The following is a 57,165-nucleotide window of genomic DNA, read 5'->3' on the forward strand; positions in this document are numbered from 1 at the left end:
CATGCCGAACTGCTTGGCTCGACCGCTGATGGCGCACATCCACGAGTCGATCGCGATCCCGTTACCGGCGAAGAACTCGACGGCCGGGCCGTAACCGGTGGCGTTGGTGATACCCCGCAGGGGCGGGGGCGCGGATTGGATCAGGCTGCGCAGCATGTCGTCGTGCTGTCCGAGCATGTCCGACAGCGCACGGAGATTGGCCAGCATGTCGTCGAGCATCGACCGGTCCTTGACCACTACGTTGTTCAGTTGGCCCACCAGCGTGGTCAGCGCAGCCAACATGGCGTGGAAGGTGTTCTGCCGCGCCACCAATTCACCGATGAAGTCCTGGCCTTGATCGACCAGGTTTCCCAGGCTGGTCTGCTGGTTGCGCAGGGTGTTGGCCACCCGTTGGGTGCTGGCCAGCAGGGTGCCGAGCTCGTCGCGCCGATCGGCGGTGATCTTCGCCAGCGTGTGAAGATTGGCCATTGCCTGCGGAACCACCGGGGGAAGCCCACTCAGTTGTTGGCCGAGCACGGCAAGGGACTGCCCGAACTGGTCGGAGTCCACCTGGTCGAAAGTGGTGGTGGCGTCGTCGAGCAGCGACTCCAAGTCGTAGGGCACCTCGGTGTTGGCCAACGGGATGCGCTTGCCGGGCAGCGCCCCTGGGCCCTCGGGCTCAAGTTTCAGGTAGCGCGAGCCAAGGATCGTCATCACCTGGATCTTGGCCCGGGTGTCCTTGCCCATCGCGACGTCGTTGCGCACGGTCAGGCCGGCCACCACGTGGTCGCCGGCCAGTCGCATGCTGGTCACCCGGCCCACCTCGATGCCCGCCACCATGACCGGGTTGCCTGGGGTGAGCGCGGCTGCCTGGGCGAACTCGGCGGTGTAGCGGGTGTAGCCGAAGCCGATCACCTTGACGAAAAGCGCTGCGGCCACCACGACAGCGACTACGGCCAGTGCGCCGAAACCCAGCCAGGTGGTGTTGTACGACTCCAGTGGCCTAGTGCGCCACTCGCTGACGAATTTCCGGATCGGCGTGGTGATTGCGTTACCCATCGGCGGTGTTCCTGCATCGGGGCGTATGCCAGGCCAGGTTCTCCTGGGTGATCGGACGGGCATTGCCGGGTGTTGCGGCGTTGACGATGATCGTGGTGACGTCGTTCAGGCCGGGGAAGAATCCGGTCGCGTTGAGGTCGCACAGGTAGGCAGTGCCATAGGCCCCGTCCCCGAACGTCCGGGCCAGACCTTTGAGCATCAGCGGCAGGTTCGCGCCGGTGAAAGCCAGCTGCGGCTCGATTCCCGCCATGTGCTGGGTGAACCCGGGCTCGCGGTTGATCATCTCCTCCAGGGAGGGGAACACCTCGTCAGAGATCCGCGCCAGCTGCCGCGTCACCTGTGCCAGGGAGCCGACCGAGGACTGCAGGGCTGGACGACGCGAATCCAAGTCGGCGACCGCTCGCCGGGCCTGGGTCAAGGCGTGGTCCAACTGATCGTTCTGCCCGGCGATGGTGCCGGTCAACCGGTTGAGGCTGCTGATGAGGCCGCCGAGCACCTCATCTCGTCCGGCCAGCGTCGCTGTGAGCGTCGACGATTGATCCACCAGCGCGGTGATGGACGCCTGGTCGCCCGAGAGCGACTCCAGGACTCCCCGGGTCAGATCGTCCGCCTGCTTGGGGTCCAGCAGCGACATCAGGGGCTTGAAGCCGTTCAGCAGGGCGCCGACGTCGAAGGACGGCTCGGTGCGGTCCACACCGATGACGCTGCCGCGGGGTAGGACTCGTTCTTGCTCGGGCTCTCCCGAGCTCGCGCCCAGTGACAGCCCGAGGTAACGCTGGCCGATGATGTTCTGGTAGGTCACCGAGGCGACGGTGTTGCCGTACAGCTTCTGATCGCTCTGCACGATGAACGAGACCTTCGCCAGTTTCCCGTCCAGCGCGACCTTCTCCACCCGGCCTACCCGCACCCCGGCCATCCGGACATCGTCGCCCTCGCGCAAGCCGTAGACGTCGGTGAACACGGCGGCGTAGGGGGTGGTGGCTCCGGCCACGTCACGGCGCAACGTGGCGTAGACCAGCCAGGTGAGCACCGTCGAAACGACCATGAAGAGGCAGAGGCCGACCAGGGTTCCGCGGAACTTCACTTGCGCCCTCCCGTGCCTGCCGGGACGAATGATACTGCGGTGCCACGTGCGACGGGGCCGAGAAGCAACTGCTCGGCCACCGATGCCGGCGCATCTTTCCCGGTGATCAAGCCGAGCTGATCACGCTCGACCTGGCTTCCGACCGGTCCGACATTGCCGCTGAAGGACGCCGGCGCCGCCGGCTGCCATTGCGGGGCATGGGGCTGGGTCGGTATGGGCGGGCTCGGCGGGGGCGGCGGGCCCGGGTCGAGAGGGTCGGCGGTGCTGGGAACGCGCGGGAACGGCCCGGTCCACCACGGCAGCGGGGGGTTGGTGTCTTCCAGGCTGCGATTCGGGTTGATCAGCGGTGGTCCGACCGCGTGCAGGTTGCCGTCCGGGCCGATCTCGGTGCCCGGCGGCGGCTCGAGGCCGGCGGGGAAGTGGTAGTTCTGTGGCAGCAGGGTCTCGGGAAGCTCGGACCGCACCGAGATCATCGGCGCGGTGAAGCAGCTCGGTCCCTTGACCTCGCCGTACTGCGGGCAGTCCGCCCGGGTGTAGGTGAACATCGGCGTGAAGGACAAGTTGGCGCGCATGTTCCGGGTGACCAGTTTGGGGTCGTAGAGCTCGTCGAAGAACTTGTCGGAGAGTCGATTCACTCGGGTGAAGATAGGGACGAACTTGTCGGCGTTGTTGGCCAGAACCCCGACCACGGGGGTGAGGTCGTGGGTGATCTGGATCAGCTGATCGATGTGGTTGTCGAGGGCTTCCCGGGTGACGCCCACGGTGTGCCGGCCGCTGGCGACCAGCGAGGCCAACTCCGCACGCTTCTGGGCGAACGCGCGCATCGGTTCGACAGCCTGGTGAAGAGCGTCAACCAGTTCGGGAGCCGTTGACTGCAGGCCGTGGGTGGCGTTGAGCAGGGCAGAGACGGTCGACGGCCCGGGCTCGGTGGCGACGATTCCGTTCAGTTGGTCGAGCAGCCGGGACATCTGCGCCCCGGTGTTGAGCAGCTTGACGCGCCGGTTGTCGGTGGCTGCGCCGACGGCGGCCAGGATTCCCAGGCTGTGGTCTTCGCGGCCCCGGCCGGTGGCGGCGAGGATGTCGCGAAGTTTGGACACGGTGGTCTGGAAGATGACAGTGGACAGGTCGCCGTTCTCGGCGATGTGGCTGCCGTCGCGGATGGTGGAGCCACCGGCGCCGGAGTCGACCAATTGAATCGAGGAGACCGCGAAGACGTTGGACGGCACCACTCGGGCGGTTACCGAGGCGGGGATGTCCTTGGCGTAGTCGGGCTTGAGGCTGATGTGGACGAAATTCGGCTTGCCGTAGGCGGCCGGGGTCACGTCGGTGACGTTGCCGACCAGCAGGCCGTGGTACTTGACGTCGGACTGGGCCGGCAATCCGTCGCCGACGTTGATCAGGTCGGCCACCACCCGCACGTAGGAGTTGAGCATGCCGGTGGACTTGGCCAGCAGACCCGCGGTGGTCAGCGCGATCACCAGCAGGACCGCGATTCCCGCCCCCAGCAGTTGGTGTTCGGAGGGTCCCCGGCCGTCGGTGTCCAAAGAATTGCTCACGTCAACCACCGAACCTTGCGCCGGCGTCGATGCTCCACAGCGCCATCGTCATGAGCATGTTGACCATGATCACGATCGTGATACTGGCGCGCATGGCTCGGCCGGCTGCCACACCGACGCCTTCGGGGCCGCCGGAAGCGTAGAAGCCGTAGTAGCACTGCACGGTCGAGGCCAACCACACGAACACCACGCACTTGAGTACGGAATAGATGATGTCCTTGCCGCTCAACATCATCGTGAAGTAGTGCATGTACGGGCCGATCGAGCCGCCGCCGATGATCCCGGTGACGAACTGGCAGGTCAGGTAGGTGATCGCCAGGCAGGCCACGTACAGCGGGATCACCGCGATGGTGGCGGCCATCAGTCGGGTGGTGACCAGGAAGGGGATCGGCCGGATCGCGATCGCGTCCAGGGCGTCGATCTCCTCGGCGATCCGCATGGCGCCGAGTTGCGCGGTGAACCGGCAACCGGCCTGCATGGCGAACGCCATCGAGGCCATGATCGGCGCGAGCTCGCGGGTGTTCACCAGTGACGAGATGATTCCGGTCGCCGGTCCCAGGCCCAGCAGATTCAGAAAGTTGTAGCCCTCGATCGCTACCAGTGCACCGGCGGTGAAACCCAGGACGATCGCGACTCCGGCGGTGCCGCCACCCACCACGATGGAGCCGTTGCCCCAGGCGATATCGGAGAGCAGTCGCAGGAACTCTTTGCGATAGTGGCGCAGCACGGTGGGGACACCGGCCACAGCGCGGCCGAAGAAGACCAGCATGTGTCCCAACCGGATGGTGGGCACCGAGGCCGCCCGGTAGGCGCTCACCAAGGGGCGCGCAAACACCGGGATGTACGAGGACGCCGTCAATTCACAGCCCCGTCCGCGGGTAGAGCACGTTGTATAGCTCGCTGATGCCGACATTGACGATCATCAGCACCAGGATCGACTCGACCACCGACGCGTTCACCGAGTTGGCCACACCGGCCGGTCCACCGCGGGTGGACAGGCCCTTCTGGCAGGACACCACCGCGACGATCGCGCCGTAGACCACGGCCTTGATCAGCGCCACGATCATGTCACCGGTGGTGGCGAACGAGGAGAACGTGGCGACGAAGCTGCCGGGCGCACCCTTTTGGAAGTAGACGTTGAACAGGTAGCTCGCCAAAAAGCCGACGAAACAGGTGATCCCGGTCAGCGCGACGCCGACCATGATGGCGGCGCCGAACCGGGGCACCACCAGTCGGCGGATCACCGAGACCCCCATCACCTCCATGGCGTCGGTCTCCTCGCGCATGGTTCGCGATCCCAGATCGGCGGTGATAGCCGAACCGACCGCGGCAGCCATCAGCATGGCCGCCACCAGGGAAGCGGCCTGCCGAATGACGGCCAGCCCCGCGGCCGCGCCGGCCAGGGACGTGGCACCTACCTGATTGGCCAGCAGGGCGAACTGGATGGAGAGCGTGACCCCGATCGGCAATGCCACCAGGATCGTGGGCAACACGGCAGTGTTGGCCATGAACGCGCTCTGCCGCACAAACTCGCCCCACTGGAATCGGCCGCCGAACAGGTCGGAGAAGAAGTACTGCACGGTGCGAACCGCCAGCACGCACTGTTCCCCGACCGTGGTCAGCGACGCCAGCGGGTGGCGACGGGTGTAACCGACAGTCCAGTCCTGGATGGCTGCCACACCGTCGAGGGGAGCCTCGTCGGCGAGGTCGCGCTCGTCCTGGGTGGTCATCGGTCGCCGATCGTGGTCGTGAGATCACCGGGGGTACCCGATCGGGTGTGTGGCCGATGATCCATGGCGGTCACCATAGTCAGAGTTCTTACTCCGCGGTAGGGTTCGGAACTTCTTTGACCAACTGGTGGGTAGGTAGCAAGGATACGCATGGCGACGGTTGGGGAAGAGCTCATGGGGTGTCGCCGCGACCTTTCATCCGGACATGATGTCGGACACAATGCCCCGCCAAGGCCGCTTCAGGCAACATGACCTCTGTTATGGACGGGTTACTGGTCAGTAGCGCGCCTTTTCGTAGTTTTCCCGCTTTCCGGCGGGCTTCGATGGCGATACTCGACCTGGCCAAGCGTGATCGGTGGAAGGAAGGCTGGACGGTGCGGATGCGGGGACGCTGGACCCAGATTGCCGGCATAGTCGGGTGTGCGCTGGCGGCCGCGGGGGTGCTCGTGCCGGCTCCCGCCGGCGCAGACTCGGATCAGGCGCCGGCGCTTCCGGTGTTCATTCCCGGACCCACCGACTGGTCTCCCAGGATGGATATCTGGCCCTACAGCACCTTCACCTACCAGGTGACGCCGGAGATGATCGCCGGCATGTCGGATTCGTGTCAGTGGTTCAACGCGCAGTTCGATCCGCTGATGGGGCAGATCAATGCCGTCAACCGCAACCTGGGCGAACACCACGACCGCTACCCGGGCGTCCAGTCGCAGGTGGATGCCGTGGTGGCCAACATCGACCGATCGACCGGCTTCCTGGGTCCACGACTACAGCCGCTCACCATCCGCAACACCCCGGACAACTTCGGCCCGTACTCGCCGATCTACGGCGGTGAACAGCTGACCGGCGTGCTGTTCCAGCTGTCCCGGATCGCCGACAGCCTGCGTACCAAACAGCCGTCGGGCTTCGCCCGCCCCCACCTCGACGCCGCGGCGGGGTGGGCCGACGCACTGCGGAACTCCAGGGCCTGCGCTTGAAAATCCGCCGCAGCCTGGTGGGGTAGGTTCGGGTGCGTTGCGGCCGAACGGCTTGCGCAGCGGACCATGAGAGGTAGTTCAGGTGTCGGACCGTGAGGGCGAGCAGGCGGCCACCGAAGCCGAGGCCGTCCCGTCGGCGGTTGAGGCCGCTGAAACCGAGGCCGCCGAGACTGAGGCTGCCGAAACCGAGGCCGCTGACGATGCCGCCGAGCCCACGGCGGAGAGCCGAGCCCCGCGGCTGGACCGGCGATGGATTGCGGCCGCGGTCCTGATGCTGGGCCTGATCGCGGCGGCCTACGAAGGCTGGTTGTTATTCGCCCACCACCAGCGCGCTGTTGCCGCCACGCAGGCACTCGAGGCGGCGGCCAGCTACACCCTGGTGCTCACCAGCGTCGACCCCGCCGCGATCGACCAGAACTTCGCCGAAATCCTCGACGGAGCCACCGGCGAGTTCAAAGACGTCTACAGCGCGTCCAGCGAGCAGCTGCGCCAACTGTTGATCGACAACAAGGCGACGGCGCACGGCACCGTCATCGACTCGGCGGTGAAGTCCGCCAGCAAGAACCGGGTCGAGGTGCTGCTCTTCGTCGACCAGGGCGTGAGCAACAAGGCCGCCCCCCAAGTGCAGATCGACCGCAGTCGAATCGTGATGACTATGGAGAAGGTCAACGGCCGCTGGCTGGCCGCCCAGGTCGAGATGCCCTAGGCGATGTCCGCCGCTAGTTGAATCCGAGCCAGCTGGGCAGCCCGCGTTCGTGCGCGTCGCACAGGACCTGCGCGGTGTCACAAGTTCCGCGGGGGACCCCGGCGCCGGTCCACATGCCGCCGGCGTCGCGGCGCAGCACGACCGCCGACGACGAACCGCCGTCGAGCAGTACGGCGTGGTCGCTGCCTAGGCCGCGGAACAGATCCTGCATGTTGTCGGGTGTGTAGTGGCCGCCCTGAAAGATGTACAGCTCGTCTTTGGCTCGCGAATAGCCCACGGCGGTGCGTGCCGCGCTCGGCCCGCCGTCGTTGAGTTGCCCGGTGAACCCCGGGGCCAGCAAGCCCAGTCCGCTCACCGCGACGAATCGGTCCCCGCGTTCCACCAGGCCGGTCACCGTGGGCCCGGCCGAGTCGTAGTCCCCACCGTCGCGGCCGCCGCGCGGCCACAACACATAGGGTGCGCCGCGAGTCGGCAGGATCATCGTGGTCAGCGTCGACCAATGCTCGTTGCCGCCGGACAGTCCTTGTTTGCCGGCGTAGGGGATGGTGCCGGTGACCGCGACGTTGGCCCGGCCGTTGCCCCGGGTGTTGTCCACGTAGGTGCCCAGCGGGGAACTGCACTTGGTGGTCCGCCAGGATCCGCCTCGCTGGCCGCGGATGTCGAAGAAGTTGGCGTTGATGGCCACCGTAGGCCGACCCAGCGCCTGCCAGGCCTGCAGCGGGGTATAGAGCTCGGAGGCCTGCATCAGCCCCTCACTGGTGCGGGCGCGCGGATCGCGTTCGCAGCGGCTCTGAGCGCCGCTATGGCTGTCGACGAGCAGGTGCGGCTCGATCCGCTGTGAGGCCGACTTGAGAACCACCAGATGCCCACCGCTGGACATCTCGTACCAGTCGCCGGCGGCGTTGAGCATCGGTGTGGGATGCCCGCCACCGAAGTTGTAGACCAGGTACGAGCCGGGGGTCCGCGCGATCGCGGCGGCCAACTGGTCCTGGGCGGCGGCACGCGCGGTCGGCTGGCCCGGGCCGATCGCCAGGGATGAGCAGAGCAGCACCGCGGCGCAGCCGGCCGCCAGCCGGCGCGCAAAACCCACTGGGGTCGACACTGTTTGTCCCTTCAGCTCCGGACTGGGCGACAGCAAGTTCCCACGGTAGTCACAGAAACCACCGGGACAAGCTGCGTGACCGGATTGTGTTGCTAGCGCGGCAGATTGGTTATGGCCAGTGATCAGCCGCCGAGCCGGCGCTGCATCTCCCAGATCAGGATCTCCGCGGGGGCGGATGCGATGAGGCGTTGACCGCCGTCGCCGGTATAGCGGACAGCATCGCCGGTGTGCAGCGCGCCGACGCCCTCCAGATCGACATGGCCGACCGCGACAAACAGATGGGTGTACGGCGCATCAGGTAGTTCGACACGGTCTCCGGGTTGCAGCCGCGCGGCGTGCAGCGTGGCACCGGCATTTCCGATGCCGACCGCGGCGTCGGGGTCACTGCCGGAGGCGACGGCGATGAGCCCACCCCCCGCCAGTGCGTCGCCGATGTCGTGCTGCTGGTAGCCGGGGTCTGCCCCCGGCGTGTCCGGCATGATCCACATCTGGATGAAATGCACCGGCGTGGAATCGGATTCGTTCTTCTCCGAGTGCAGGATCCCCGATCCGGCTGACATCCGCTGCGCCAGGCCCGGGACGATCACGCCTGAGTTGCCGATCGAGTCGCGGTGGCTCAAGGCGCCGGACAGCACCCAGGTGATGATCTCTGCGTCGCGGTGCGGATGGGTGTCAAAGCCAGTACCGGGTGCAACCACGTCATCGTTGTTGACCAGCAGCAGTCCGTGATGGGTGTTCGCCGGGTCGTAGTAGTCGTTGAACGAGAACGAATGCCGCGAGGTGAGCCACGATGTATTGGTGGCTGCGCGGTCGGTTGCCCGGCGCACATCAAGCAGGCCCGTCATGACCGTCAAGGCTAGCGCGCCAAAGCGGCTGGTTCCGCTGGTCGCGACGGGTTAGCCTCGGTCGGGTGAGCCGTCCCGCGCTGCAGTACCTGCAGATCGCTGAGCTCACGGCGCATGCCGGGGGTGATCCGTGGGCCATCGACGACAGTCTGCAGGCCGGCAGTCCCACCCAGATCAATTTCTTGGCTCAGGCGTTTCACTCCGCCGCCGGCTCGGCGACCGCCGCCGAACAGACCTTCCGCACCGCCCAGGAACACTTCGCGCAGTACAACCGCGAAAACGGCGAACAACCCATCAACAACGGCGCCGAGGTGGCCCGGGTCAAAGAGGGCCTGCATGCCACCACCGAGCAGCTCGGCCAGATCGCCGCGGACCTGGAGACCATCGCCGCCGCCCTGGCCCAAGCCCGTAACGCCGCGCGGGCCAACATCACGGCGCTCAACGCCAACCTGATCGGCCTTGACGCCCGCATCGGGATGTACCTGGACCTGGAGAACCAGGGCTACGACTATGACGCGGACATCGCCCAGTGCCGTCAGTTGGCCAAGGATGACACCGCGACCGCGCTGCACAACGCCACGGTGATCCGCGGCAGCTACTCGAAGTCCCTGCAGCAGGGGTTGACCAATCTGCGAGTCAGAAACGGCTATGACCCCGAGGAAGCGCTCGACAAATTCGACGCGGATGCACCGGCACCACCGCCCGGGCCCGTCCCCGACGACCCGAAACAGTTCAACGACTTCTGGAACAGTCTGACCCCGGGCCAGAAGGACTGGCTCTACAGCCAGGACCACAACATCGGCAATCATCCGGGGATGCCGTGCGATCCACCGGACCAGTTGGGCTACGACCACTACAACAAGCTGCACTTGGCTGATGAACTCGGCCGGGCCCAAGGCGCTGCCGCTCAAGCCGAGGCGCTGCAGAACCAGCACCCGGACTGGGCGGCCGGCACGAACATCCCCCGCCCCAACGAACCCGGGGCGATCTTCGATGACCGCGTCGCCTACGAGAACTGGCAACGCCAATTCGACGCAGCCCGCGACGGCGCCAAGAATCTGCCTGATCTGCAGGCCGTTGATTCGGCGGTGCGTGCCAGTCCGGACCGCAAGCTGATGCTGCTGGACACCGAGAGTGGCACGCAGGTTCGGGCCGCCATCGCGATCGGAGATCCGGACAAGGCCACCCACGTCTCGGTGACCACGCCGGGGCTGAACACCACGGTGCACGGCGGCATCGGGGCAATGACCGAAGAGGCGACCAACCTTCGGCAAGAAGCTCTACGGCAGTTGGGCCTTACTCCCGGGCACGCAACCGATTCCGTATCGACAATCGCCTGGATCGGCTACGACCCTCCGCAGGTGCCCGGTTTTGACGACAAAACCGCGTCGCTGTCCGGAATCTGGGGAGTCACCCACGACGACCTCGCCAGGGCTGGAGCCCACGACTTGGCCCGCTTCTATGACGGGATTCAGGCCTCGCACCTCGGCGGCCCCGCTGATCTGACTGCCATCGGGCACTCCTACGGCTCGCTCACCACCGGGCTGGCGTTGCAGGAACCCGGCGATCACGGGGTATCGCGGGCGCTGTTCTACGGATCGCCAGGAATCGCAGCGTCCACGCCGGAACAGTTGCAGCTGCAGTCCGGCCAGGTCTATGCGATGGAAGCCCCCGACGATCCCATCCAATGGGTCTATGACGCCAGGGCGGTGGGTCAGGGCATTCCCCTTCTGGGCACCTACCTCAACAACGAGTTCGGTGACTTCGGATCCAACCCGGCGACCAACCCCGAATTCACCCGCCTGGCCACCGGTGCCACGACAGTGCCCGACGGACTTGGCGGCACCCTGACGCTGCAGGAAGCGCACGGGCACAGCGATTACCCGCGCTTTCCCGATGGAGGAGGCGTTCGAACGACCAACTACAACATCGCCGCGGTGCTGGCAGGCCTCGGCGACAAGGCGGTTCGAGGAAATTGATGTCTCACAACATGTCCCCACCCCAGCCGCGACGATGCCTGTCTGCTGCCTTGGTCATCGCCGCATTAACCGCAGGATGTCACGTGTCCCAACCGTATGAACCCACTCCGCCCAGCGTCGCCGCAGAAGCCCTGGATGTGCTCAGATCCCTGCCGTCGTTCGAGGAGACCCAAACTCAGGTACAGGCAGCGATGGATGAGATCACCACTGCCGCAGGCCAGTTCATCCCATCGGTCAGGTGGGAGACGCTCCACGAGGGCTCAGGTGGCCGCTGCGAACGTCCTTACGAACAGACCGAGGGCAAACGCTACTTCCTCCCCGACGCCATAGCGCAGAACGTCGACGTGTCGGAACAGACCTGGGCCAGGATCGAGCAGGCGGCCAAGGCGGCGGCCGCCAAGCTGGATGCCACCGAGATTCAGGTCATGCAGGATCAACCTGGCAACCACGACGTCGGGTTCTACGGTCCCACCGGACTTTTCATCAAAGTCGGCTACCGGGGAAACCTCGTGGTCTCGGGCTACACCGGGTGTCGGCTGCCGCAGGACAAGAAGTGACGGTCTACCAGTCCGATTCGTCGTAAGTGATGACGCCGCGGATGTTCTTGCCGTCGATCATGTCCTGGTAGCCGTTGTTGATGTCCTCGAGCTTGTACGTCGTGGTGATCATCTCGTCGAGCTTGAGCAGACCGGACTTGTAGAGGCCCACCAGCTTGGGGGTCTCGATGTGCGAGCTGCCGCCGCCGAAGATGTTGCCCTTCAAAGTCTTCTGCAACATGGTGAACAAGAACAGGTTCAGCTTCACGTCGGCGTCGACCATCGCGCCCATGCCGGTCACCACGCAGGTTCCGGTCTTGGCGGTCAGGATCATCGCCTCTTCGATGTACTCGCCCTTCATGTCCCCGACGGCGATGATCACCTTGTCGGCCATCAGGCCCCAGGTCTCCTCCATGACGGGCATGATCGCCTCGGCCATCGACGAGTAGACGTGGGTGGCGCCGAACTTCACGGCCGCCTCGCGCTTGAAGGGCACCGGGTCGATCGCGATGACACGGCGGGCGCCGGAGAGCACAGCACCCTGCAGGGCGCTCATGCCGATGCCGCCCACACCGATGATGATCACGGTCTCGCCCGGCTTGACCTCGGCAACGTTGGTGGCCGAACCGAACCCGGTGGGCACCGCGCAACCCATGATGGCCGCGACCTCAAACGGCACGTCCTTGTCGATCTTGACCACGGAGTCCTGGTGCACGGTCATGTAGGGCGAGAACGTGCCCAGCAGGTTCATCGCCGAGACCTCATGCGATCCGGCGTGGATCCGGTTGGTGCCGTCGGCGATGGCCTTGCCGCCCAGCAGCACCGCCCCGCGGTCACACAGGGAGCGGAAACCCTTCATACACGGCGGGCAGGAGCCGCATGCGGGGATGAAGGCCATCACGACGTGGTCGCCCTCTTCCAGACCGGTCACACCCTTGCCGACCTTGGTGATGACGCCGGCGCCCTCGTGGCCGCCCAGCGCGGGCAGGCCCATTGGGGTGGCTCCGGTGGTCAGGTGGTAATCGGAGTGGCACATGCCCGCGGCGTGCATCCGGACCTGGACTTCGCCCTCGACGGGGTCACCTAACTCAATCTCGTCGACCCGCCACGGAGAGTTAACTTCCCACAACAATGCGCCCTTGGTCTTCATGACGGGCATCATAGAACACGTTTCAGAACTGAGCCTGACGGGTGCTCCCAGCTGCTAAAACGCGCAGCTAGCTGGTCTTGTGCGGGATACCTACGGACAAGCCTCCGTCGATCACCAGATCCGACCCGGTCATGTACGACGACTCGTCGGAGGCCAGGAAGACCACCGCGGTGGACACCTCCGCGGATTTGGCGCCCCGGCCCAGCGGAATCTGCAGGGAGTCGTCGGGGATCGCGATCGTCATCCGGGTGCGGATCAGCCCCGGCAAGACGCTGTTGATCCGGATGTTGTGGGGTGCGAGTTCCAGGGCGGCCGCCTTGGCGATCCCGCGCACACCCCACTTCGACGCGACGTAGCCGTAGAGACCGGCCGAGCCGCGCATTCCCTCCACCGAGGAGATGTTGATGATGGAGCCGCCGCCGGCGGCCTTCATCGGGGCGACGGCGGCGTGCATGCCCAACATGGTGCCGGTCAGATTGACGTCGAGAACCTGCTGCCAGGCGGCCAGGTCGAAGTTCTCCAGGGCGTTGTACTTGGCGATCCCGGCGTTGTTCACCAGGACGTTGAGGCTGCCGAAGGCATCGACAGCGGTCTGGGCGGCTGCCTGCCATTGGTCGGGCTGGGTGACGTCGAGAGCCACGAACCGGGCGGTGTCGGGGCCCAGCTCGTCGGCGAGCTTGGTGCCTTCGTCCTCCAGGACATCAGCGATCACGATCTTGGCGCCTTCGGCGGCCAGCGCCCGCGTGTGTGCAGCGCCCATGCCCCGTGCGCCCCCGCTGATCAGCGCAACTTTGCCTGCGACTCTTCCCATGGCTGGCGACGTTACCTGGGCAAGCAGGTTGCCCGTTAGGCTGCCCTGATGGCATCCCCTGGCTTTGGGACCCGAACGGAGCGAACCTTCGAGGGCGTACGCGGGGTGCCGATCGTCTACGACACCTGGACGCCGGAGACGCCACCGCGTGCGGTGGTGGTGCTCTCGCACGGTTTCGGCGAGCACGCACGCCGCTATGACCACGTCGCGGCGCGGTTCGGTGCCGCGGGCATGGTGACCTACGCCCTGGATCACCGCGGGCACGGGCGTTCGGGCGGCAAGCGTGTGCTGTGCCGGAAGATGGCGGACTACACCAGTGACTTCCACACGTTGGCCGATATCGCCGCGCGGGAGCATCCGGGCCTGCCGCTGGTGGTACTGGGCCACAGCATGGGCGGCGCGATCGTGTTCAGCTACGGCGTCGACCGCCCCGACGACTACCGGTTGATGGTGTTGTCGGGACCGGCGGTGGCCATGACCGATGTGGTGTCGCCTGGGCTGGCGTTCATCGCCAAGGTGGTGGGGGCCATCGCGCCGGGATTGCCGGTGGAGAAGCTCGACAGCGCGCTGGTCTCCCGCGACCCCGCGGTGGTGGCCGCCTACAACGAGGACCCACTGGTACACCACGGGCGAGTACCGGCCGGTGTGGCGCGCGCGCTGGTCAAAGTCAGTGAGACCATGCCGACGCGGGCGCAGGCGCTCACGGCGCCGCTGTTGGTGGTGCATGGCGCCGACGACGGGCTGGTGCCCGCCGAGGGCAGTACGCGCCTGGTCGAGTTCGTCGGTTCCGACGACGTGCGCTTGACCGTGTATCCCGGGCTCTACCACGAGGTCTTCAACGAGCCCGAGCGTGCGCAGGTGCTCGACGACGTGGTGGGCTGGATCGACGCACACCTGTGAGTCGCCGTCGGTGTGGTGTCGCCGCCGTCGGTTAGCGTGGCGGCCGTGAGCACCGACGACGACGAGGCAGAGCGCAGCGATGCGGAGGAGCGGCGGCCGTGAGCACCGACGACAAGATGTTGGCGCGGATCGCCGCCCTGTTGCGCCAGGCCGAGGGCACGGACAACGCCCACGAGGCGGATGCCTTCATGGCGGCGGCGCAACGGCTGGCCACCGCTACCTCCATCGACCTGGCAGTCGCGCGCGCGCACTCCGCCGCTCGGACGGCGGCTACCGCGCCCGTGCAGCGCACGATCACCATCGGAGAACCGGGTGCGCGGGGATTGCGTACCTACGTGCAGTTGTTTGTGGGGATCGCCGCGGCCAATGATGTGCGCTGCGATGTGGCGATGAACTCGACCTATGTCTACGCCTATGGCTTCGCCGAGGACATCGACGCCACCCATGCTCTTTATGCCAGCCTGGTCGTTCAGATGGTCCGAGCCTCAGATGCCTATGTCGCCACCGGTGCGCACCGTCCAACCCCAACCATCACCGCGCGGCTGAACTTCCACCTGGCCTTCGGCGCCCGAGTGGGCCAGCGGCTGGCCGAAGCCCGTGACGAGACTCGCCGTGCTGCCGAGAAGGATCGGAGCAGGCCGCCGGGTACTGCGATTGCGTTGCGCAACAAAGAGCTAGAGCTGCAGGACTTCTACCGCGGTACCTCCAAGGCGCGAGGTACCTGGCGGGCCAACCGGGCCTCGGCGGGCTATTCGTCCGCGGCGCGCCGAGCCGGAGACCGGGCGGGGCGCAGGGCCCGGCTGGGTGACAGTGCGGAGCTGTCGGTGGCACGGTCCGCGCTGGAGCGGTGAAAGTTCCCGCTTCAGAGCGCGACGCACAGCGCGCCAAGGTCTACTCCGCGGAGCTCTTTGTCCGCACCTTGTTCGACCGCGCTGCCGAAACCGGCAGACGCAGTGTCGAGTTCTTCGGCACCGAGCTGACTCTGCCGCCCGAGGCCCGCTTCGGTTCGGTAGACGCCGTCCGGCGCTACGTCGACGACGTCATGGCGCTGCCGACCGTGCATGCGCGGTGGCCGGTCGCGATGGAACTGACCGTGCGTGCCCGACGCGGGACCACCGCGGCGCACTACGAAAAGCTCGGTGCAGTAGGCGTTATCGCCGTACCGGATCAGCGCGGCGTGGACTGGGCGTTGCGAGAACTGGTGGTGCTGCATGAGATCGCGCACCACCTGTGTGACACTCGGCCGCCGCACGGCCCGGAGTTCGTCGCGACGTTCTGCGAACTGGCCGAACTGGTGATGGGCCCGGAGTTGGGATATGTGCTGCGGGTGGTGTTCGCCAAGGAGGGCGTGCGGTGACGTGCGCTCCGTCCCGGTGTCGGTCATCATCGGACGATGGCGAGTAGCGCGGACGAGCCGTGAGTCGTCCGAGCCTGCAGTATCTGCGGCTCGGTGAGCTTGTCGCTGCCGTGGGAGGTGACCCCTGGGCCGTTGATGACAGTGTGCAGGTCGGAAGCCCCACGCAGATCAACTTCCTGGCGCAGGCGTTTCATTCGGCGGCCGGCTCCTCGACCGCGGCTGAGGAGAACTTCCGCACGGCCCAACAGCACTTCGAGCAGTACAACCGCGAGAACGGTCAGCAGCCGATCAACAACGGCGCCGAAGTGCAACGAGTCAAAGAAGCCCTGCACGCCACCAACCAACAACTCGGCCAGATCGCGGCCGATCTGGAGACCATCGCCGCCGCGCTGGCCCAGGCCCGGCAGAGTTGCGGCGCGCAGATCGAAGCGCTCAATGCCAACCTGCAGGGCTACGACGAGTATCTGGCTGACTACAACACCCATTACCTGGGATACCAACTACACGGTGACGACGTCGACACTCTGATCGAAAAGTGCTGGGACGGTGCGATAGCCGACACACGGACGGTGCTGTCCAACGTTTCCCTGCTGCGCGGTGCCTATTCCAAGACGCTCCAGGCGGCGCTGACCAACCTGCAAGTCAAGAACGGCTATGTCCCCGATGTCCTGGTGCGCAGCTCCGATGCAAGCGAGACGCCGCCGACACCGTTGAACCCCGCGGACGTGGAGAGCTTCAGGGTCTTAGCCCGGGAGGTCCTGGCCAACGACGGTATTCCGCCGGATCAGATCGAAGCGCGCGTCACCGCGGCAGTGATGCAGGTCCAGCAGCCGCTAGCGCGCTACGGTGCCCCCGAAGCGCAGCGACAGGCGCCACTGGGGTTCGGCGATGCATTCGGGGACCGTTGGCGAGCAACCGAAAATGCCGTCAAGAACCTGCTCGGGCAGGGCGGACCAGGCGCCCCCGGTGTTCTGGAATCGTGGGGTGGCCTAGCCAAGGGGCTTGGCGACTCCTTCCTCAACCCGGTCGGTGCGGGTGTCGCCCAAGTCAAAGGCGCCCTGAACGCGCCCAGCCCGGCCTATTTCCTGGGCGAGAAGGCTTTCGACGTCAGTGCCGCCGCCGTGACGCTTCCCTTTGGGGCGGAGGGGGCGATAGTCCGCGCGGGACTGCCTGCCGAAGTGGTTGGGGAGGGCGGCGCCCCCGTGGCCCTGCTGCGGGACTGGCATCCCACGGGCGGTCTGTCTTGGCAAGAATTTGAGGCCAGCTTCGGGCGGCCTGAAACGCGGGTCTGGCCTGAAAACAGCGGCTTCCCGCCGGGCTACATTCCGCGGCCCACGCAATTGCCCGAAGGCACCATCATCGACAGGTTTGGATCGCCAAAGGGGCGCTATTTTGCACCCGACGGCGCCCTGTTCGTGGATAGGTCTCTGCCGCCCGAGTCGTTTGAAGCGAACTACAGCCGATACAGAATCACCGGCAATCCACTGCCGCCGGGCTGGCAAATCGTAGAAGGTCCGGTGGAGCCATTCTACGGGCAGACGCCATCACCAGGAGCCACGCAGTACATGATCGTTGGCCCAGATGGGATTACGGTTAATGCGAAAGAGCTAGTAGCTAGGGGAATCCTCGATGAATACGGACCGCCCCTGGGGCGATAAGTCCAGGGAACTTCAAGTAGGGATCGATCAGTTGTCGGCTGATCTGGGAGTCCGCACCATGCCAGTAGGCATGCGAACCAATGACGGGCTGAACGTCTTCGTCGACGAGAATGGCTACTATCACTTCACCTTTTACGAGCGTGGAGAACTCGGCTTTGATCGGGTAGGCAGTCTTGATGATCTGCTTTATTGGTACTGCGAAGACATCGTCACGAGTCAAGCTTCCAGGCTGGTAGGGGACCGCAAGGAGCGCTTTCAATACGAGTACGAAGTGCTCAGTGACTTCAGTGTGGCTTGGGCCAAAAGACGTGTCCGCGAACTTGCGGCCATGTTCCGCAATGGGCAGCCGCAGGACATTGCTCTCCTTCCGGACATCGGTGAACCCTTGTGACGGTTCTGTCGTAGGTTCTGCCGACGCCGTGGTGTAGACCAAGAGCAGGCGCCGGTGACGCACAACGGTCGAGGTTGTGCGTCACCGGCGCCGTCTTGTTGTCAGCTGGTGACGGCTACCAGTTCGTCGCCGCAGGTGCAGCGGTAGCTCACGTCCGCACCAGGGCAGTGGCACGCAGTCTCGACGCGCACGCGGCATCCACAGCCGCCGTGGCCGCACGTCAGCAGGGTTCCATCCTCGTAGTTGGCCATCGGTCACACCTTCCTTTGTGATCCCCGGCGAGCGCCGGAGTTCCCCGACTATATACCCCATAGGGGTATGGGGTAAAGGGAAATCGGGAGCCGGAATCGCGATCGCGGGCTAGCCTCGGTGAAGTGACAGAAAAGCCCACACCTCGTGATGTCGATGCCTTGCTGGACAACCTGCTGGCCGGCGACGACGCGGACCTGAGGGCGGCGCTGGCCGCCAGCGACGAGGCCGGGTTGCCGCCTATCGCGGTCTCGGCGCAGCAGGGCGCATTCCTGAACCTGCTGGCAGCCGCGACCGGTGCCCGCCGCATCCTGGAGATCGGCACGCTGGGCGGCTACAGCACCATTTGGCTGGCGCGTGCCGTCGGGCCTGCGGGCTCGGTGGTGACGCTGGAGTACGAGCCCAGGCACGCCGAGGTCGCCCGCGGCAATCTGGACCGAGCCGGCGTGGGTGATCGAGTGCAGATTCTGGTGGGTCCCGCGATGCAGACCCTGTCGGCGTTGACTGGCGAGCCGTTCGACCTGGTGTTTATCGACGCCGACAAGGAGAACAACGTCGGCTACCTGAATTGGGCCGTGCAGCTATGCCGTTCCGGTTCGGTGATCGTGGTGGACAACGTGATCCGCGAGGGCGCGATTCTGGAAGCGCGCTCCGAAGACGCGACGGCACGCGGCAGCCGGGACGTGTTGGAGCTGATGGGCAGCCACCCGCGATTACGGGCGGCCGCCCTGCAGACCGTCGGAGCCAAGGGCTGGGACGGCTTCGCTCTGGCCGTCGTCGACTAACAGCGGCCGACTGTCGGTTGGTGGCGAAAATTTCGTTGCTGGCAAACAGCGGTCGGGCGTAATCTTTCATCAGATGGATGGGTGCATCTGGCACCAAACCGCCTGTTGCATAACAGAAAGGTTACGAAATGAGTACAGTCCATTCATCAATCGAACACCACCCTGATCTGTTAGCTCTACGGGCGCGGTACGAGCGCACCGCCGAGTCGATGACTGCCCAGGGAACCTTCGGATTGACGCTGCTGGCGGCCGTCTACGGGGCGGTATCCCCGTGGATTGTCGGATTCGAGGCGACCACGAGGTTGGCCGTCAACAACCTGGTCGTGGGACTCTGCGTCGCATTCCTGGCGTGCGGGATGGCCGCGGCGCTCGACCGCATGCACGGGCTCGCGTGGACCCTGCCCATCTTCGGGGTGTGGTTCACCGCGTCGCCGTGGATCTTGATGCACGGCTCGCCGAGCCCCGAGATGATCTGGTCCAACGTGATCACCGGTGCGGTGCTGACGATCCTCGGCCTCAATGCCGCGTACTTCGGTATGCGGGCGCGCGGCGAGTCGGCCCGACACGCCTGACGAGCTTGCCGCGAGCAGTCCCCCGCAGGCGGGTGGGCCCACGGGCCGTGGTGGACTAGCCGCAGACGGCGCCCGTAGCGGCCGAACCCACCAGCTTGCGGTATTTGGCCAGCACGCCGGTGGTGTAGCGCGGCGGCGGCGGGGTGAAACCCTCGGCTCTGGCGGCGAATTCATCCGGATCCGCCACCACGTCCAGGGTTGCGTTAGCCACGTCGAGGCGGATCTTGTCGCCGTCGCGCAGGAAAGCGACCGGTCCGCCGTCCACCGCCTCCGGGGCGATATGGCCGACGCACAGGCCGGTGGTGCCACCGGAGAACCGGCCGTCGGTCAACAGCAGGACGTCTTTGCCGAGGCCGGCGCCCTTGATAGCGCCAGTGATCGCGAGCATCTCGCGCATGCCGGGCCCGCCTTTGGGGCCCTCGTAGCGGATCACCACGGCGTCACCGGCCCGGATCGTGCCGTCTTCCAGGGCGTCGAGGGCCGCGCGCTCGCCGTCGAAAACCCGTGCGGTGCCCTCGAACACGTCAGTATCGAAGCCGGCGGACTTGACCACCGCGCCGTCCGGTGCGAGCGAGCCGCGCAGAATGGTGATACCGCCCGTCGGGTGGATCGGGTTGGTCAGCGCGTGCAGCACCTTGCCGTCGACGACCGGGGGATTGAGCTCAGCGATGTTCTCCGCCATCGTCTTTCCGGTGACGGTCAGGCAGTCGCCGTGCAGCAGGCCGGCTTCCAGCAACGTCTTCAACATGACCGGCACCCCGCCGATCTGGTCGATGTCGTACATGACGTGCGCTCCGAACGGCTTGACGTCCGCCAGGTGCGGCACCTTGGCGCCCACCCGGGAGAAGTCGGCCAGGGTCAGATCCACCTCGGCCTCGCGGGCGATCGCCAGCAGGTGAAGCACCGCGTTGGTCGACCCGCCGAACGCCATCACCACCGCGATCGCGTTCTCGAACGCCTCCTTGGTCAAGATGTCGCGCGCGGTGATCCCGCGGCGCAGCAACTCCACCACCGCCTGGCCGCTGGCGCGCGCATAGCCGTCGCGGCGCCGGTCGATCGCCGGCGGGGACGCGCTGCCCGGCAACGACATGCCCAGCGCCTCAGCCGCGCTAGCCATCGTGTTGGCTGTATACATGCCGCCGCAGGCGCCCTCGCCGGGACAGATCGACCGCTCAATGATGTCGACGTCCTCTTGGGACATCAGCCCGCGCGAACAGGCGCCGACCGCCTCGAACGCGTCGATGATCGTCACCTCACGCTCGGTGCCGTCGGACAGTTTCGCGTAGCCCGGCATGGTGGAACCGGCGTAGAGGAAGACCGAGGCCAGATCCAGGCGCGCCGCGGCCATCAGCATGCCGGGCAGCGACTTGTCGCAACCGGCCAGCAACACCGAGCCGTCGAGCCGCTCGGCGCACATCACCGTCTCGACGCTGTCGGCGATCACTTCACGCGACACCAGGGAGAAGTGCATGCCCTCATGGCCCATGGAGATGCCGTCGGACACCGAGATGGTGCCGAACTCCAGCGGATAACCGCTCGCCTCCAGCACGCCTTCCTTAGCGGCCTTGGCCAACCGGTCCAGCGAAAGATTGCAGGGTGTGATCTCGTTCCACGACGAGGCCACGCCGATCTGGGGCTTGGCGAAGTCGTCATCGCCCATGCCGACCGCGCGCAACATCCCGCGGGCAGCGGTCTTCTCCAGGCCGTCGGTGACGTCACGACTGCGCGGCTTGATGTCGACGGACGTCCCAGTGGCGTCGGTGCTCGGAGAATTCACCAGCTCAGTATGCCGGTAGGGCCGGACCCGGCAAAACGAATAAAATACCCCGCGGGGGTATGCGCTACAGTGTGCGCATGAGAACCGTCCTGACCGTCGTGGCCGCGGTGGTCGCCAGCGTCGTTGTGGGTGGATGCCACCGCGAGCCCACACCCGCGCCGGAGGCCCCGACGAGTTCAGTCGGGATGAGCGTCGGCAGTCCCGCGGATGTGACGTTTCTGGAAGACATGGTGATCCACCACCAGCAGGCCTTGGAGCTTGCAGCCCTGGTTCCCACCCAGAGTTCCGACCCGGCGCTGGTGGCGTTCGCCGACCAGAGCGCGGCCCAGCAGCGCACCGAGCTGCAGGGGTGTCAGGCGCAATTGCTGCAGTGGGAGTTGCCCCTTAGCCATGCCGGCCAGGACCCCGGGGACATCCCCGGAATGGTGGACAAGGCGATCCTGGATCGGCTGCGCGGTCTGCGCGGCGACGCATTCGACACGCTGTGGCTGCAGACGATGATCGCCCATCACCGTGCCGCGATCGCTATGGCGCAGAACGAAATCGAACACGGCGAGAGTCCCGAGGCGATCAGCATCGCGCAGACGCTGGTGCCGCTTCAACAATCCGAGATCAGCCAGATGAACCGACTGTTGGGGGCGCCATGACCACCGAAGCTCCGGGTTACTCCCCGCGTAAGGACAACTACGCCAAGCGGCTGCGCCGCATCGAGGGCCAGGTGCGCGGCATCGCGAAGATGATCGACGAGGACAAGTACTGCATCGATGTGCTCACTCAGATCAGTGCGGTCAACAGCGCGCTGCGGTCGGTCGCGCTGAACCTGCTGGACGAACACTTGGTGCACTGCGTCAGCGGGGCCGTCGCAGCCGGTGGCGAAGAGGCCGACGCGAAACTCACCGAAGCCTCCGCCGCGATCGCGCGGTTGGTCCGTTCCTGACCCCCTCGCCGTTACCATGTGATCCAGCAGTTACCGGGAGCGCAATGCGCCACGGACCACTGGACACTGCTCCCAATACATGACTGTGGAAACCGGAAGTACCCGATCGAGGCCGTGGACGCCGCAGACCACGGCTCGGTTGGCGATCCTGTCCGCGGCCGCCTTCATCTATGCCACCGCCGAAATCCTGCCGGTCGGCGCGCTGCCCGCGATCTCAGTGGGGCTGGGCGTCAGTGAGGCGCTGGTCGGAACCCTGCTGGCCTGGTACGCGGTGGTGGCAGCCGCCACGACGCTTCCGCTGGTGCGCTGGACCGCGTTCTGGCCGCGACGTCGGGTGCTGCTGCTCACCCTGGTCTGCCTGACCACCTCGCAGGTGATTTCGGCAATGGCGCCGAATTTCGCTGTGCTGGCGGCCGGCCGTGCGCTGTGCGCTGTCACGCACGGCCTGATGTGGTCCGTGCTGGCGCCTATCGCCACTCGGCTGGTGCCGCCCAGTCATTCCGGCCGGGCGACCACGGCGATCTACGTCGGTACCAGCCTTGCGCTGGTAGTCGGCATCCCGCTGACGTCGGCCATGAGCCTGCTCTGGGGTTGGCGACTGGCCGTGGTGGTGATCACCGTGGCGGCCGCGGCCGTCACACTGGCAGCCCGGCTCGCGCTACCGGCCCTGATCCTCAGTACCGATCAGCTGGCACTGGTAGGCAACCACCACCACCGCAACGGACGGTTGGTGGCGGTGAGCGCGCTGATGCTGATCGCGGTCACCGGGCACTTCATCTCGTACACGTTCATCGTGGTGATCATCGGCGACGTCGTCGGTGTTTCGGATGCTCGCCTGGCCTGGCTACTGGCCGCGTTCGGCGCGGCGGGCCTGATCGCGATGCCGCTGTTGGCGCGGACGGTCGACCATCGCCCGAAAATGGTCACCGGTGGATGCATGGCTGCGATGTCGGCCGCTTTCGTGGTGCTTGCCGCGCTGTCGATCGGCGGGCACCACAGCGCCGGGACGGGAGTCCTCGGGGCCGCCGCGCTCGTGTTGTGGGGGGCGATGGCGATGGCGGTGTCGCCGATGCTGCAGTCGGCGGCGATGCGTACCGCGCCCGACGACCCCGATGGCGCCTCGGGGCTGTATGTCACCGCCTTCCAGGTCGGTATCACCGGGGGCTCGCTGGCCGGCGGGCTGCTGTTCGAGCGGGCCGGAACCTCGGCGATGTTGACCGCTTCGGCGGTGTTGGTGGGTCTGGCCGCGCTGGGGATCGCGGCGAGCAAGCGGCTTTTTGTCGTTCCCTGACGGCTCTGGACCGGTAACGTTCGCCACTGCGCTGGCGGAGGAAAGCACTGCTCAGAGCATTTCCTTGGGGCCATCCTCGGGGCATCTCGCCTGAGGTCGGAGTTAGCTGGAAGCTGCGCTGTGCGACACTGGAACCACATGTGTGACCGGGGAGGTATGTAGATGTCGGGATGGAAGCTCGTGCGGATCGGGGCGTGGTTCAGCACCGCCGCATTGGCCGCAGGGCTCACCTTCGGGTGTGGGTCGGCGCTGGCCGACCCGCCACAGCAGCCCGGTGACCCGGCTGTGGCGAATGCCGGACCGGTCGATCCGGCCGCGCCGCCGCCCGGGCCGGAGTTGCCGCCGCCCCCGCCTGAACTTCCGCCCCCGCCCCCCGCGGGTGAACCGGTTGGCTTCCCGCCACCGCCCGAACCTGCTCCGCCGGCACCGTTAGGTGCTCCCGAGGGCGTTCCCGCCGATCCGGCTGCGCAGGCCGTCCCGGTCGATCCAGCCGCCCCGGCGGAACCGGGCGCGGTTCCGGCGGTGGCCGCCGGTCCGGTTGTCGGGCAGAACCCGGAGCCGTTCACCGGTGCCCCGCCGTTCCTGCCGCCGACCTTCAACCCGGTCAACGGCTCGATGGTGGGTGTCGCCAAGCCGATCATCATCGACTTCCAGCGGCCCATCGCCGACAAGGCGATGGCCGAGCAGGCCATCCACATCTCGTCGAACCCGCCCGTGTCCGGCAAGTTCTACTGGATGACCCCGAGCCAGGTGCGGTGGCGTCCGCTGAACTTCTGGCCCGCCCACACCGTCGTCAACATCGACGCCGCCGGCACCAAGTCGGGTTTCCGGGTCGGCGACTCGCTGGTGGCCACCGCCGACGACAAGACGCATCAGATGACGATCACCCGTGACGGCAAGGTGGAGAAGACCTTCCCGATGTCGATGGGCATGAGCGCGGGTGGTCACGAGACCCCCAACGGCACTTACTACGTGCTGGAGAAGTTCCCCACGGTGGTGATGGATTCGTCCACCTATGGGGTTCCGGTGAACTCCAGTTGGGGTTACAAGCTCACCGTGCAGGACGCGGTCCGGATCGACAACAGCGGCGGATTCGTGCACAGCGCGCCGTGGTCGGTCGCTGATCAGGGCAAGCGCAATGTCAGTCATGGCTGCATCAACCTGAGCCCGGCCAACGCCAAGTGGTTCTACGAGAACTTCGGCAGCGGCGACCCCGTGGTGGTGAAGAACTCCGTGGGCTCCTACACCAAGAACGACGGGTCGCAGGACTGGCAGCTGTAGGGCAGACCGCCCAACCCTCAACCGCGCAGTAGAACGGCCGCGCTCAGTTCCAGATTCGGACCCGCGAAGCGGGCTCCAGGTAGAGAGCGTCGTTGGGGGTGACCGCGAAGGCGTCGTAGAACGCGTCCATGTTGCGGACCACCCCGTTGCACCGGAACTCCGGCGGTGAGTGCGGGTCTACGGCCAGGCGGCGGATCGCCTCGGCGTCGCGGGACTTGGTGCGCCACACCTGCGCCCAGCCGAAGAAGACCCGCTGGGTGCCGGTCAGACCTTCGATCACCGGTGCCTCGGCGCCGGCCAGCGACAGCTGGTAGGCGAGCAGCGCAATGGAAAGACCCCCCAGATCGCCGATGTTCTCCCCGACGGTGAACGCGCCGTTGACGTGTCGGTCGGCGTCGAGCTGACGCGGGACGTAGGTCTCATACTGGGCGATCAACGCGCTGGTGCGGGAGCCGAACTCGGTGCGGTCGGCGTCGGTCCACCAGTCGATCAGGTTGCCGTCGCCGTCGTACTTGGCTCCCTGGTCGTCGAAACCGTGGCCGATCTCGTGGCCGATCACCGCACCGATTCCGCCGTAATTGGCCGCGTCATCGGCCTCGGCGTCGAAGAACGGTGGCTGCAGGATCGCCGCGGGAAAGACGATCTCGTTCATCCCGGGGTTGTAGTAGGCATTGACGGTCTGCGGCGTCATGAACCATTCGTCGCGGTCCACCGGCCGGCCCAGCTTGGCCAGTTCCCGGTCGTAGTTGACCGCGTAGCCGCGGAGGTAGTTGCCGTACAGATCAGTGCGGTCGGTGGCCAGCACTGAGTAGTCCCGCCAGCTGGCGGGGTAGCCCACCTTGGCGGTGAATTTGTCCAGCTTGGCCAGCGCGCGTTCCCGGGTGGCCGGGGTCATCCAGTCCAAATTGGTGATGCTCACCCGGTACGCCTCGCGTAGGTTGCCGACCAGCTCGTCGACTCGCGCCTTGGCGTCGGGCGGAAAATGCCGCTCCACGTAGAGCTTTCCGACGGCATCGCCCAACAGCGATTCCACCACCGAAACGCCGCGCTTCCAGCGGTCCCGGATCTGTTCGGTGCCCGACAGGCGGCGCCCGTAGAAGGCGAAGTCCTCGGCGATCAACTCCTCGGTCAACAGACCGGCGCGGGCATGAATCAGCCGCCACCGCGCCCAGTCCTGCCACTCGGCGAAGTCCGCGCCTTCCCACAGTGCGGCGAAGGAGTTCAGGAAGTCGGGCTGGCGCACCACCAATTCGTCGGCGGTATCGGGCCGCACGCCCAGCGCGCTCACCCAGCCGGCCCAGTCGAAGCCGGGCGCCTCGGCGGGCAGACCTGCCAAGGTGCGCAGGTTGTAGGTCAGATCGGCATCGCGGCGTTTCACCACATCCCAGTGCGCAGCCGCCAACCTGGTCTCCAGCGTCACGATGCGCTCGGCGGTACCGGCGTACTCGCCCGGGTCCCCGCCGTAGACCAGCGCGAACATCGCCGCGATGTGGCCGGGGTAGGCGGCCAGGATCTCTGCGTGCTGTTCGTCGCGGTAGTAGGACTCGTCCGGCAGCCCGATGCCGGACTGGCTCAGGTGCAGCAGGTAACGACTCGAGTCCTTCGAGTCGGTGTCGACATAAAGGCCCACGCCCCCGCCGACGCCGGTGCGCTGAACCGCTCCCAGCACCGCCGCCAGGGCCACGCGGTCGCCGGCGTCGTCGATCGCCGCCAACTCCCGGCGTAACGGCTGCACTCCGCGTTCGCGCACGGTCTGCTCGTCCATAAAGCTGGCGTAGAGGTCGCCGATCCGGCGTTCATCGGTGCCGGCGGCAGAGTGGCTGGCGGCGGCCTCGGTGATGAGGTCACGGACCTCGATCTCGGCCCGGTCGAACAAAGTGCGGAAGGCGCCATCGGTGGCCCGGTCCGGTGGCATCTGGTAATCGTCGAGCCAGCGGCCGTTGACGTGACCGAACAGATCGTCCTGCGGACGAACCGCACTGTCCACGTGGGTGAGATCGACGCCGGAACGGGTGGCTGGTGAGGTCACCAGCCCATCCTTCCACGACGGATGCCGCAGCTCTCCTGTAGCGTCACCGCCATGGCTGACGAGGAGCAACCGGACGTCTCCACCGAGGTGGAGGACGCAATCATCGATCCCGGTGCCGCCACTGTAGAAAGCGTCAAGGACCAGGACGCTACCCCCAAACCCAAAGCGAAGACGGCCAAGAAGAGCGTCGGCGGCAAGCCGGCCGCGGCAGCCCCGGGCAGTGGCCTCTCCGGCTACGGATGGGGCTCGGTGGTGCTGGGCCTGGTCGCCGTGGCGGCGTTGATTTTCAGTGGGTACACCTGGGAGCTCCACCACAAAGACACCAAGGAGCGCGAACACCGCAGCCAAGTGCTGCAGACCGCCGCCAGCTGGACCAGTGTGCTGATCAACTTGAACGCCGAGAACGTCGAGAAGGGCATGGCGCGACTGCGCGACAAGACGGTGGGCGAGCTCAACGGCGAGTTCGACGCGGCCCTGGCGCCCTACCGCGATGTTGTTCAGCGGATCCAGTCGCGCAGCAGCGGCCGGATCGAAGCGGTCGCCATCGAGCTGGAGCACCACGATCTCGACGAATCCGCCGGAGTGGGCAATGACAAGCCGTCGAGCCCAGGCCGCACCGACCCGGTGATGGTGATCGCCACTTCGATCGCCGAGAACGTGGGCGGCAGGCCGCAGACCGTGCACTGGGCGTTGCACCTCGACGTCACCGCCGTCGGCGATGACCTGATGATCTCCCGATTGAGGTCCATTCGATGAGCAAGGTGGATGCCCTGAAAGCCCAGACGCCGTGGCGGGTCGCGGCCATCGATGTCGCCGCGCCGCTGGCCGCGATCGGTGGCCTGCTGCTGGTGGGCCCCACCCTGGGCTGGCCGGTGTGGTACGTGTCGTTGTGCTCGGTGCTGGCGCTGCTGATCGTCGAGGGCATGGTGGTCAACTTCGTGTTGCTGCGCCGCGACAAGGTCACGATCGGCACCGACGATGAACGGCCCGGTCTGCGCTTCGGGGTTGTCGCTTTGGCCGCTGCGGCGCTGGTCGCCGCCGCGGTACTGGGCTACCTGCGCTGGACGGTGCCGGATCGCGAGCTGGAGGCCGACTCCTATGAGGTGGTCAAGGTAGCGGTCGGCATGGCCGAAGCCGCCGCCACGGTCTCGCCGGCCGACCCCGACACGTCCATCGACAAGGCCGCGTCCTACATGGTTCCCGATCGGATCCCCGCGTTTCGGGAGAGCATCGGCCGGACCGCCAGCGACATGGCTAACCGCAACATCTCGGTCGAGGCGGACACGCTCAGTGCCGGTGTCGAGGCGCTCGGGCCGTCGGCTGCGCGGGTCGCCGTGGTGATGCGCAGCGTCCAGACGGTGGCCAACCAACAGGTCAAGCAGTCGGTGGTCCCCGTCCGGGTCACGCTGACCAAGCGAGGCGACCAATGGCTGGTTCTGGAGATGTCACCGATTCACGCTCGCTGACCCGACAGCGACAGCCCGGCGTCAGACGACGTCGGGCGTGTCGCGGGTATGCAGTTTGACGAAGCGGTCCGAGAGTCGACGCATCCGGACCATCAGCGACGCCGGCGGACTGACCGCGGCGCTGAGGTATTCACCGAGCGTGTCGGCCGGAACCCCGATCCGTGAGGCGAACTCCTGCTGGCTCAGGCCGGACCGCTCGATGAGCACCCGCATGTGCCGCGCCACTTCCGCGCGTTCGTTGGCTTCCAGATGTGCGCGAGCGCGGGTCAAGACCTCCGCGAGCGCCTTGGAGATGCCGAAGGACGGGGTGCCGTCCAGCACCTCTTCGACCTGGCGGGCAGTGCGACCATAGGGGTCGCGCTTAAGCGCGACCACGATGAGCTGCCAGGTGCCGATGTCGCCGCTCTGCAACGCAGAACGGATCGCCGAGGTGGGCCAGAACTCGACCGGCCGGTCGGTGTCGCCGGCAGGCTGCCGGGGCAGCGACCCACGACGTCGGTCCGCGGCCAACGTCACCTCGCCTCCTCCAGCATCGCTACGGCAACTGCCAGGCAGCGCCCTTGAACCTCTTCCCAGTCCGTGCCCGCCTCCGGAGCGTCCTCGCCGGAAGCGTAGTCGCCGCGTGCGGTGGGTTCCGGATCGGCGAGCCGACAGGCCAGCTGGCTGGCCATCCATCGTCCGTCGGCTGGTTGACCAGAGTAATACCTGTCGATCTCGGCGAGTGCCTCAGCGACGGTTTTGGGGCCGAGTGCGCCGGCAAGCTCGGCGAGCCCCGAGTAGTCTCGGGGGCCATTGCGCGCCAGCACCAGGTAGCCCGCCAGCCGCAGGGTTTCGGCGCCGGTGGGGATCTGGAGCCGATCGCCGGTGGGCAGCTGGACGGCGGCGGTCTCCATGGGCCGGCTCCGGGTCAACGCCGGGCCTTCCAGCCCGATCTCGTTGGCCGCCCACGTTTCGGTCTCCAACGCGTCCAGCGCCACTGCGAGCCGGCGCCGCCACACCGTGACCGGGTGCACCGGCCGCACCATGCGCGGTTGAGCCCGGTCTGCGCCGGTGCGGGACTGCCAGCCGCCAGTCAGCCTGGCCAGCGCTTGGCTTACTGCTCTGCCGCCTGCCGGCGATGACCCGGCCGACCCAGAGCTGACCGGAACCGCTTCGATCTTGCTCGTCGCGAGGTCGGTCACTCCGCAGCCGCGCAGCGCCAACGGATCGCTGACACAGACCGCGTCGGGAACCAGGCCTTTGAGCCGGGCCGCGGACTTGACCACCACGCGAAGGTCGGCGCTGGGGGTGATCAGGGCGGAGATGTCGTCGGGGATCACCACGACATCGCCGAGATCCACCGTGGGCAGCGGCTTCTCGAAGTCCACCGACGGCAGGATCCGGGCCAGCCACCCCGGCAGCCACCAATTCCACTCGGCGAACATCGCCATCAGGGCCGGAACCAGCACCAACCGCACCACGGTGGCGTCCACCGCGATCGCCACCGCGCAAGCCACACCCAGCTCGGCGACCAGCGGCATCCCCGCGAACGCGAAGCCGATGAAGACCGCGATCATGATCAGGGCGGCGCTGGTGATGGTCCGGGCGCTGGTGCTCACCCCATACGCGACGGCGTCGTGGGTGTTTCCGGTCTGCAGGAAGCGTTCCCGGATGCGGGTCAGCAGGAAGATCTCGTAGTCCATCGACAAGCCGAACGTCATTGCCAGGACCAGCGGCGGAATGAACGTGTCGATAGAGCCGGTCGCCGCGAAACCGAGTCTTTCCAGCCAGCCCCACTGGAACACCATGACCAGGCTTCCGTAGGCAGCCGCCACCGACAGCACCGTCATCACGACGCCCTTGAGCGCCAGGAACACCGACTGGATGGAGACCAGCAACATCAGGAAGGCGATCAACGCCACGAACACGAACACCATCGGTTCGGCCGCTGAGACGCGGTCGTCGAAGTCCTTGATCAACGCGGTCGGTCCGCCGACGTCTACCTGCACCGCCGGCGAACCGGCCGCCGCGGGCAGGTGTTCGCGCATCCAGTCGACGGTGTCTCGGGCTGCCATGTCCTCGGGATCGACCGACAGCACCGCGGACAGCAGGCCGCTGCTGTTGTCATTGCCGAATACCGGCTGCGACACCGATGCGATGTTGGGGGCCTGCGCCATCTCCTGGCGGACGGCGGCGAACGTCGCGGCGTGGGCGGGCGCTGAGGCATCCGCGCCCGGGATGGTCACCAACACCCGGATCGGTCCCAGCGCGCCCGGGCCCAGGGCCTGAGCCGCCGCGGCCACCCCGCCGCGGAGCTCATGGGAAGAGTCGAACTGGCGAAGCATGCTGTTGCCCAGCGACAACGACAGCGCCGGTGCCGCCAGCGCCAACAGGAACCCCGCGGTCACCAGCGCTGACGCCCACGGGCGGCGCATGACCGATGCGGTCCAGCGGGTCCAGAACCGTGACTGGAGGGCTTGGGGTCCGCGCGTCCAGTGCAGCAGCGCTGAACGTTTGGCGACCGCCCGGCCGAACACCGCCAGCACCACCGGGGTGAGGCTGACCGAGGCCAGCACCGCGACCGAGACGGACAGGATCGCTCCGGTGGCCATCGAGACCAGCACCGGCGTATTGATCAGATAGATCCCGGTCAAAGAGGCCACGACGGTGAGACCGGACAGCACCACCGCCAGCCCGGACGTCGCCATCGCGGCATCGACGGCTTCCTCCGGTTGGCGGCCGGCCCGCAGCTCTTCGCGGTAGCGCATCAGAATGAACAGGGAGTAGTCGATCGCCAGGGCGATGCCGAACATCGAGACCGTCGAGGTGACGAACACCGACATCGCGGTGAACATCGACAGCAGATAGACCAGGCCCATGGTGACGATCACGGTGCCGATGCCCAGCGCCAGCGGGATGGCGGCCGCGGCCAGTGAGCCGAACACCGCCAACAACACGATCAGCACGATCGGCAGGTTCCAGCGCTCGGCGGCACCGATGTCCTGTTTGGTTTTCGCCGACGCGGCGGCGCCGAGCGCGCCCTGCCCGATTACGTAGAGGTTCACCGAACCGTTCTCGATCCGGCCCGGATGCTCGCCTTCCACGCCCAGCTTGGCGCGCAACTTCTTGGCGACGTCAACGGCGCCGGTGTTGTTGAAGTCCACCCGCAGGGACACGACGTAGGGCCGGTCCGGTCGGGGCGGCGGCTGCGTCGAATCGGGCAGCACCGTCACGCTGGCAACCTCGCCGGCAGCCTGCTGGAGCAGCGCGACCGCGTCCTTCATGTCGCGGTAGGTGGCGTCGGCGCGGGGCGCGGCCACCAGAGCCAGCGGTGAGGCCCCCTGCTCCGGGAAGTGGTCCTCGAGCTGATACTGGACGTGAAGTGACTGCGATCCTTGGACCTCGAAGCCACCGCCGGTCAGGTGTCCGGACTGGGTGCCGGCCAGGTACAGCGAGGGAATGACAGCCAGTAGCCACCCTGTGAAGACCACCCAGCGGAATCTGCGCAGGTTGCTGCTGAAGCGCATCATGAACTGCTGGATTTCTTCTCTCCGCTCTCGCCCGCACCCGTGCGCCGCGTGCTGCGAGCCTACCGCAGCAGCGCCTCGTGCCGACCTTTTCTCTCGCCTCTGAGCTGCTCCGATGCCATCTGGGAACCGCACTGTGACCAGGCTGACCTGCGCTCCGGTGGCGGCCTTAGGTGGTTACTGTCAGGATGGGGAAAAGGCCGTCTTTCGATCTGCCGTTGCTGCCGGGGGGCATCGCATCAGCACACCAGACCAACTCTGTGATCGCCTGCCCGCACCGTGGCGGGGCGCCGTAGGGACTGATCGGAAATCTCGTCTGTCGTCAGGAGAAACTCGTGAACATCACTCGTGCCACAGTGCGCCGCAGCCTCTCGGGCGCGGGCGTCCTCGCGTCCCTGCCGGTGTTGTTGGGTGGGGCCGCTGCCGCTGCCGCTGCCGTGCTGGCGGCACCTTCGGCGCCGTCGGCGACCGCGGCCAAAGACCCCTGCGTGGCCAGTGAGATAGCGCGGACCGTGGGCAAAGCCGTCACCTCGACCGGTGACTACCTGGACTCGCACCCGGACACCAATCAGGTGATGACCGGCGCGCTCCAGCAACAACCCGGCCCCCAGACGCTGGCAAACCTGAAGGCGCACTTCGAGGCCAACCCGAAGGTCCAGGACGACCTGGCCAAGATCATCGCGCCGGTCCAGGAGGTCAGCGACCAGTGCAAGCTGGCGGTCAGCGTGCCGCAGGTGCTCGGACTGTTGCAGGCCGCACAGGCGCAGGGCGGCTTGCCGGGCGGCGTCGGCGGCCCGGTGAACGGCCTACCGGTGAGTGGACCGCCGGCCGGGGCGGTGACCCAACCGGTTGCGATTCGCTGAGGGTTGCGGGGCGCAGCTCCGTGTCATGGTCGGCTGCATTGTCGGAGCGGAAGACCGCGAAGAACACCACCCAGCCGACGGCTGAGATCAGCAGCCAGCTGATCAGCCGGTAGACCAGGACCGCCGAGATGGCGTCGGGAAGGCTCAATCCACTGGAGACCAGGCCGGGGACCAACACGGCTTCCACGACCAGCAGGCCCCCGGGAATCAGGGGGATCGTCGCTGCCGCGCGTGCGGCGGCGTAGGCCACCGTCAGGCCTGCGATCGACGCCCGCCCCCCGGCGGCGTAGGCCGCGCACGCCAGGCAAGCGACGTCGGCGACCCAGTTGAACAAGGACCAGCCGAAAGCCGTCGACGCGTCGCGGCGGCCCAGGCTCACCGACTCCAGTTGGCCCAGCATCCTGCGTAAGGTCGCAAGCCCGTTATCAGCGGGCCGGGAGCGCGCGGAGTTCACCCAGGACAGCACGCGCGCGCCGATGCCGTCGATCAATTCCGGTCGCGACGCGGCCGCCTGTGCCAGCAGCAGCAGCGCGACGAATCCACCGAGGGTGAACAACAGTGAGAACGGGTTGCTGCGGGCGCCGAGCAGGATCGCGCCGCCCAGGCCCAGCACCGCCAGCCCCACCGCCTGTAGCACGCCCGACATCACCAATTGCCACGACGCCACCACCGGGGATGCGCCCCAGCGGCGTTGCTGTCGGTACAAGAACGTCGCCGAGAGGACCGGGCCGCCGGGCAGCGTGGTGCTCAGCGAGTTTGCTGCGTAGAAGGCGGCTTCGGACTTCCGCTGCGTCACGTGGACCCCGGCCGAGCTCAGCAGGGTCCGCTGAATCTGCGCGAAACTGTGCATGGATGCGGCTGCGGCCACGACCGCCCCCACCAGCCAGCGGCCGTCGGCACGGCACAGACTGCACCAGGCAGCACAGACCTGGTCCCACACCAGTGCGATCTCGGCGGTGAGCACCACCGCGACCAGGCCGACGAGCAGCGAGCGTAGCCAGCGGTACCTGCCGCCGCCGTGTTGCTCGACTGCGTCGTGCGTGACGCAATCGGGAGAACTGGCGGCGAGGGACACGAATTTAGAGGTTAGCTGCGCCACAGCGATATTCGGCTACGTGATGTGCACCTGCTGCGGCATCGTTACGCTACCGGAATGTCAGCCAGCGCAGACGAATCCGTCCATCCCACGGTACGTAAGGCAGCGGCCTGGGCTTGGCGCCTGCTGGTGTTGTTCGGCGCGGTACTGGTGGTGCTGTTGGTGATGCGGCGACTTGAAGTGATCGTCGTCCCGGTGGCGATCGCGATGATGATGTCGGCGCTGCTGCTGCCTGGTGTGGACTGGCTGTCTCGGCACGGTGTGCACCGGGGTTTGGCGGTGTTCCTGCTGCTGCTCGGCGGCTTAGCGGTGCTCGCTGGCTTGCTGAGCTTCGTGATCGACCAGTTCATTGACGGGGTGCCGGAACTGGTCGAGCAGGTCACTCAGGTGATCAACTCGACGCAGCACTGGTTGGTCGAAGGGCCGCTGCACTTGAGCAGTGAGCAGATCGATAGTGCCGGCGATACCGTGGTCGTCGGCCTGCGTAACAACCAGGCCAAGCTGACCAGCGGGGCATTGTCGACCGCCGAGACCATCACCAAGATCTTCACCGGCGCCTTCGTGGTGTTGTTCGCGCTGATCTTCTTCCTCTACGGCGGCCGCGATATCTGGCGGTTCACGGTGAAGTTCTTCCCGAGCAACGTCCGTGCGACCGTGCATGCTGCGGGCGTCGCCGGATTCGAATCACTGATCGGCTATGTCCGGGCCACGTTCCTGGTGGCCCTGGTTGATGCCCTCGGAATCGGCATCGGGTTGGCGGTGATGGCGGTGCCGTTGGCGCTCCCGCTGGCCTCGCTGGTGTTCCTGGGAGCCTTCATTCCGCTGGTCGGTGCGGTGCTTACGGGCCTGTTGGCGGTGCTGGTCGCACTGATCGCCAAGGGGTGGATTTACGGGTTGGTCACCCTGGGGCTGATCATCGCCGTCAACCAGTTGGAAGCCCATGTGCTGCAGCCACTGGTCATGGGGCGTGCCGTCTCGATCCACCCGCTCGCGGTGGTGTTGGGGATCTCCACCGGCGTAATCCTCGCGGGCATCGTGGGCGCCCTACTTGCGGTCCCGCTGATCGCCTTCATTGACCGGGCGGTGCGGGTGCTGGTCGACGCCTCGGATTCGGGTCCGTCTGAAGTCAGCGATGACGATCCGACGGACCCGGAATCCGACGACGTCAGTAGCGGCCCTCCCGGCGCAGCAGCTCAGCAGCGCTAAGGCCGCCCGCGGAACCGCGCCGCTGCGGGCTCTGCGGCTTGCCTTCGGCGTCCTCACCGGGCTGCTCTGCCGCGGTGAACTTCTCGGTGGCAGGGTTGTCGGGATCAGCGGCCGAGCCCGGGGCCGGGATCGCCGTGGTAGGGGCGTTCTCGGTTCCCGCCGGGGGTTTGGGCAGCGAGCGGGTCCGCTCGTCGGAGGCCTCCGGGTCGCTGTCTCCCGGTCGGCCGCGCCGGGGCTGCGCCGTGTCGCGACCGCCACGCAGCTCGCCCAACCACGACTCGATCTCGCGGTCCTTCTCGCCGGCGCCGGCCGGCTCGCTGCCGGGCGCCGTCACTCGCTCGGTGGCCGGTTCGGCCGACGAGAATCGGGTGGTGGGCGGCTCGGCCGGTCCGGTGTTGATCCGGTTGGTCCGGGCATTGGACGGATTGCCACTGACCGGACGAGTCGGAAGCTGCTCGGTGACACGCGGCCGGGCCGGGGCCGCGCGGCCCGGGGCGGGGTGCGTGGGATCGTGCGCCGGGCGTGGAGCGGCTGCACCCACCAGGGCCGGCGCCACCGTCCCGGCGGCGGGGCGGCGGGTCACCCGACGCCGCTCGTCGGGCAACCGGATCTCGCCGAGCCCGATCCGGTTCTGCAGACGCTTCATCCAGCGCGGCGCCCACCAGCAGTCGTCGCCGAGGAGCTTCATCACCGCCGGCACCAGGAACATCCGGACCACGGTGGCGTCCAGCAGCAACGCCGCCATCAGGCCGAATGCCAGGTACTTCATCATCACCAGGTCGGAGAACACGAACGACGCGGCGACCACGGCCAGAATCAGGGCGGCCGCAGTGATCAGGCGACCGGTGGTGGCGGTGCCGATCCGGATCGCCTCGGTAGTCGACATCCCGGATTCTCGGGCCTCCACCATGCGGGAGACCAGGAACACCTCGTAGTCGGTGGCCAGTCCCCAGCCGACGGCAACCACCAGGGCGATCACCACCACCATCAGTGGTGTCGGAGTGAAGTTCAGCAGGCCGGCGCCATGCCCGTCCACGAACATCCAGGTCAAAATGCCCATCGTCGAACCCAGCGTCAGAGCGCTCATCACCGCCGCCTTCAACGGCAGTACCAGTGACCCGAATGCCAGGAACATCAGCAGTGTCGTGGTGATCAGCAAGATCACCAGCATCAGCGGTCCCTGGCTGACCAGGGCATGGATGCTGTCCTGTTCCAGCGCTGGTGTCCCGCCGACCAGCACCTCCAGCCCCTTGGGTGTGCTCATGGCGCGCAGCGCCTTGATCTTCTGGGCGGCGTCGTTGCGGTTGATCAGACCGTTCTCGATCACCTTGACCGACTCATCCTTGGAGGCGCCGGGCAGATAGGGCCGTTGCTTCCACATCTCGGTGGGGTCGTCGTCGGGCACTACGAATCCGCTGATCGCCATGGCGCGGTTGCGGACATCGGCGACCTGCTGGTCGGTGACCGGCTTGTTGGTGGTGCTCTTGATCACCAGGGTCAGCTTCTCGGTGCGGAAGCCGGGGAAGATGTCGTCGAAGTGTTCCTGGGCCACCCGGGCGGTGTTGTCCGGCGGCAGGTATTTCTCGCTCATCCCGCCGAAGGTCAGCTTGCCCAGCGGGATGATCAGCAAGACCATCGCGATCACGATCGGGATCGCGAACGCCAACGGCCGCTGCATCACGAAGTTGACCAGCTTGCCCCAGAACCCGGCCTCGACCTCTTCGCGGGTCTTGGTCTTCTGGGTCTTCTCGGCGAGCCAGCCGATGACGCGATTGTGGAGATCCCAGTCCCGCAGGATCGGAACCCGGTAGAGGGTGCGCACTCCAAGCGCGTCGACGTTCTTGCCCAGCACACCCAGGATGGCCGGGAGCAGGGTGATCGACAGCAGTGCGGCCAAGCCCACAGAGGAGAAGATCGCGTAGGTGATCGCCTTGACGAATCCCTGCGGCAGCACCAGCAGGCTGGCTCCCGAGACGATGATCAGCACCGCCGAGAACACCACCGTGCGTCCGGCCGTCATCACCGACCGGCGGACCGCCGCTTCGGTGTCATACCCCTCGGCGATCTCCTCACGGAATCGGCTCACCACGAACAGCCCGTAGTCGATCGCAATACCCAGACCGATCAGCGAGACCACCGGCTGAGCGAAGAAGTTGATCGGCCCGAACGTGGCGGCGAAGCGCAGGATGCCGGTGGCACCGGCGATGCTCAGGCCCCCGACGATGACCGGCAGGCTGGCCGCGACCACCCCGCCGAAGACGAAGAACAGCACCACCGCGACCAGCGGAAGCGCCAGCACCTCCATGCGCTGCTGGTCGGTGGCGATGGTGCCGGTCAACTCACTGGCGATCGGCTGCAGACCGCCCAGTTCCACCTTGCCGCCGTCGAGCTTCTGCAGGTCGGATTCGACCGCCTGGTAATTCTTCAAGATTGTGTCGTCGTCGTCGCCCCGGATTTGGATCGAGGCGAACGCGTGCTTCTTCTCCGGATCGGCCATGTTGGCCAGCGCCTCGGGATTGGTGAAGTAGCCGACCCAGCTCATGATCTGATCCGGGTGGGCGTCTTTGACCTTGTTGAGCCCGCTCTTGATTCCGTCGGACCACTCCTGGTCGTCAACCGTCTCGCCCTTGGGGGCGGTGAAGACCGCCACCACATGGCTGGTGCGGTCGCGGCCATAGACTTCGTCGCCGACGATCGACGCCTGCACCGACTGGCTGCCCTCGTCGTAGAACCCGCTCTGAGTGACGTGGTCACCCAGGCTCATCCCATAGACCCCGCCACCCAGGCAGAGCGCCACCATCACGCCGATTACGATGAATCGGTAGCGGTATACAGTTCGACCCCACCAGGCGAACACCTATACGCTCCTTACTAACGTCTGTGGAGATATCTTCTGGACTCGCGCGCCCCTAACCTCGGGCTCTCCAGTTGTCACTCACGCGAGTTCAGTAGGGAGCTCAGCGGCCGGAACGGCTGGAGCCATGCTCCCTGTTCCGGCAGCGAATCCAGGCTGATTCGCGGCAGCCGCTCCCGGAACACACCAGGAATGTCTTCCAGGTCGACGAACTCCAAGGTATCCGAGGCTAGCGCCCAGCTCGCATGTTCGCGAAATCCGAGCACTTGAACAGCTAAGCCGGCGTCGCACAGCGCTTCCAGCGGTTCCCGGAACGCCTGACCGTCGGCGGAGGCCACCGCCACCGCCACCAGTCCCTGCTCTTTGCGCAACGCGATGTGTTCGAGCATGTCCGAATCGACATCGCTGTCCTCATCGATCTTCGGCTTGGCAAAGACCGCGAAACCCACGTTACGCAACGCTTCGACCCAGGGCCGAACCACGTCAGCGCTGCCCGGTGCGATATTGGTGAAGACGGTGGCTTCGGGCTCGACCCGAAGCCCGGGGTGAGCGGCCGCGACCTCGGCGGTGCGGTTGAGCAGCCACCGGCCCAAGGCATCGAAGCGGGGGCGTTCCACGCCGGTCGGGCGGCGGCCCAGGATCGCACCCAGGCCCATGTCCAGGTTCGGAGCGTCCCACACCAACAACACCCGCTGAGCGGGCGTCGCATCGGTGGCGGGGCCGATTCCGCCGGCGTCAGCGCCCGGGCCGGGTTTCAGATCGGCGCCGTTCATCAGACCCGCACCCAGACGAACTCGTTGATCGCGCTGCCAGCGTTGCGGCCCTTGGCTTCGTACTTGGTGGTGGGCCGGGCGATCGAGATCGGCAGGCCAGCGCCCAGCGAAGGGTCGGTAGGGTCCGACACCCGGCGCAGCGCCGGCTCGCCGTCCCCGGACTCGGCAATCTGCACGGCGTAGTCCGCATGGTCGGTCGCGGCGTGCAGCACCCCGCCCGGTCGTAGCCGGTCGGCTATCAGTGCCATGGTGGCCGGCTGCAGCAGCCGCCGCTTGTGGTGTCGCGCCTTGGGCCACGGGTCGGGGAAGAAGACCCGCACCCCGGTCAGGGATGCCGGGGCGATCAGGTATTCCAGCACGTCGAGGCCGTCGCCGCGCAGCAGCCGGATATTGCTCAGCTGCTCGCGGTCGATCGCACACAGCAGCTGGGCCAGTCCGCGCTCGTAGACCTCGACGGCCATGACGTCCAGGTTCGGCTCGGCCAGGGCCATCGCGACGGTCGAGGTCCCGGCGCCGCAGCCGATCTCGAGCACCAGGGGAACGTCGCGGCCGAACCAGCGCTGCGGATCCAGCGGTTGGGGGCGGTCGGGTCCATCCGGCGGCGCCACGTCGGCGCCCAGGCCCGGCCACAGGCGCTCCCAGGTCTGGCGCTGGCCGGCCGACAGTGCGGAGTGCCGGTAACGGACGCTGAAGTTGCGAAATCGGCGTGGAGCCGGGGTGTCGACGCCAGGGACGTCTGATGCCGTTTCGACGTCGCGCGGCGCATGCATGCAGTCCATGGTGGCCCATGGACTCACGTGTACCCACTTTGCGGTCCACATTGATACCCAACAGTTGCCTAGCGGGGGGCCTCAGCGGTGACTCGCGCCATGGCGATCCAGCTGACACCATGACCGCGAGGGTCGATTGGGCGGGAGGCAGCGTCGTGACACACGGGCACCAGCTCTTCGCCGACGAGCTGACGGTGCTCGCCACGCAGAACGCCGATCCGCGACTGTCGCGGATCGCCGCAGCCATCACCGCGCCGCTGCAGGTCGCGGTGACCGGCAGGCGCGGTGTCGGCCGGCGCACCGTGGTCGCGGCGCTGGCCGCCGCCGGGATACCCAGCGGGAGCGGTGCCCACAGTGCCGACCTGTGGGTTCATGTGGTTGCCGAAGTGCGCAAGCCGGAGGATGACGCCGCAGTGCGCGCCGCCGGGCGTCGCCCGGTACTGGTGGTGCTGAACAAGACGGACCTGCTGGGCCGCGACGGGGCCGCGTCGTCGCGGGCGTCGGGTGAACCGATGTCGGCGCTGTTCGCGGTTGCCGGACTCGGCGGCGGATTCGACGATCGGCTGTGGGAGGCGCTGAGGTGCCTCGCCGCGCGGCCCGCGGACCTGAGCTCGGCCGAGCGCTTGGTCAACTGTGTGCATCCGGTTCCGCAGCAGATCAGGCAGCGGCTGTGCGACACCGTCGATGTGTCGGGGATCGCGGCACTGCTCGACCTGGCCCGAAGCGAGGGGACTCTGGAGCAGGGGCGTGCCCGATTGGTGGCGCTCAGCGGCGTCGATGGCGTTCTCGCCCGGCTGGAGGTGCTGGGCGCCGCGGTCTATCACCGGCGGATGACCCAAGCACTGCTCCGGTTGGAGGCGATGGCGGTCGCGGACCCGCGGATCGACGAGTTCTTGGTGCGTGACGCGACGGTCGCCGCCCGGCTTGGCGCCGCGGCGGCCGTCATGGACCTGCCCGACGAACCCCTGCTCGGGCGGGCCCGCCGCTGGCACGCCCATTCCGGCGCGCCGGTAGGGCCGGCCGCGCGGGCCTGCGCCGCCGACATCGCCCGGGGATCGTTGCGGGCGTGGGCGGCGACGCGGTCATGACCACCGTCGATGCAGCAGCGGCCAACTCGGACCCGACTGCCCAGGTGGATGCCCTGGTGGCTGAGGTCGTCCCCGGCGTGCGGGCGCCGACGGTGCGCCGCTGCGACGTGGTGGTGGTGACCGGCCCTTGGCTGGCTGGGGTCAGCTCGATGGTGAGCGTCCTGACCGAGCGTCTGCCGCGCCGCCTGGTGATGGAGGCCGCCGAGTTGACGCCCGGGGAGGTGCCGTTGGCGGTGGTGTTCGTGGTCTCAGCGGCAGCAGCGCTGACGGAGTCAGATTGTGCGCTGCTCGATGCGGTGGCTGCTCACACCGATGTGGTGATCGGAGTGGTCTCCAAGATCGACGCGCACCGGCATTGGCGCCAGATGCAGGCAGTGGCGCGCCAGACGCTCGCCGAGTACGCGCCGCGTTACCGAGGCGTGCCGTGGGTGGGTGCGGCCGCAGCGCCGCAACGGGGCGTTCCCCACGTCGACGACGTGGTCGGCGAACTGGTCGATCAGCTCGAAGGCGGTGACTCGGACCGCCGCAACCGACTGCGCTCCTGGGAGTTTCAGCTGCGTACCGATGCCGATCGCGTCGACCACGATGCTCGCGCACACGGCCGGCGGACCAGGGTGATGCAGCTGCAGGAGCAGCGCGACGAGGTGGTCCGGCAGCGGCGGATGTCGAAGTCAGAGCGGGCGATCGCATTGCGCAGTCGTATCGCGCAGGCCAGGGTGCAGCTGTCCCATTTCGCCCGTAAGCGCTGCTCCTCGGTGCGCAGCGAGCTGGCCGAAGATGCGGCGGGCATGTCGCGGCGACGGTTCGCCGAATTCGAGACCTATGTTCACGACCGGCTGGGCGCGGTGGTGGCAGAGGTGGATCAGGGGGTCACCGACCATCTCGCCGACGTGGCCCAGGAGCTGGGGCTGTCCATCGATCCGGGGGCGGGGCAGGCTGCTCCGTCGCCGCAGCTCGACATCGGCCGGCCGCCGCTGGCGTCTCGCCGGCTGGAGACGCAGTTGATGGCGGTGCTGGGGGTCGGATTCGGTCTGGGTGTGGCGCTGACACTGAGCCGCATTTTCGCCCACCTGGCGCCGGAGCTGGCGGCTATCGGTGTGGCCGGCTGTGCAGGTGTCGGAGTGGCGGCCACGGTGTGGGTGGTGCGTATCAGGGGGTTGTTGCGCGACCGCGTGGTGCTCGATCGGTGGGTGGGGGAGGCCACCAACGGTGTGCGCTTGGTGGCGCAGGAACGTGTTGGCCTGAGGGTGGTGGCGGCGGAGTCGGCGCTCACCGCCGAGCTCGCGGGCCGCAATGAGACCGAGGCTGCCCGCGCGGCCAGCCGAGTTGCCGCCTTGGACCGGGAACTGCATGAGCATGCCGCCGCGACGGCCCGCGCTGTGGCGGTGCGTGAGCGGCAGCTGCCCGGACTACGGCTGGCCTTGGCGAAGGTGCGCGCTGAGCTGGGTGAATCAGACCCGGTCGGCGCCGCGGTGGCAGCCGACGAGTAGCATGCGTTGCGATTGTTTCGATCCGTTTAGCTATTCACGGTAATCTCTTATTTAATGACGGTATAAGAGGTGACAGCGGCGCGCAGCTGCGACAACGCCACCGAGTGACACAGGTTACACAGGAGAGCTCAATGACCTCAGCGACCATTCCCGGTCTGGACACCGCCCCGACGAAGCATGGCGAGTTGTTGGCCTGGGTGCGGGAAGTCGCGGAGCTCACGCAGCCAGACCGGGTGGAGTGGTCGGACGGTTCCGAGGAGGAGTGGAACCGACTGATGGCCCTGCTGGTGGAGTCCGGCGCGGCGGTCAAGCTCGACGAGAAGAAGAAGCCGAACTCCTACCTGGCACTGTCCGACCCGGCCGATGTCGCGCGGGTCGAGTCACGCACCTTCATCTGTAGCCGCACCAAGGAAGGCGCTGGCCCCACCAACAACTGGATGGACCCGGACGAGATGCGGGCCACCATGACGGAGCTGTACCGCGGTTGCATGCGCGGTCGCACCATGTACGTCATCCCGTTCTGCATGGGCCCGCTCGGCGCCGAGGACCCGAAGTTGGGCGTCGAGATCACCGACTCGCCCTACGTCGTCGCCTCGATGAAGGTGATGACCCGGATGGGCACGGCGGCCCTGGAGAAGATCGGCACCGACGGTGCCTACGTCAAGGGCCTGCACTCGGTCGGCGCTCCGCTGGCCGACGGCGAGAAAGACGTGCCGTGGCCGTGCAACTCCGAGAAGTACATCACCCACTTCCCGGAGACTCGCGAGATCTGGAGCTACGGTTCGGGTTACGGCGGAAACGCCCTGCTGGGCAAGAAGTGCTACGCACTGCGCATCGCGTCGGCGATGGCCCACGACGAGGGCTGGCTGGCCGAGCACATGCTGATCCTCAAGCTGATCTCGCCGGAGAACAAGGCCTACTACGTGGCCGCCGCGTTCCCGTCGGCCTGCGGCAAGACCAACCTGGCGATGATCCAGCCGACCATCCCGGGCTGGCGGGCCGAGACCCTCGGTGACGACATCGCGTGGATGCGGTTCGGCAAGGACGGCCGGCTCTACGCGGTGAACCCGGAGGCGGGATTCTTCGGTGTGGCGCCAGGTACCAGCCGCAGCTCCAACCCGAACGCGATGATCACGCTCGAGCGCGGGAACACCGTCTACACCAACGTCGGCCACACCGATGACAACGACATCTGGTGGGAGGGCATTGACGGGGAGACCCCGGCGCACCTCACCGACTGGAAGGGCAAGGACTGGACGCCCGAGTCGGACACTCCTGCCGCGCACCCGAACTCGCGCTACTGCACCCCGATGTCGCAGTGCCCGATCCTGGCTCCGGAGTGGGACGACCCGCAGGGCGTGCCGATCTCGGCGATTCTGTTCGGTGCCCGTCGCAAGACCACGGTGCCGCTGGTGAGCCAGGCGCGCGACTGGCAGCACGGTGTCTTCATCGGCGCCACCATGGGCAGTGAGCAGACCGCCGCGGCCGAGGGCACCGTCGGCAAGGTGCGCCGCGACCCGATGGCGATGCTGCCGTTCATCGGCTACAACGCCGGGGACTACATGCAGCACTGGATCGACACCGGCAAGCACTCCGACGAGTCGAAGTTGCCGAAGGTGTTCTTCGTCAACTGGTTCCGTCGTGGCGAGGGCGGCCGCTTCCTGTGGCCGGGCTTCGGCGAGAACAGCCGGGTGCTGAAGTGGATCGTCGAGCGGGTCGAAGGCAATGCCGGCGGCCAGGAGACCCCGATCGGTACGGTGCCCACCGCTGCCGACCTGGACCTGGACGGGCTGGACGTCACCGCCGCCGACGTGGACCAGGCGCTGATCGTTGACGCCGACGAGTGGCGCGCGGAGCTGCCGCTGATCGAGGAGTGGTTCGAGTTCATCGGCGACAAGCTGCCGACCGGCCTGCGCGACGAGTTCGACGCTCTGAAGCAGCGACTGGGTTAGTACCAGCACGCGACATCGCCAAAGCCCTCGGAAGCCGGCCTTCCGGGGGCTTTCGCGTCGGCCCCGGGCGTCAACGCCACCACTTGACACCCGTCAATTACGGCGTGGGTACAGTCAGCGCATGCAGATTCGCGAGCACCTCGATGCCGACAATCCAGCTGTCATCCTGCACCCGTCGGGCACCGTCGTCACCTTCGGTGAGCTGGAAGCCCGGGCAAACCGGCTGGCGCACTACTTCCGAAATGCCGGGCTGGTGGAGGGTGACGTCGTCGCGATCCTCATGGAGAACAACGAGCACTTCCACGTGGCGATGTGGGCGGCGCGGCGCAGCGGGCTGTACTACGTGCCGATCAACACCCATCTGACCGCCGCCGAGATCGGCTACATCATCGACAACAGCAACGCCAAGGCGATCATCGGCTCGGCGGCGCTGCGCGACGTCTGCGCTGATCTGGCTGAGTTGGAGGCGGCCGACCGCGCTGAGCTGCGAATCATCGCCGATGACGACCTGGTCGGCTGGCAGCGCTACCCGGAATGCGTCGCCGATCAACCCGATACGCCCATCGATGACGAAATCGAGGGTGACCTGCTGCAGTACTCGTCGGGTACCACCGGGCGCCCCAAGGGCATCAAACGTCCGTTGCCACATCTGCCGCCGGCCGAGGTGCCGGGCCTGATGGCGATGCTGGTCTCGGTGTGGATGGGGCCCGGAGCCATCTACTTGAGTCCCGCACCGCTGTATCACACCGCACCGTCGGTGTGGTCGATGCAGGTGCAGGCGGCCGGCTTGACCACGGTGGTCATGGAGAAGTTCGACGCGGAGTCTGCGCTCGACGCCATCCGGCGTTATGGCGTCACCCATGGGCAGTTCGTGCCGGCGCACTTCACTCGGATGCTGAAACTTCCTTCCGCAGTGCGTGATTCCTACGACGTCTCAAGCCTCAAGCGAGTGATGCACGCCGCTGCGCCGTGTCCGGTGGAGATCAAGCAGCAGATGATCGACTGGTGGGGTCCGATCGTCGACGAGTACTACGCCTCCTCGGAAGCGCACGGCTCCACGCTCATCAGTGCCGACGAGTGGCTCAAGCATCCCGGCTCGGTGGGCAAGGCCATGCTCGGAGCGGTCCACATCCTCGATGAGGACGGCAACGAGCTGCCCGCAGGTCAGCCCGGTGAGATCTACTTCGAGGGCGGCAACGCCTTCGAATACCTCAACGATCCGGACAAGACCGCGAAATCGCGTCACGCACAAGGCTGGACGACCGTCGGCGACGTCGGATATCTGGACGACGAGGGCTACCTGTACCTCACCGACCGGCGGCACCACATGATCATCTCCGGCGGGGTGAACATCTACCCGCAGGAAGCCGAAAACCTGTTGATCACCCACCCGCAGGTGTTGGACGCGGCCGTGTTCGGCATTCCCGACGACGAGATGGGCCAGAGCGTGAAGGCCGCGGTACAGACCGTCGACCCAGCAGACGCCACGCCCGAATTCGCGGCAGAACTGCTGGCATGGGTGCGGGATCGCTTGGCGCACTACAAATGCCCGCGCTCGATCGCTTTCGAGGAGCAGTTGCCGCGTACCGACACCGGCAAGCTCTACAAGAACGAGCTGATCGCCAAGTACTCGGCGTAGCGCCGCGAGGTCAGATCCCGCCGCGCGCCACCAGTTGCGCCGCGATCACATTGCGCTGGATCTCGTTGGTGCCCTCGCCGACGATCATCAGAGGCGCGTCGCGGAAGTAGCGTTCGACGTCGTACTCGGTGGAGTAGCCGTACCCGCCGTGGATGCGCACCGCGTTGAGTGCGATCTCCATGGCGGCTTCTGAGGCGAAGAGTTTGGCCATGCCGGCCTCCATGTCGCATCGTTGCCCGCTGTCGTAGCGTTCGGCTGCGTAGCGGGTCAGCTGGCGGGCTGCGGTCAGCCGAGTGGCCATCTCAGCGAGGTAGTTGCCCACACTCTGGTGCTTCCAGATCGGCTGGCCGAAGCTCTCCCGCTGCTGGGCGTAGGCCAGCGCGTCTTCCAGGGCGGCCGTCGCCACGCCCAGCGCCCGCGCCGCCACCTGAATACGTCCGGTCTCCAGGCCCTTCATCATCTGGGCGAAACCGTCGCCGGGGCTACCCCCGAGCACCGCCGACGCCGGCACGTGGCACCCGTCGAAGCTCAGCTCGCAACTCTCCACTCCTTTGTAGCCCAGCTTCGGCAGATCCCGGGAGATCCTCAGCCCGGCACAGGGGTTGTCCACCAGCAGCACCGAGATGCCACGGTGTCGCGGGGTGGCCTTCGGATCGGTCTTGGCCAGCAGCGCAATAAGTCCGGAGTTGCGGGCGTTGGAGATCCAGGTCTTGGCGCCATTGATCACCAGGGTGTCGGGAGAGGTGGCAGGCGCGGCGAACGTCGTCATGTTCTGCAGGTCGCTGCCGCCGCTCGGCTCGGTCAGGGCCATGGTGGCGCGCAGGGCTCCGGTGGCCATGGCCGGCAGATAACGCTGCTTCTGCTCCGGGGTGCCGAACAGGGTCAGCAGCTTGGCGACGACGGTGTGCCCGCCCATCGCCCCGGCCAGGCTCATCCAGCCGCGTGCCAGTTCCTGCGTGACCAGCACGTAGCACGGCATCGAAACCGGCGTGCCGCCGTATTCCTCGGGAACGGCCAGACCGTAGATGCCGAGGTGCTTCATCTGGTCGATCCAGGCCTGCGGGTAGGTGTTGGCGTGCTCGACTTCGCGGACCGTCGGCTTCACCTCACGGTCGATGAACTGGCGCACGGTTTCGACCAAGATCGATTCTTCGCGGTTCACCAGTTCACCGTATGCCAGGATTTTCCCATGACCGACGGCCCCTACTTCGATGACCTCCGGGTCGGTCAGGTGTTCGACGCCGCTCCGGCGATGACCCTGACGGACGGTGCGGCTGCACTGCACCAGGCGATCCTCGGAGACCGATTGCGCCTGCCGCTGGACGCTGAATTGTCCCGAGCGGTGATCGGCTCGACGACACCACTGGCACATCCAGGGCTGGTCTGCGATGTCGCGATCGGACAGTCCACCTGTGTCACACGCCGCGTGAAGGCCAATCTCTTCTACCGCGGGCTGGCCTTCTTTCGATACCCGGTGATCGGCGACACCCTGTTCACACGTACGGAAGTCGTTGGACTGAAGCAGAACTCAGTGAAGCCCGGGCGTGACTCCACCGGGCTGGTAGCGCTGCGAGTGACCACCCTCGACCAGGTAGATCGGCCGGTGCTCGACTTCTATCGCTGCGCGATGCTGCCGCTGAGTCCAGAGGGTTCAGACCGTGACGCCACCGGCCACCGCGACGACCTTTCCGCGATCGGTGCCGGGCTCGCCACACCGCCGGACGTGACCGCAGGCTGGGCCGCCGCGGAGTTTCGCCGCCGCGTGCCGGGGCCGCACTTCGACGCGGGCCTGGCCGGCGCCGTCCTGACGAGCACCGGCGATGTGGTGTCCTGCGCCCCCGAGCTTGCTCGATTGACGCTCAACATCGCAGCCACGCATCATGACTCGCGGGTCGCTGGGACACGGCTGGTCTACGGCGGGCACACCATCGGCCTGGCGCTGGCGCAGGCATCCCGGCTGTTGCCGAATCTTGCGACGGTATTGAGCTGGCAGTCCTGCGATCACACCGCTCCGGTCCACGAAGGGGACACGCTCTACAGCGAGCTGCGGGTGGAATCCGCCCACGACAACGTGCTCGAACTGCGGTCGCTGGTCTACGCCGTGGCAACCGCTGGTGAGCCGGATCGCCAGGTTTTGGACTGGCGCTTCACCGCGCTGCAGTTCTGAGCATCCGCTAGTGCGGCAGCTCCCGGAACGGGGCGTCACGATAGGGGTCCGGTTCCTTGGGCAGGCCCAACACCCGTTCGCCGATGATGTTGCGCTGAATCTGGTCTGTGCCGCCACCGATCGAGGTGAAGTAGGCGTTGAGTGCGCGAAAGGTCACGGCGTCACCGACCGGATTCTCCGGACCGCTGAGCATCGACTCCGCACCGATTATCTCCGTCTGAACCCGGGCGGTCTCATGCAGTATCCGTGACATCGCGATCTTGCCGAGCGCCAGCAGGGTCGCCGACTCGGCGCGGTCGGTGCTGGTCTTGGCCCGCTGGTTGTTCCAACGGTTCACCGTCGACAGCGCTTGCGTACGGGCGATCTGCTGGCGGATATGTGCATCCCCGATGCAGCCGGTGTCGCGCGCCAATTCGACGAGCCCACTGGACTTCTCCTTGCGGCGGGCGGTCCGCGCGACATCGCCCATCAGGCGACGTTCGTAGCCCAGCGCGACCTGAAGCACTGACCAACCCTGGCCGGGCTCGCCGATTCGATTGGCGTCGGGAACCCGGGCGTCGGTCAGGAAAACCTCGTTGAACTCCGACTCGCCGGTGATCTGGTGGATCGGCCGGACCTCCACGCCGGGCTGGCGCATCGGCAGCATGAAGAACGTGATGCCGTCGTGTTTCGGTACGTCCGGGTTGGTACGCGCCACTAGCATGCCGTAGTCAGCGGTGGTCGCGAACGATGTCCAGACCTTCTGCCCGTTGATGATCCACTCGTCACCGTCGCGTTCGGCCCGGGTGCGCAGACCGGCTAGATCCGATCCGGCGCCGGGCTCGCTGTAGAGCAGACATGACTTGGTCTCGCCGCGTAGCGCCGGAGGCAGCAGGCGGCGCTTCTGCTCCTCGGAACCGCGGTCGTGGATGGTGCAGGCGAAAAGATCGCCCCGGTCATGCCCGCATCCCGGTGCTCCCGCTGCAGCGAACTCCGCTGCCACTAAGCGTGATTGACGGTCAGTCAGCCCGCGGCCATAACACTCCGGTTCCCAACTCGGGACGGTCCACCCGGCGGCGAGCACCGCGGCGGCGAAAGTGGCCCGCTCGATCCCGGGTGACCAGTTGGCGGCCAGCCATTCCCGCACCTCGTGACGAAGTGCGTCGTCGTCTGCGTCGGGCAGCGTCATCTCACGTTCCGATCTCTTGGAGGTAGCGCTCACGGTGCCAGGATGGGCTGCCGAAAAGGTGTGCGTCGCTGCGGGCCCGGCGCAGATACCGGTGGGCGGGATGTTCCCAGGTGAAGCCTATTCCGCCGTGCACCTGAATGTTGGTGGCTCCTACGAAGACGAATGCGTCCGAGCAATAGGCCTGGGCCAGTGCCAGATCTGCGGCCCAGCCGGCGGCATCGTCGGTGCCGGCCGCGGCCACATGGCGGGCCGCCGACACTGCTGACTCGGCCTCCAGCAGCATGTCGGCGCACATGTGCTTGACGGCTTGGAAGCTGCCGATAGCGCGGCCGAACTGGTAGCGGGTCTTGGCGTAGTCACGGGCCATCTCCATGGCAAAGCGCGCTGCGCCGGCCTGTTCGCCGAGCAGCGCGACCGCGGAACGGTCCAGCGCGTTGGTCAGCGCGGTGCCGCCGGCCGATCCCACCGGCGTTGCCGGGGCGTCGGACAGGCGCACGACACAGAGTCGGCGGGAGGTATCGATGCTGGTCAGAGGCTCAACTACCACCCCTGGGCCGGCCGGGTCGACGGCAAAGATCCCGGGTCCATCCTCGGCGTCGGCCAGCACATAGAGCAGGTCGGCGGTGTCTGCGTCGAGGACGAAGCGCTTCTCGCCGGAGATCAGTGGGGCCGCTGCGCCGCGGGCCGTGGTAGCCGGCGTCCCAGGTGGGCGGGTTGAAGTGCCCTCTGCGAAGGCGACCGCGACGCGGGTGCGTCCGGCAGCGATTGACGGCAGAACCGCCTCGCATTGCGCCGGATCAGCGGCCGCCAGAAGAAGATTGACAGCCAGCACCGCCGTCGACAGATACGGTCCGGCGTACAGAACTCGGCCCAACTCTTCGGCCACGACGCCTACTTCGACCAATCCGGCACCTGCGCCGCCGTACTGCTCGGGCACCAACAGCCCGAGCAGGCCCATCGCCGCCAATTCCGACCAGACATCGTCGTCGGGTGAGCGTTTGGTCATCAACTCTGCGACCGCACCGCGCAGTGCGCGCAATTCCTCGGGGCTGGAGCCGGTCACCGGATCAGCCTTCCCGTGCGAGCGAAAAGGCGCCCCGCAGGGTCGCGCATTGGCTGGCGAAGAACGCTTGTGAGACGACCGCTTTGGGCACCAATCGATCGAACCCGTGGAATGCCCCGGAAACGGTCTCGACCGTGCAGGGCACCCCGGCTTCACGCAGCCGAGCGGCGTAGTCCAGGTCCTCGTCATAGAACAAGTCCACTGTGCCCACTCCGATCCAGGCCGGTGCCAGACCGTTGAGGTCAGCGCGCCGGGCCGGCACCGCGACCTGCGGATCGGCGCCACCGAGGTATGAAGTCCAACCAAACAGGTTGCTCCGCGGATTCCACAACCGGTAACTCCGATTGGCCGGCAGTGCCGCGCTGCGGTCATCGAGCATCGGGTACACCAGCAGTTGCAGCACGGGGGAGATCTGAGCGCGGTCGACGGCCAACTGCGCCAGCGCGGCGGCCAGCCCGCCGCCCGCACTGGCACCGCCGATCGCGACCCGGGCCGCATCAACGCCGGGCAGCTCGGCCAGCAGGGTCAACGCTGCCCAGCAGTCCTCCAACGCAGCCGGATAGGGCTGTTGCGGCGCTAGCCGGTAGTCCACCGACACGACCGTGGCACCCAGTTCCGCGCTGAACCTGCGGCACAGCCGGTCGTCTTGGGCGGCCGTGCCGATGATGTAGCCGCCCCCGTGGATCCACAACAGCGCCGGGGCGGCGCCGGTAGGCGGATTCGGCGGCCGAAAGATGCGGACGGTGGCTCCCGAGGGCAACCCCTGAATCTCGACGTCGGCGGGGGTGCGTCGGCCCTGGATCCCGCCGAGAGCCTGCAGCACCGGCAGGAGTCGGGGTCCGACCCCGCCACGCGGAAGGAAGCGGGCTGTTCTGCGCAGATCTGGATGAAAACCGCTGCTCACCATCGGGCCAGTATTACCGCCTCCGTAAACGTCGCGTTGCCAACCCACCGATCGCGGCCGGCAGGGCGCTCGCGCGCGGTACCCTGCCGCAATGACCGGACGATCGCAGACCCCGGAGAGCGGACTCAACCTGGCCGCCCGGCTGCGTTGGCTCAAGCGGGCCCGCACCACCGACTACCTGCTGGCGATGAGCGTGGCTTCGGCCTCGCTGCCGCTGGTGGGCAAGCACCTGGAACCGCTGGGCGGAATGACCGCCATGAGCGTCTGGGGTACGCGCCACATGCCGGAGTTCTTCTCCAACGCCGCCAAGTCCTGGCTGGCACCGGGGGCGGCCACCGCCCGCAGGCAGGCGCGCGAGCAGACCCACGCGGTCAGCGATGCCGCGCTGCGCGGCGTCGTCTCGGCGGCCGACCTCGACATCGAATGGCCGCAGCCCGAGCAGGTCCCGCCGGTGGCCAAGGCCCTGCAGCACCGGCGATACATCCATCGCTCCGGCGTGCGGTACGGCAATGACCCTGCCCAGGTATTGGATGTGTGGCGGCCGCGTGAGCTGCCCGACGGACCTGCCCCGGTGCTGATCTACGTTCCCGGCGGGGCCTGGGTGCACGGCAACCGCGTGCTGCAGGGCTATGCGCTGCTGTCACATCTGGCCGAGCGCGGCTGGGTGTGCCTGTCGATCGACTACCGGGTGGCGCCGCACAATCGGTGGCCGAGCCACATCATCGACGTCAAGACCGCGATCGCCTGGGCGCACGCCAACGTCGACAAGTTCGGCGGCGACCGTAACTTCGTGGCCGTGGCGGGTGCTTCGGCCGGCGGGCACCTGGCTGCCCTGGCGGGGTTGACCGGCAGTGCCGTCGACGATCGTGAATACGCCGACCAACTGCCCGCCGGAGGCGACACCTCGGTCGACGCGGTGGTCGGGATCTATGGCCGCTACGACTGGGAGGACCGCTCCACCCCCGAACGAGTCGCGTTCGTCGACTTCCTGGAGCGCGTGGTCGTCGGTCGGTCACTGCGTCGGCACCGCGACATCTACGAGCAGGCTTCCCCGATCGCCCGGGTGCATCCGGATGCGCCGCCGTTCCTGGTGGTGCATGGCAGCGCCGACACCGTGATCCCCGTGCAGCAGGCCCGCAGCTTTGCCGACCGGTTGCGGGCGGTTTCGCGGTCCAAGGTCGGGTACTTGGAACTGCCGGGGGCCGGACACGGGTTCGACATGACCGACGGCGCCCGGACCGGAGCGACGAGCACGGCAATCGGTTTGTTCCTCAACCAGATTCACCGCGACCGCGCGACGGTGGGCAACAAACAGATCATCTGAACCCGCGGGCCGTGGCGTCACGGTATGGTCCGTTCATGGAGAGGGATCTGGGGTGAAGCGGCTTTCCGGATGGGATGCCATGCTGTTGTACAGCGAGACGGCGAACGTGCATATGCACACCCTCAAGATCGCGGTGATCGAGCTGGACGCCAACCGGCAGGGGTTCGATGTCGAGGCCTTCCGTCGAGTGATCCATGGCAGGCTCTACAAGCTGGGCCCGTTCCGCTATCAGCTGGTTGACATTCCCGGCAAGTTCCACCACCCGATGTGGCGGGAGAACTGCGAGCTTGATCTGGCGTACCACATCCGGCCGTGGTCACTGCCTGCTCCCGGTGGGCGTCGCGAACTCGACGAGGCCATCGGCGAGATCGGCAGCACCCCGCTGGATCGCAGCCGTCCGCTGTGGGAGATGTACTTCGTCGACGGCCTGGCCAACAACCGGATCGCGGTGGTCGGCAAGATCCACCACGCCCTCGCCGACGGAATCGCCTCGGCCAATCTGATGGCGCGCGGGATGGATCTTCTGGCCGGTCCCCAGTTCGACCGGGATTCCTACGAGACCGACCCGGCGCCCACCGGCGGACAGTTGGTCCGCTCGGCGTTCAAAGACCACTTCCGGCAGATGGGCAAGATTCCGGCGACCATCCGCTACACGGCGGCGGGCATCGGACGGGTGCGGCGCAGTACCCGCAAACTCTCCGCAGACCTGACCCGCCCGTTCACCCCACCGCCCAGCTTCCTCAACCACATGCTGACTCCGGAGCGGCGGTTCGCCACGGCCACCTTGGCGCTGGCCGATATCAAGGAGACCAGTAAGCAGTTGGGGGTCACCATCAATGACCTGGTGCTGGCCATATCTTCGGGGGCGTTGCGCACCCTACTGCTGCGCTACGACGGCAAAGCCGATCATCCCCTGCTGGCCTCGGTGCCGATGAGCTTTGACTTCTCCCCGGACCGGATCTCGGGAAATCGCTTCTCTGGCGTATTGGTCGCGCTGCCGGTTGACGTGGCCGATGTCCGAGAACGGGTCGTCCAGGCGCGGGAGGCGGCCAACCTGGCCAAGGAGGCCCATCACCTGGTGGGTCCGGAGCTGGTCAGCAGATGGTCGGCGTACTTCCCGCCCGCCCCGGCGGAGTCGCTGTTCCGGTGGCTGTCGGGCAAGGACGGTCAGAACAAGGTCCTCAACCTCAACATTTCCAATGTCCCGGGCCCGCGGGAGCGCGGCAGGGTCGGCGGTGCGCTGGTCACCGAGATCTACTCGGTGGGCCCGCTGACCGCAGGCAGCGGATTGAACATCACCGTGTGGAGCTACGTGGACCAGCTCAACATCTCCGTGCTGACCGATGGCGCCACCTTCGAAGACCCGCACGAGGTGACCACAGCGCTGGTAGACGAGTTCGTCGAAATCCGCCGTGCAGCTGGACTTTCCGAGCAGTTGACCACCGTCGAGACGGCGATGGCGCCGGCCTAGCCCTCGGTCGGCCCCGCCATCGCCTGAAGTTCACGGCGCAGTACTTTGCCGGTGTTGTTGCGCGGCAATGCGTCCATGATGGTGATGTCGCGCGGCACTTTGTAGCTGGCCAGATTGTCCCGGACATGCTGCTTGAGCTCGTCCGGGGTGGCAGAGCTGCCCGTGGCCAACGCGACGAAGGCCACCAGGCGCTGTCCGTAGTCGGCGTCGTCGACCCCGATCACCGCAGCTTCGGCGACGGCGGGATGGGCGATCAGCGCCTTTTCGGTCTCGATCGGATAGACGTTCTCGCCCCCGGAGACGATCATCTCGTCGTCGCGTCCGACCACGAAAAGTCTTCCGGTGCTGTCGAAATAGCCTAAGTCGCCGGATGCCATGAAGCCGTCGTGGAACAGCTTCGAGTCGCCGCCGGTGTAACCGTCGAACTGTGAGGAATTGCGGACGAAGATCTGCCCGGTCGACCCGGCCGGAAGCTCTGCCAAATCAGAGTCCAGGATGCGGATCTCGGTGCCCGGTGCAGGCCGGCCTGCGGTGTCGGGGGAGTAGCGGAGGTCTTGTGGTGTCGCCAGCGCGATCATGCCGGCTTCGGTGGCGTTGTAGTTGTTGTAGACCACGTCACCGAAGTCGTCCATGAATGCCGTCACCACATCGGGATGCATCCGGGAGCCGGACGCGGTGGCGAAACGTAGTGATCGGCAGGGGTATTGGGCTCGAACGTCGTCAGGCAGTGCCATGATCCGGTCGAACATGACCGGAACCACACACAGTCCGGCCGCGCTGTTGTTCTCGACCAATGCCAGCGTGGCTTCGGCGTCGAACTTGCGCCGCGTGGCGATGGTGCAGGCCATGGTCAGCGCCAACGCCAGCTGGGAGAACCCCCAGGCGTGGAACATCGGTGCGGCGATGACCACGGTTTCTTCGGTGTGCCAGGGGATCCGGTCGAAGATTGCCTTCAGGTCGGCCACGCCGCCGCCACCACTGCCGGAGCGGCGCGCGCCCTTGGGGGTCCCAGTGGTTCCGGAGGTGAGCATGACCAGCTTGCCGCTGCGGGACGTTCGGTCCGGGCTGCGTCCGGCGTTGGCGTCGATCAACTCGTCTGCCGTCAGGCCGGGGACTTTGTTGTCGGTCCAACTCACTACGCGCGTGCAACCCGATTCTGCCGGCACGGCCAGATCGACTGCGGCGGTGAACTCTTCGTCGTAGAAGATCAGGTCGACGCCTTCGCGGGCAACCACTTCGGCCAGCGCCGGCCCGGCGAAGCTGGTGTTGAGCAGAAGTACGTCGGCGCCGATCCGGTTGGCCGCCGCGAGAGCCTCGATGAAGCCGCGATGATTGCGGCACATCAACGCGATCGCCCGTGGTGTCCGGCCCGGCAGACGTTGCAGACCGGCAGCCAGCGCGTCGCAGCGGCGGTGCAGCTCGGCGTAGGTGCAGGTGCCGCGCTCATCGATGATCGCCGCCCGGTCGCCGCACCGCTGCGCCGCAATGGCGATCCCGACAGTCGTGGTGCTGCCTTCAGCCGCGGCCGCGGCAATGATCCGGATGTAGCGGTCTGGTCGCAGTGGAGCCAGCAGCCCCACCCGGCTGAAAGTCGCCAGCATCGAGCCAACCCGGTTGATCGAGTCGAACAGTTCCATCCCGCTCAGCCCAGAATCGGGAGACGGCGCTCGCGGGCGAGCCGGTCCAGCGCCTCCTGCATGACGGCACGGACGTGGGCGTCGACGGCGTCGATGTCGGGGTCTTCACCGAACTCGGCGATGATGTCGATCGGCTCGCAGACCTGCATCACGATCTTGGTGGGCAGCGGCAGGTTGACCGGTAACACCGCGGACAGCCCGAACGGGAAGCCGAACGAGATCGGCAGAATCTTGACCCGCATCAGCTTGTCCAGCCTCAGGGCCTTGGCCAGGCCGGTGCCGCGGGAGAGGTAGAACTGGCTCTCTTGGCCCCCGATGCCGACCGTCGGCACCAGGGGAACGCCCGCGTTGATCGCGGCGCGGATGTAGCCCTTACGGCCCCCGAAGTCGATCGTGTTCTCTTCCAGGGTGGGCCGATAGACGTCGTAGTCGCCGCCGGGGAACACCACCACCACGCCACCGGAGCGCAGCGCCTCGTCGGCGTTGGCGTGGTTGGCCGGGATAAAGCCGGTCTTGCGGAAGAAGTCGGCGGTGAATCCGGTGAAGATCAGGTCGTGGCTCAGCGTGTAGACCGGACGGTCATAGCCGAAGGTGTCGTAGAAGCCGGTGGCGAACACCGGTACGTCCATGGCGAACAGGCCGCCGGAGTGATTCGACACCACCAGGGCGCCGCCGGCGGGGAACGTTTCCAGGCCCCGCACCTCGGAGCGGTGGTAGCCCTTGATGAACGGCCGCAGCAGTCCCATCACCCGCTCGGTCAGGCCCGGGTCCCACTTCGTGATGGGCCGGGGAAGGTCGTCCGACCAGTCGTTGTCCGGTGCGTCCACCGCGGCCCCCTCAAGTGAAACGTGTTCTAGTTTTGCCCATGTTAGCGGCTCAGGCCCGGCGGTGGATACCATCAGCGCACTGTTCTCCAGAGCCGAGGGGAGTTCCGCATCGACCTGCAGGCCTACTTCGACCGCATTGGCTATCACGGGGGTACTGAGCCGACGCATGACACGTTGGGCGCCCTGGTGGCCGCCCACGTCCGCCGCATCCCCTTCGAGAATCTCGATCCGCTGATGGGTGTGCCGGTGACCGACCTCAGCGCCGGGGCGCTGACTGCCAAGCTGGTCGCGCGCTCCCGCGGCGGCTACTGCTACGAGCACAACAACCTGATGCGCGAGGTGCTCTGCGCGCTCGGATTCGGTGCCGAGCGGCTGGCGGCCCGGGTGGTCTGGATGACCCCGCAAGGCGTGGACGGCCCGCCGAGTCCGCAGACCCACCAGGCCCTGGCGGTGACGATCCCGGGAGCCGATCAGCGCTATCTGGTCGACGTGGGCTTCGGTGGGCAGACGCCGCCGGCGCCCATCCCGATGATTTCCGAGCGTGTCCAGCAGACCTCGCACGAACCGTTTCGGCTGCGTCGGCTCGGCGACGACGCGGACGAGTGGGTGGTCGAGACGCTGATCGGTGAGCGCTGGCGGCCGCTGTACATCCTGGGTATGCAGCCACGGCCCCTGATCGACATGCAGGTGGGCAGTTGGTATGTGTCCACCCATCCCGAATCGAACTTCGTCGTCGGCCTCAGCGCCGCGCTGGTCATGGACGACGCCCGCTGGAATCTGCGCGGTCGGCACCTCACCGTCCACGCCGGTGGCGGCACCGAGCGCGTGCGTTTCGACGATGCCGCACAGGTCTGTGCGGCGCTGACCGACCGATTCGGTATCGACCTGGCCGGCCTGGGCGATGTCGAGGCCAAAGTGGCCGCGGTTTTGGACACCTGATGACCAGGGCAGCGTGGGCCGGACTGATAGCGGCCGCGGGACTGGCGTTCGCCGGCCCGGTAGCGGCCGCGCCGATGCCCGGGATCGAGGTGCTGGACGACAACAGCAGCTGTACGGCGGGATTCGTCACTGCGAACGACCACGGCGACTACTTCCTGCTGACCAGCGGACACTGCGATTCGCACGACGGCTCGGAATGGACCGATGTCTTCGAGACGCCGCTGGGC

At 66.9% G+C, this 57,165-nt stretch carries 51 protein-coding genes and 2 pseudogenes (2 of these 53 running past the window's edge); 29 read left to right on the top strand and 24 right to left on the bottom strand.

What is annotated here, in order from left to right:
- The 5 genes in view from G6N09_RS09280 to G6N09_RS09300 are tightly spaced (at most 1 nt apart) and all read right to left on the bottom strand, a layout consistent with a single transcriptional unit that may run on beyond the window.
- On the bottom strand, positions 1-1,038 hold the 5' portion of the coding sequence (locus tag G6N09_RS09280; protein WP_083027682.1) for an MCE family protein. 27 nt of this gene lie to the left of the window's left edge; only the first 1,038 of its 1,065 coding nucleotides appear in the window; it begins with the start codon at positions 1,036-1,038; the stop codon falls past the left edge of the window.
- On the bottom strand, positions 1,031-2,122 hold the full coding sequence (locus G6N09_RS09285; RefSeq protein WP_083027681.1) for an MlaD family protein: 1,092 nt from the start codon (positions 2,120-2,122) through the stop codon (positions 1,031-1,033). Before G6N09_RS09285 ends, G6N09_RS09280 begins: the two co-directional genes overlap by 8 nt.
- Positions 2,119-3,678, bottom strand: a complete 1,560-nt coding sequence (locus G6N09_RS09290; RefSeq protein WP_163752739.1) for an MlaD family protein — start codon at positions 3,676-3,678, stop codon at positions 2,119-2,121. Before G6N09_RS09290 ends, G6N09_RS09285 begins: the two co-directional genes overlap by 4 nt.
- Before the next feature lies 1 nt (position 3,679).
- On the bottom strand, positions 3,680-4,537 hold the full coding sequence (locus G6N09_RS09295) for an ABC transporter permease (protein WP_083027955.1): 858 nt from the start codon (positions 4,535-4,537) through the stop codon (positions 3,680-3,682).
- A 1-nt stretch (position 4,538) separates the two neighbouring features.
- On the bottom strand, positions 4,539-5,408 hold the full coding sequence (locus G6N09_RS09300; protein ID WP_083027954.1) for an MlaE family ABC transporter permease: 870 nt from the start codon (positions 5,406-5,408) through the stop codon (positions 4,539-4,541).
- Between the two features lie 380 nt (positions 5,409-5,788).
- On the opposite strand from G6N09_RS09300, the gene G6N09_RS09305 reads away from it, so the two are divergent.
- On the top strand, positions 5,789-6,379 hold the full coding sequence (locus G6N09_RS09305) for a hypothetical protein (protein WP_083027959.1): 591 nt from the start codon (positions 5,789-5,791) through the stop codon (positions 6,377-6,379).
- An 82-nt stretch (positions 6,380-6,461) separates the two neighbouring features.
- Positions 6,462-7,085, top strand: coding sequence for an Rv1363c family protein (locus G6N09_RS09310; RefSeq protein ID WP_083027953.1), 624 nt, complete (start codon positions 6,462-6,464; stop codon positions 7,083-7,085).
- A gap of 13 nt (positions 7,086-7,098) precedes the next feature.
- Here G6N09_RS09310 and G6N09_RS09315 read toward each other — a convergent pair whose 3' ends face one another.
- Both G6N09_RS09315 and G6N09_RS09320 read right to left on the bottom strand, forming a co-directional pair.
- On the bottom strand, positions 7,099-8,187 hold the full coding sequence (locus G6N09_RS09315) for a phosphodiester glycosidase family protein (RefSeq protein WP_083027952.1): 1,089 nt from the start codon (positions 8,185-8,187) through the stop codon (positions 7,099-7,101).
- A gap of 122 nt (positions 8,188-8,309) precedes the next feature.
- Positions 8,310-9,032 (bottom strand): pirin family protein, encoded by a 723-nt coding sequence (locus G6N09_RS09320; RefSeq protein ID WP_083027951.1) that lies wholly within the window; start codon positions 9,030-9,032, stop codon positions 8,310-8,312.
- Positions 9,033-9,097: 65 nt separating this feature from the next.
- On the opposite strand from G6N09_RS09320, the pseudogene G6N09_RS20435 reads away from it, so the two are divergent.
- The 3 genes and pseudogenes from G6N09_RS20435 to G6N09_RS09330 all read left to right on the top strand — a co-directional run.
- Positions 9,098-9,607: pseudogene (locus tag G6N09_RS20435) on the top strand (putative alpha/beta hydrolase); the annotation flags it as partial.
- A 540-nt stretch (positions 9,608-10,147) separates the two neighbouring features.
- The gene (locus G6N09_RS20440; protein WP_407662687.1) at positions 10,148-11,011 is read left to right on the top strand and encodes an alpha/beta hydrolase; all 864 of its coding nucleotides are present in this window, start codon (positions 10,148-10,150) and stop codon (positions 11,009-11,011) included.
- An 83-nt stretch (positions 11,012-11,094) separates the two neighbouring features.
- The gene (locus G6N09_RS09330; protein WP_083027949.1) at positions 11,095-11,568 is read left to right on the top strand and encodes an LppA family lipoprotein; all 474 of its coding nucleotides are present in this window, start codon (positions 11,095-11,097) and stop codon (positions 11,566-11,568) included.
- 4 nt (positions 11,569-11,572) lie between these two features.
- On the opposite strand, the gene G6N09_RS09335 is transcribed toward G6N09_RS09330, so the two are convergent.
- Both G6N09_RS09335 and G6N09_RS09340 read right to left on the bottom strand, forming a co-directional pair.
- Entirely contained in the window at positions 11,573-12,697 is a 1,125-nt protein-coding gene (locus tag G6N09_RS09335) for an NDMA-dependent alcohol dehydrogenase (RefSeq protein ID WP_083027948.1), read from the bottom strand.
- 67 nt (positions 12,698-12,764) lie between these two features.
- Positions 12,765-13,508 carry a glucose 1-dehydrogenase gene (locus tag G6N09_RS09340; RefSeq protein WP_083027947.1) on the bottom strand — a complete coding sequence of 248 codons (744 nt, stop codon included), beginning with the start codon at positions 13,506-13,508 and terminating at the stop codon, positions 12,765-12,767.
- A 48-nt stretch (positions 13,509-13,556) separates the two neighbouring features.
- Here G6N09_RS09340 and G6N09_RS09345 point away from each other — a divergent pair, with 48 nt between their 5' ends.
- From G6N09_RS09345 to G6N09_RS09365, 5 genes are all read left to right on the top strand, one after another.
- Positions 13,557-14,408, top strand: a complete 852-nt coding sequence (locus tag G6N09_RS09345; protein ID WP_083027946.1) for an alpha/beta hydrolase — start codon at positions 13,557-13,559, stop codon at positions 14,406-14,408.
- Positions 14,409-14,524: 116 nt separating this feature from the next.
- On the top strand, positions 14,525-15,259 hold the full coding sequence (locus G6N09_RS09350) for a DUF2786 domain-containing protein (RefSeq protein WP_083027958.1): 735 nt from the start codon (positions 14,525-14,527) through the stop codon (positions 15,257-15,259).
- Positions 15,256-15,765 (top strand): TIGR04338 family metallohydrolase, encoded by a 510-nt coding sequence (locus G6N09_RS09355; RefSeq protein ID WP_083027945.1) that lies wholly within the window; start codon positions 15,256-15,258, stop codon positions 15,763-15,765. The genes G6N09_RS09350 and G6N09_RS09355 overlap by 4 nt, the downstream gene beginning before the upstream one ends.
- 59 nt (positions 15,766-15,824) lie before the next feature.
- On the top strand, positions 15,825-17,423 hold the full coding sequence (locus G6N09_RS19975; protein WP_083027944.1) for a TNT domain-containing protein: 1,599 nt from the start codon (positions 15,825-15,827) through the stop codon (positions 17,421-17,423).
- The gene (locus G6N09_RS09365; protein WP_165756616.1) at positions 17,395-17,814 is read left to right on the top strand and encodes an Imm63 family immunity protein; all 420 of its coding nucleotides are present in this window, start codon (positions 17,395-17,397) and stop codon (positions 17,812-17,814) included. The genes G6N09_RS19975 and G6N09_RS09365 overlap by 29 nt, the downstream gene beginning before the upstream one ends.
- 101 nt (positions 17,815-17,915) lie before the next feature.
- Here G6N09_RS09365 and mymT read toward each other — a convergent pair whose 3' ends face one another.
- Positions 17,916-18,065, bottom strand: a complete 150-nt coding sequence (gene mymT, locus G6N09_RS09370) for a copper-binding metallothionein MymT (RefSeq protein WP_083027942.1) — start codon at positions 18,063-18,065, stop codon at positions 17,916-17,918.
- A gap of 123 nt (positions 18,066-18,188) precedes the next feature.
- On the opposite strand from mymT, the gene G6N09_RS09375 reads away from it, so the two are divergent.
- Together G6N09_RS09375 and G6N09_RS09380 are read left to right on the top strand one after the other, a co-directional pair.
- Positions 18,189-18,848 carry an O-methyltransferase gene (locus G6N09_RS09375; RefSeq protein ID WP_083027941.1) on the top strand — a complete coding sequence of 220 codons (660 nt, stop codon included), beginning with the start codon at positions 18,189-18,191 and terminating at the stop codon, positions 18,846-18,848.
- Positions 18,849-18,976: 128 nt separating this feature from the next.
- Positions 18,977-19,420 carry an SPW repeat protein gene (locus tag G6N09_RS09380; protein ID WP_083027940.1) on the top strand — a complete coding sequence of 148 codons (444 nt, stop codon included), beginning with the start codon at positions 18,977-18,979 and terminating at the stop codon, positions 19,418-19,420.
- Positions 19,421-19,475: 55 nt separating this feature from the next.
- On the opposite strand, the gene ilvD is transcribed toward G6N09_RS09380, so the two are convergent.
- On the bottom strand, positions 19,476-21,200 hold the full coding sequence (ilvD, locus tag G6N09_RS09385) for a dihydroxy-acid dehydratase (protein ID WP_109559042.1): 1,725 nt from the start codon (positions 21,198-21,200) through the stop codon (positions 19,476-19,478).
- Positions 21,201-21,274: 74 nt separating this feature from the next.
- Between ilvD and G6N09_RS09390 the strand changes: the two genes are divergently transcribed.
- The 4 genes from G6N09_RS09390 to G6N09_RS09405 all read left to right on the top strand — a co-directional run bounded on the left by G6N09_RS09390 (position 21,275) and on the right by G6N09_RS09405 (position 24,706).
- The gene (locus G6N09_RS09390) at positions 21,275-21,844 is read left to right on the top strand and encodes a DUF305 domain-containing protein (protein ID WP_083027957.1); all 570 of its coding nucleotides are present in this window, start codon (positions 21,275-21,277) and stop codon (positions 21,842-21,844) included.
- Positions 21,841-22,134, top strand: a complete 294-nt coding sequence (gene ricR / locus G6N09_RS09395) for a copper-sensing transcriptional repressor RicR (protein WP_046189197.1) — start codon at positions 21,841-21,843, stop codon at positions 22,132-22,134. The genes G6N09_RS09390 and ricR overlap by 4 nt, the downstream gene beginning before the upstream one ends.
- 79 nt (positions 22,135-22,213) lie before the next feature.
- A complete protein-coding gene (locus tag G6N09_RS09400; RefSeq protein WP_083027938.1) occupies positions 22,214-23,425 on the top strand; it encodes an MFS transporter in 1,212 nt (403 codons plus the stop codon).
- A 162-nt stretch (positions 23,426-23,587) separates the two neighbouring features.
- On the top strand, positions 23,588-24,706 hold the full coding sequence (locus tag G6N09_RS09405; protein ID WP_163752741.1) for a L,D-transpeptidase: 1,119 nt from the start codon (positions 23,588-23,590) through the stop codon (positions 24,704-24,706).
- A 43-nt stretch (positions 24,707-24,749) separates the two neighbouring features.
- Here G6N09_RS09405 and G6N09_RS09410 read toward each other — a convergent pair whose 3' ends face one another.
- Complete coding sequence (locus tag G6N09_RS09410; RefSeq protein WP_083026395.1) at positions 24,750-26,735, bottom strand: M13 family metallopeptidase; 1,986 nt, start codon at positions 26,733-26,735, stop codon at positions 24,750-24,752.
- A 51-nt stretch (positions 26,736-26,786) separates the two neighbouring features.
- On the opposite strand from G6N09_RS09410, the gene G6N09_RS09415 reads away from it, so the two are divergent.
- Positions 26,787-27,491, top strand: coding sequence for an Rv1363c family protein (locus G6N09_RS09415; RefSeq protein ID WP_083026397.1), 705 nt, complete (start codon positions 26,787-26,789; stop codon positions 27,489-27,491).
- Positions 27,488-28,201, top strand: coding sequence for a hypothetical protein (locus G6N09_RS09420; RefSeq protein ID WP_083026400.1), 714 nt, complete (start codon positions 27,488-27,490; stop codon positions 28,199-28,201). The genes G6N09_RS09415 and G6N09_RS09420 overlap by 4 nt, the downstream gene beginning before the upstream one ends.
- Positions 28,202-28,222: 21 nt before the next feature.
- Here the strand turns inward: G6N09_RS09420 and G6N09_RS09425 are convergent, their stop codons facing one another.
- Both G6N09_RS09425 and G6N09_RS09430 read right to left on the bottom strand, forming a co-directional pair.
- Entirely contained in the window at positions 28,223-28,717 is a 495-nt protein-coding gene (locus tag G6N09_RS09425) for a helix-turn-helix domain-containing protein (protein WP_083026402.1), read from the bottom strand.
- Complete coding sequence (locus G6N09_RS09430; RefSeq protein WP_083026404.1) at positions 28,714-31,710, bottom strand: MMPL family transporter; 2,997 nt, start codon at positions 31,708-31,710, stop codon at positions 28,714-28,716. The genes G6N09_RS09425 and G6N09_RS09430 overlap by 4 nt, the downstream gene beginning before the upstream one ends.
- Before the next feature lie 434 nt (positions 31,711-32,144).
- Between G6N09_RS09430 and G6N09_RS19980 the strand changes: the two are divergent.
- A pseudogene (locus tag G6N09_RS19980) lies at positions 32,145-32,408 on the top strand (hemophore-related protein); the annotation flags it as partial.
- Between the two features lie 19 nt (positions 32,409-32,427).
- On the opposite strand, the gene G6N09_RS09440 reads toward G6N09_RS19980, so the two are convergent.
- Positions 32,428-33,645 carry a lysylphosphatidylglycerol synthase transmembrane domain-containing protein gene (locus tag G6N09_RS09440; protein ID WP_234807037.1) on the bottom strand — a complete coding sequence of 406 codons (1,218 nt, stop codon included), beginning with the start codon at positions 33,643-33,645 and terminating at the stop codon, positions 32,428-32,430.
- Positions 33,646-33,723: 78 nt separating this feature from the next.
- On the opposite strand from G6N09_RS09440, the gene G6N09_RS09445 reads away from it, so the two are divergent.
- Complete coding sequence (locus tag G6N09_RS09445; RefSeq protein ID WP_083026409.1) at positions 33,724-34,872, top strand: AI-2E family transporter; 1,149 nt, start codon at positions 33,724-33,726, stop codon at positions 34,870-34,872.
- Here the strand turns inward: G6N09_RS09445 and G6N09_RS09450 are convergent.
- The 3 genes from G6N09_RS09450 to trmB form a co-directional block, all read right to left on the bottom strand.
- Positions 34,832-37,729, bottom strand: a complete 2,898-nt coding sequence (locus G6N09_RS09450) for a trehalose monomycolate exporter MmpL3 (protein WP_083026411.1) — start codon at positions 37,727-37,729, stop codon at positions 34,832-34,834. The genes G6N09_RS09445 and G6N09_RS09450 overlap by 41 nt on opposite strands.
- 74 nt (positions 37,730-37,803) lie before the next feature.
- Positions 37,804-38,499, bottom strand: a complete 696-nt coding sequence (locus tag G6N09_RS09455) for an NYN domain-containing protein (RefSeq protein WP_109558943.1) — start codon at positions 38,497-38,499, stop codon at positions 37,804-37,806.
- Positions 38,499-39,269, bottom strand: a complete 771-nt coding sequence (gene trmB, locus G6N09_RS09460; protein WP_083026544.1) for a tRNA (guanosine(46)-N7)-methyltransferase TrmB — start codon at positions 39,267-39,269, stop codon at positions 38,499-38,501. Before trmB ends, G6N09_RS09455 begins: the two co-directional genes overlap by 1 nt.
- A gap of 119 nt (positions 39,270-39,388) precedes the next feature.
- Here trmB and G6N09_RS09465 point away from each other — a divergent pair, with 119 nt between their 5' ends.
- From G6N09_RS09465 to fadD4, 4 genes are all read left to right on the top strand, one after another.
- Entirely contained in the window at positions 39,389-40,357 is a 969-nt protein-coding gene (locus G6N09_RS09465) for a hypothetical protein (protein WP_083026414.1), read from the top strand.
- Complete coding sequence (locus G6N09_RS09470; protein WP_083026546.1) at positions 40,354-41,847, top strand: hypothetical protein; 1,494 nt, start codon at positions 40,354-40,356, stop codon at positions 41,845-41,847. Before G6N09_RS09465 ends, G6N09_RS09470 begins: the two co-directional genes overlap by 4 nt.
- Before the next feature lie 131 nt (positions 41,848-41,978).
- Positions 41,979-43,799, top strand: coding sequence for a phosphoenolpyruvate carboxykinase (GTP) (locus tag G6N09_RS09475; RefSeq protein WP_083026417.1), 1,821 nt, complete (start codon positions 41,979-41,981; stop codon positions 43,797-43,799).
- 121 nt (positions 43,800-43,920) lie between these two features.
- On the top strand, positions 43,921-45,438 hold the full coding sequence (fadD4, locus tag G6N09_RS09480; protein ID WP_083026418.1) for a fatty-acid--CoA ligase FadD4: 1,518 nt from the start codon (positions 43,921-43,923) through the stop codon (positions 45,436-45,438).
- 10 nt (positions 45,439-45,448) lie between these two features.
- On the opposite strand, the gene G6N09_RS09485 is transcribed toward fadD4, so the two are convergent.
- Positions 45,449-46,600 carry an acyl-CoA dehydrogenase family protein gene (locus G6N09_RS09485; RefSeq protein ID WP_109558944.1) on the bottom strand — a complete coding sequence of 384 codons (1,152 nt, stop codon included), beginning with the start codon at positions 46,598-46,600 and terminating at the stop codon, positions 45,449-45,451.
- 27 nt (positions 46,601-46,627) lie between these two features.
- On the opposite strand from G6N09_RS09485, the gene G6N09_RS09490 reads away from it, so the two are divergent.
- Positions 46,628-47,605, top strand: a complete 978-nt coding sequence (locus G6N09_RS09490; protein ID WP_083026551.1) for a MaoC family dehydratase — start codon at positions 46,628-46,630, stop codon at positions 47,603-47,605.
- A gap of 7 nt (positions 47,606-47,612) precedes the next feature.
- On the opposite strand, the gene G6N09_RS09495 is transcribed toward G6N09_RS09490, so the two are convergent.
- Genes G6N09_RS09495 through G6N09_RS09505 form a run of 3 tightly spaced genes read right to left on the bottom strand, consistent with a single transcriptional unit; the run spans position 47,613 to position 50,743 of the window.
- Positions 47,613-48,773, bottom strand: coding sequence for an acyl-CoA dehydrogenase family protein (locus tag G6N09_RS09495; protein ID WP_083026421.1), 1,161 nt, complete (start codon positions 48,771-48,773; stop codon positions 47,613-47,615).
- Between the two features lies 1 nt (position 48,774).
- Positions 48,775-49,836 (bottom strand): acyl-CoA dehydrogenase family protein, encoded by a 1,062-nt coding sequence (locus G6N09_RS09500; protein ID WP_234807038.1) that lies wholly within the window; start codon positions 49,834-49,836, stop codon positions 48,775-48,777.
- Positions 49,837-49,840: 4 nt separating this feature from the next.
- Positions 49,841-50,743 (bottom strand): alpha/beta hydrolase, encoded by a 903-nt coding sequence (locus G6N09_RS09505; protein ID WP_083026423.1) that lies wholly within the window; start codon positions 50,741-50,743, stop codon positions 49,841-49,843.
- 88 nt (positions 50,744-50,831) lie between these two features.
- On the opposite strand from G6N09_RS09505, the gene G6N09_RS09510 reads away from it, so the two are divergent.
- Complete coding sequence (locus G6N09_RS09510; protein ID WP_083026425.1) at positions 50,832-52,064, top strand: alpha/beta hydrolase; 1,233 nt, start codon at positions 50,832-50,834, stop codon at positions 52,062-52,064.
- 52 nt (positions 52,065-52,116) lie between these two features.
- A complete protein-coding gene (locus G6N09_RS09515; protein WP_083026428.1) occupies positions 52,117-53,535 on the top strand; it encodes a WS/DGAT/MGAT family O-acyltransferase in 1,419 nt (472 codons plus the stop codon).
- Here G6N09_RS09515 and fadD12 read toward each other — a convergent pair.
- Complete coding sequence (fadD12, locus tag G6N09_RS09520) at positions 53,532-55,172, bottom strand: acyl-CoA ligase FadD12 (protein ID WP_083026430.1); 1,641 nt, start codon at positions 55,170-55,172, stop codon at positions 53,532-53,534. The two genes, G6N09_RS09515 and fadD12, sit on opposite strands and share 4 nt — an antisense overlap.
- Before the next feature lie 5 nt (positions 55,173-55,177).
- Positions 55,178-55,918: a 1-acyl-sn-glycerol-3-phosphate acyltransferase gene (locus G6N09_RS09525; protein ID WP_234708209.1), complete on the bottom strand. Its 741-nt coding sequence runs from the start codon at positions 55,916-55,918 to the stop codon at positions 55,178-55,180.
- A gap of 189 nt (positions 55,919-56,107) precedes the next feature.
- On the opposite strand from G6N09_RS09525, the gene G6N09_RS09530 reads away from it, so the two are divergent.
- Both G6N09_RS09530 and G6N09_RS09535 read left to right on the top strand, forming a co-directional pair.
- The gene (locus G6N09_RS09530; RefSeq protein WP_083026434.1) at positions 56,108-56,938 is read left to right on the top strand and encodes an arylamine N-acetyltransferase family protein; all 831 of its coding nucleotides are present in this window, start codon (positions 56,108-56,110) and stop codon (positions 56,936-56,938) included.
- A protein-coding gene (locus G6N09_RS09535) for a S1 family peptidase (protein ID WP_083026436.1) crosses the window boundary here: on the top strand, positions 56,938-57,165 show its start. It continues 399 nt past the right edge of the window; only the first 228 of its 627 coding nucleotides appear in the window; the start codon lies at positions 56,938-56,940; the stop codon falls past the right edge of the window. Before G6N09_RS09530 ends, G6N09_RS09535 begins: the two co-directional genes overlap by 1 nt.

This window comes from Mycolicibacter minnesotensis (genome assembly GCF_010731755.1).
GTDB classification, from domain to species: Bacteria; Actinomycetota; Actinomycetes; order Mycobacteriales; family Mycobacteriaceae; genus Mycobacterium; species Mycobacterium minnesotense.

What these genes read in the sequence shown, in the direction of transcription:
- G6N09_RS09495 (WP_083026421.1), bottom strand. Translation starts at nt 48,773, where the DNA reads ATGACGCTGCCCGACGCAGACGACGACGCACTTCGTCACGAGGTGCGG.
- G6N09_RS09390 (WP_083027957.1), top strand. Translation starts at nt 21,275, where the DNA reads ATGAGAACCGTCCTGACCGTCGTGGCCGCGGTGGTCGCCAGCGTCGTT.
- G6N09_RS09305 (WP_083027959.1), top strand. Translation starts at nt 5,789, where the DNA reads ATGCGGGGACGCTGGACCCAGATTGCCGGCATAGTCGGGTGTGCGCTG.
- G6N09_RS09490 (WP_083026551.1), top strand. Translation starts at nt 46,628, where the DNA reads ATGACCGACGGCCCCTACTTCGATGACCTCCGGGTCGGTCAGGTGTTC.
- G6N09_RS09405 (WP_163752741.1), top strand. Translation starts at nt 23,588, where the DNA reads ATGTCGGGATGGAAGCTCGTGCGGATCGGGGCGTGGTTCAGCACCGCC.
- G6N09_RS09300 (WP_083027954.1), bottom strand. Translation starts at nt 5,408, where the DNA reads ATGACCACCCAGGACGAGCGCGACCTCGCCGACGAGGCTCCCCTCGAC.
- fadD12 (WP_083026430.1), bottom strand. Translation starts at nt 55,172, where the DNA reads ATGGAACTGTTCGACTCGATCAACCGGGTTGGCTCGATGCTGGCGACT.
- G6N09_RS09445 (WP_083026409.1), top strand. Translation starts at nt 33,724, where the DNA reads ATGTCAGCCAGCGCAGACGAATCCGTCCATCCCACGGTACGTAAGGCA.
- G6N09_RS09505 (WP_083026423.1), bottom strand. Translation starts at nt 50,743, where the DNA reads ATGGTGAGCAGCGGTTTTCATCCAGATCTGCGCAGAACAGCCCGCTTC.
- G6N09_RS09455 (WP_109558943.1), bottom strand. Translation starts at nt 38,499, where the DNA reads ATGAACGGCGCCGATCTGAAACCCGGCCCGGGCGCTGACGCCGGCGGA.
- G6N09_RS09345 (WP_083027946.1), top strand. Translation starts at nt 13,557, where the DNA reads ATGGCATCCCCTGGCTTTGGGACCCGAACGGAGCGAACCTTCGAGGGC.
- mymT (WP_083027942.1), bottom strand. Translation starts at nt 18,065, where the DNA reads ATGGCCAACTACGAGGATGGAACCCTGCTGACGTGCGGCCACGGCGGC.
- G6N09_RS09320 (WP_083027951.1), bottom strand. Translation starts at nt 9,032, where the DNA reads ATGACGGGCCTGCTTGATGTGCGCCGGGCAACCGACCGCGCAGCCACC.
- G6N09_RS09510 (WP_083026425.1), top strand. Translation starts at nt 50,832, where the DNA reads ATGACCGGACGATCGCAGACCCCGGAGAGCGGACTCAACCTGGCCGCC.
- G6N09_RS09335 (WP_083027948.1), bottom strand. Translation starts at nt 12,697, where the DNA reads ATGAAGACCAAGGGCGCATTGTTGTGGGAAGTTAACTCTCCGTGGCGG.
- G6N09_RS09415 (WP_083026397.1), top strand. Translation starts at nt 26,787, where the DNA reads ATGGCTGACGAGGAGCAACCGGACGTCTCCACCGAGGTGGAGGACGCA.
- fadD4 (WP_083026418.1), top strand. Translation starts at nt 43,921, where the DNA reads ATGCAGATTCGCGAGCACCTCGATGCCGACAATCCAGCTGTCATCCTG.
- G6N09_RS09340 (WP_083027947.1), bottom strand. Translation starts at nt 13,508, where the DNA reads ATGGGAAGAGTCGCAGGCAAAGTTGCGCTGATCAGCGGGGGCGCACGG.
- G6N09_RS09380 (WP_083027940.1), top strand. Translation starts at nt 18,977, where the DNA reads ATGAGTACAGTCCATTCATCAATCGAACACCACCCTGATCTGTTAGCT.
- ricR (WP_046189197.1), top strand. Translation starts at nt 21,841, where the DNA reads ATGACCACCGAAGCTCCGGGTTACTCCCCGCGTAAGGACAACTACGCC.
- G6N09_RS20440 (WP_407662687.1), top strand. Translation starts at nt 10,148, where the DNA reads ATGCTGCTGGACACCGAGAGTGGCACGCAGGTTCGGGCCGCCATCGCG.
- G6N09_RS09365 (WP_165756616.1), top strand. Translation starts at nt 17,395, where the DNA reads ATGAATACGGACCGCCCCTGGGGCGATAAGTCCAGGGAACTTCAAGTA.
- G6N09_RS09470 (WP_083026546.1), top strand. Translation starts at nt 40,354, where the DNA reads ATGACCACCGTCGATGCAGCAGCGGCCAACTCGGACCCGACTGCCCAG.
- G6N09_RS09525 (WP_234708209.1), bottom strand. Translation starts at nt 55,918, where the DNA reads ATGGGACTGCTGCGGCCGTTCATCAAGGGCTACCACCGCTCCGAGGTG.
- G6N09_RS09465 (WP_083026414.1), top strand. Translation starts at nt 39,389, where the DNA reads ATGACCGCGAGGGTCGATTGGGCGGGAGGCAGCGTCGTGACACACGGG.
- trmB (WP_083026544.1), bottom strand. Translation starts at nt 39,269, where the DNA reads ATGCATGCGCCGCGCGACGTCGAAACGGCATCAGACGTCCCTGGCGTC.
- G6N09_RS09475 (WP_083026417.1), top strand. Translation starts at nt 41,979, where the DNA reads ATGACCTCAGCGACCATTCCCGGTCTGGACACCGCCCCGACGAAGCAT.
- G6N09_RS09430 (WP_083026404.1), bottom strand. Translation starts at nt 31,710, where the DNA reads ATGATGCGCTTCAGCAGCAACCTGCGCAGATTCCGCTGGGTGGTCTTC.
- G6N09_RS09400 (WP_083027938.1), top strand. Translation starts at nt 22,214, where the DNA reads ATGACTGTGGAAACCGGAAGTACCCGATCGAGGCCGTGGACGCCGCAG.
- G6N09_RS09350 (WP_083027958.1), top strand. Translation starts at nt 14,525, where the DNA reads ATGTTGGCGCGGATCGCCGCCCTGTTGCGCCAGGCCGAGGGCACGGAC.
- G6N09_RS09420 (WP_083026400.1), top strand. Translation starts at nt 27,488, where the DNA reads ATGAGCAAGGTGGATGCCCTGAAAGCCCAGACGCCGTGGCGGGTCGCG.